The sequence below is a fragment of the Bacteroides sp. D22 genome (assembly GCF_000163675.1).
Lineage (GTDB): Bacteria > Bacteroidota > Bacteroidia > Bacteroidales > Bacteroidaceae > Bacteroides > Bacteroides xylanisolvens.
In genome coordinates this window covers 1-51,795 of the sequence record NZ_GG774800.1, presented here as the reverse complement: position 1 = coordinate 51,795, position 51,795 = coordinate 1, and the positions used below count along the sequence as shown (strand labels likewise).

The 51,795-nt window shown below is 39.1% G+C and carries 54 protein-coding genes, 1 tRNA gene and 2 pseudogenes; 11 read left to right on the top strand and 46 right to left on the bottom strand.

What is annotated here, in order from left to right; all coding sequences use genetic code 11:
• Positions 1 to 431: 431 nt before the first annotated feature.
• Complete coding sequence (locus HMPREF0106_RS18000) at positions 432 to 1,640, top strand: ROK family transcriptional regulator (RefSeq protein ID WP_009039358.1); 1,209 nt, start codon at positions 432 to 434, stop codon at positions 1,638 to 1,640.
• Positions 1,641 to 1,861: 221 nt separating this feature from the next.
• Here HMPREF0106_RS18000 and HMPREF0106_RS18005 read toward each other — a convergent pair.
• A tRNA-Thr gene (locus HMPREF0106_RS18005) sits at positions 1,862 to 1,934 on the bottom strand.
• Positions 1,935 to 2,042: 108 nt separating this feature from the next.
• Positions 2,043 to 4,085 carry a DUF3352 domain-containing protein gene (locus HMPREF0106_RS18010; RefSeq protein WP_009039357.1) on the bottom strand — a complete coding sequence of 681 codons (2,043 nt, stop codon included), beginning with the start codon at positions 4,083 to 4,085 and terminating at the stop codon, positions 2,043 to 2,045.
• 104 nt (positions 4,086 to 4,189) lie between these two features.
• On the opposite strand from HMPREF0106_RS18010, the gene HMPREF0106_RS18015 reads away from it, so the two are divergent.
• The 7 genes from HMPREF0106_RS18015 to xpt all read left to right on the top strand — a co-directional run bounded on the left by HMPREF0106_RS18015 (position 4,190) and on the right by xpt (position 11,418).
• Positions 4,190 to 4,771, top strand: coding sequence for an epoxyqueuosine reductase QueH (locus tag HMPREF0106_RS18015; RefSeq protein WP_009039356.1), 582 nt, complete (start codon positions 4,190 to 4,192; stop codon positions 4,769 to 4,771).
• A 27-nt stretch (positions 4,772 to 4,798) separates the two neighbouring features.
• Positions 4,799 to 5,677 (top strand): DNA/RNA non-specific endonuclease, encoded by an 879-nt coding sequence (locus HMPREF0106_RS18020; RefSeq protein ID WP_009039355.1) that lies wholly within the window; start codon positions 4,799 to 4,801, stop codon positions 5,675 to 5,677.
• A 457-nt stretch (positions 5,678 to 6,134) separates the two neighbouring features.
• Positions 6,135 to 7,172, top strand: a complete 1,038-nt coding sequence (gene mltG / locus HMPREF0106_RS18025) for an endolytic transglycosylase MltG (protein ID WP_009039354.1) — start codon at positions 6,135 to 6,137, stop codon at positions 7,170 to 7,172.
• Positions 7,173 to 7,255: 83 nt separating this feature from the next.
• On the top strand, positions 7,256 to 8,848 hold the full coding sequence (locus tag HMPREF0106_RS18030) for a thiamine pyrophosphate-dependent enzyme (RefSeq protein WP_009039353.1): 1,593 nt from the start codon (positions 7,256 to 7,258) through the stop codon (positions 8,846 to 8,848).
• Between the two features lie 3 nt (positions 8,849 to 8,851).
• On the top strand, positions 8,852 to 9,436 hold the full coding sequence (locus HMPREF0106_RS18035; RefSeq protein WP_004311458.1) for an indolepyruvate oxidoreductase subunit beta: 585 nt from the start codon (positions 8,852 to 8,854) through the stop codon (positions 9,434 to 9,436).
• Positions 9,437 to 9,447: 11 nt separating this feature from the next.
• Positions 9,448 to 10,755 carry a phenylacetate--CoA ligase gene (locus HMPREF0106_RS18040; RefSeq protein ID WP_008774846.1) on the top strand — a complete coding sequence of 436 codons (1,308 nt, stop codon included), beginning with the start codon at positions 9,448 to 9,450 and terminating at the stop codon, positions 10,753 to 10,755.
• Positions 10,756 to 10,845: 90 nt separating this feature from the next.
• Entirely contained in the window at positions 10,846 to 11,418 is a 573-nt protein-coding gene (gene xpt / locus HMPREF0106_RS18045) for a xanthine phosphoribosyltransferase (RefSeq protein WP_004311456.1), read from the top strand.
• 17 nt (positions 11,419 to 11,435) lie between these two features.
• Here the strand turns inward: xpt and HMPREF0106_RS18050 are convergent, their stop codons facing one another.
• From HMPREF0106_RS18050 to HMPREF0106_RS18135, 18 genes are all read right to left on the bottom strand, one after another.
• Positions 11,436 to 12,197 (bottom strand): EFR1 family ferrodoxin, encoded by a 762-nt coding sequence (locus tag HMPREF0106_RS18050; RefSeq protein WP_009039352.1) that lies wholly within the window; start codon positions 12,195 to 12,197, stop codon positions 11,436 to 11,438.
• Positions 12,198 to 12,555: 358 nt separating this feature from the next.
• A complete protein-coding gene (rplT, locus tag HMPREF0106_RS18055) occupies positions 12,556 to 12,906 on the bottom strand; it encodes a 50S ribosomal protein L20 (protein ID WP_004297540.1) in 351 nt (116 codons plus the stop codon).
• Positions 12,907 to 13,004: 98 nt separating this feature from the next.
• Positions 13,005 to 13,202, bottom strand: coding sequence for a 50S ribosomal protein L35 (gene rpmI / locus HMPREF0106_RS18060; RefSeq protein WP_004326827.1), 198 nt, complete (start codon positions 13,200 to 13,202; stop codon positions 13,005 to 13,007).
• Positions 13,203 to 13,270: 68 nt separating this feature from the next.
• Positions 13,271 to 13,882, bottom strand: coding sequence for a translation initiation factor IF-3 (gene infC, locus HMPREF0106_RS18065; protein WP_008021991.1), 612 nt, complete (start codon positions 13,880 to 13,882; stop codon positions 13,271 to 13,273).
• 72 nt (positions 13,883 to 13,954) lie between these two features.
• Positions 13,955 to 15,895 carry a threonine--tRNA ligase gene (gene thrS, locus HMPREF0106_RS18070; protein ID WP_004311453.1) on the bottom strand — a complete coding sequence of 647 codons (1,941 nt, stop codon included), beginning with the start codon at positions 15,893 to 15,895 and terminating at the stop codon, positions 13,955 to 13,957.
• Between the two features lie 82 nt (positions 15,896 to 15,977).
• Positions 15,978 to 18,008, bottom strand: a complete 2,031-nt coding sequence (locus tag HMPREF0106_RS18075) for a tetratricopeptide repeat protein (RefSeq protein WP_009039351.1) — start codon at positions 18,006 to 18,008, stop codon at positions 15,978 to 15,980.
• 76 nt (positions 18,009 to 18,084) lie between these two features.
• Positions 18,085 to 18,639, bottom strand: coding sequence for a peptide deformylase (gene def / locus HMPREF0106_RS18080; protein ID WP_004313245.1), 555 nt, complete (start codon positions 18,637 to 18,639; stop codon positions 18,085 to 18,087).
• A gap of 43 nt (positions 18,640 to 18,682) precedes the next feature.
• Positions 18,683 to 19,099, bottom strand: a complete 417-nt coding sequence (ruvX, locus tag HMPREF0106_RS18085; protein ID WP_008021987.1) for a Holliday junction resolvase RuvX — start codon at positions 19,097 to 19,099, stop codon at positions 18,683 to 18,685.
• 74 nt (positions 19,100 to 19,173) lie between these two features.
• Positions 19,174 to 20,313 carry an OmpA family protein gene (locus HMPREF0106_RS18090; protein ID WP_004313243.1) on the bottom strand — a complete coding sequence of 380 codons (1,140 nt, stop codon included), beginning with the start codon at positions 20,311 to 20,313 and terminating at the stop codon, positions 19,174 to 19,176.
• A gap of 317 nt (positions 20,314 to 20,630) precedes the next feature.
• Entirely contained in the window at positions 20,631 to 21,599 is a 969-nt protein-coding gene (locus tag HMPREF0106_RS18095; RefSeq protein WP_004313242.1) for a PCMD domain-containing protein, read from the bottom strand.
• A 25-nt stretch (positions 21,600 to 21,624) separates the two neighbouring features.
• Complete coding sequence (locus tag HMPREF0106_RS18100) at positions 21,625 to 22,731, bottom strand: sulfotransferase family protein (protein ID WP_004313241.1); 1,107 nt, start codon at positions 22,729 to 22,731, stop codon at positions 21,625 to 21,627.
• A gap of 83 nt (positions 22,732 to 22,814) precedes the next feature.
• Positions 22,815 to 24,275, bottom strand: coding sequence for a sulfate adenylyltransferase subunit CysN (gene cysN / locus HMPREF0106_RS18105; RefSeq protein WP_004313240.1), 1,461 nt, complete (start codon positions 24,273 to 24,275; stop codon positions 22,815 to 22,817).
• Between the two features lie 12 nt (positions 24,276 to 24,287).
• A complete protein-coding gene (gene cysD, locus HMPREF0106_RS18110; protein WP_004313239.1) occupies positions 24,288 to 25,196 on the bottom strand; it encodes a sulfate adenylyltransferase subunit CysD in 909 nt (302 codons plus the stop codon).
• A gap of 7 nt (positions 25,197 to 25,203) precedes the next feature.
• Positions 25,204 to 25,812 carry an adenylyl-sulfate kinase gene (gene cysC / locus HMPREF0106_RS18115; protein WP_004297522.1) on the bottom strand — a complete coding sequence of 203 codons (609 nt, stop codon included), beginning with the start codon at positions 25,810 to 25,812 and terminating at the stop codon, positions 25,204 to 25,206.
• A gap of 12 nt (positions 25,813 to 25,824) precedes the next feature.
• Positions 25,825 to 27,378 (bottom strand): SLC13 family permease, encoded by a 1,554-nt coding sequence (locus HMPREF0106_RS18120; RefSeq protein WP_009039350.1) that lies wholly within the window; start codon positions 27,376 to 27,378, stop codon positions 25,825 to 25,827.
• An 11-nt stretch (positions 27,379 to 27,389) separates the two neighbouring features.
• Entirely contained in the window at positions 27,390 to 28,214 is an 825-nt protein-coding gene (gene cysQ / locus HMPREF0106_RS18125) for a 3'(2'),5'-bisphosphate nucleotidase CysQ (RefSeq protein WP_008644080.1), read from the bottom strand.
• Between the two features lie 251 nt (positions 28,215 to 28,465).
• Complete coding sequence (locus HMPREF0106_RS18130; protein WP_004311445.1) at positions 28,466 to 28,960, bottom strand: SPOR domain-containing protein; 495 nt, start codon at positions 28,958 to 28,960, stop codon at positions 28,466 to 28,468.
• Between the two features lie 115 nt (positions 28,961 to 29,075).
• Positions 29,076 to 29,846, bottom strand: coding sequence for an SDR family oxidoreductase (locus HMPREF0106_RS18135; protein ID WP_009039349.1), 771 nt, complete (start codon positions 29,844 to 29,846; stop codon positions 29,076 to 29,078).
• A 200-nt stretch (positions 29,847 to 30,046) separates the two neighbouring features.
• On the opposite strand from HMPREF0106_RS18135, the gene HMPREF0106_RS18140 reads away from it, so the two are divergent.
• Genes HMPREF0106_RS18140 through HMPREF0106_RS18150 form a run of 3 tightly spaced genes read left to right on the top strand, consistent with a single transcriptional unit; the run spans position 30,047 to position 30,912 of the window.
• Positions 30,047 to 30,256 (top strand): YtxH domain-containing protein, encoded by a 210-nt coding sequence (locus HMPREF0106_RS18140; protein WP_004297513.1) that lies wholly within the window; start codon positions 30,047 to 30,049, stop codon positions 30,254 to 30,256.
• A 32-nt stretch (positions 30,257 to 30,288) separates the two neighbouring features.
• Positions 30,289 to 30,651, top strand: a complete 363-nt coding sequence (locus HMPREF0106_RS18145) for a phage holin family protein (protein WP_004297511.1) — start codon at positions 30,289 to 30,291, stop codon at positions 30,649 to 30,651.
• Between the two features lie 3 nt (positions 30,652 to 30,654).
• Positions 30,655 to 30,912 carry a hypothetical protein gene (locus tag HMPREF0106_RS18150; protein ID WP_009039348.1) on the top strand — a complete coding sequence of 86 codons (258 nt, stop codon included), beginning with the start codon at positions 30,655 to 30,657 and terminating at the stop codon, positions 30,910 to 30,912.
• A 7-nt stretch (positions 30,913 to 30,919) separates the two neighbouring features.
• Here HMPREF0106_RS18150 and HMPREF0106_RS18155 read toward each other — a convergent pair whose 3' ends face one another.
• From HMPREF0106_RS18155 to HMPREF0106_RS18260, 26 genes and pseudogenes are all read right to left on the bottom strand, one after another.
• A complete protein-coding gene (locus tag HMPREF0106_RS18155; RefSeq protein ID WP_009039347.1) occupies positions 30,920 to 31,312 on the bottom strand; it encodes a DUF86 domain-containing protein in 393 nt (130 codons plus the stop codon).
• A complete protein-coding gene (locus HMPREF0106_RS18160; RefSeq protein WP_009039346.1) occupies positions 31,305 to 31,598 on the bottom strand; it encodes a nucleotidyltransferase family protein in 294 nt (97 codons plus the stop codon). Before HMPREF0106_RS18160 ends, HMPREF0106_RS18155 begins: the two co-directional genes overlap by 8 nt.
• Positions 31,599 to 31,924: 326 nt before the next feature.
• Positions 31,925 to 32,497: a dTDP-4-dehydrorhamnose 3,5-epimerase gene (rfbC, locus tag HMPREF0106_RS18165; protein WP_009039345.1), complete on the bottom strand. Its 573-nt coding sequence runs from the start codon at positions 32,495 to 32,497 to the stop codon at positions 31,925 to 31,927.
• 8 nt (positions 32,498 to 32,505) lie between these two features.
• Positions 32,506 to 33,162, bottom strand: a pseudogene (locus HMPREF0106_RS18170) (dTDP-glucose 4,6-dehydratase); the annotation flags it as partial.
• A gap of 419 nt (positions 33,163 to 33,581) precedes the next feature.
• Complete coding sequence (gene tnpB, locus HMPREF0106_RS18175) at positions 33,582 to 33,923, bottom strand: IS66 family insertion sequence element accessory protein TnpB (RefSeq protein ID WP_009039343.1); 342 nt, start codon at positions 33,921 to 33,923, stop codon at positions 33,582 to 33,584.
• Positions 33,917 to 34,312, bottom strand: a pseudogene (locus HMPREF0106_RS27735) (hypothetical protein). The gene tnpB and the pseudogene HMPREF0106_RS27735 overlap by 7 nt, the downstream one beginning before the upstream one ends.
• 221 nt (positions 34,313 to 34,533) lie before the next feature.
• Positions 34,534 to 34,680, bottom strand: a complete 147-nt coding sequence (locus HMPREF0106_RS27375; protein WP_198138548.1) for a hypothetical protein — start codon at positions 34,678 to 34,680, stop codon at positions 34,534 to 34,536.
• A gap of 162 nt (positions 34,681 to 34,842) precedes the next feature.
• Positions 34,843 to 35,259 carry a glycosyltransferase gene (locus tag HMPREF0106_RS18185; RefSeq protein ID WP_232286761.1) on the bottom strand — a complete coding sequence of 139 codons (417 nt, stop codon included), beginning with the start codon at positions 35,257 to 35,259 and terminating at the stop codon, positions 34,843 to 34,845.
• A gap of 116 nt (positions 35,260 to 35,375) precedes the next feature.
• Complete coding sequence (gene pssD / locus HMPREF0106_RS18190; protein ID WP_009039341.1) at positions 35,376 to 35,843, bottom strand: PssD/Cps14F family polysaccharide biosynthesis glycosyltransferase; 468 nt, start codon at positions 35,841 to 35,843, stop codon at positions 35,376 to 35,378.
• Positions 35,844 to 35,868: 25 nt separating this feature from the next.
• The gene (gene glf / locus HMPREF0106_RS18195) at positions 35,869 to 36,996 is read right to left on the bottom strand and encodes a UDP-galactopyranose mutase (protein WP_009039340.1); all 1,128 of its coding nucleotides are present in this window, start codon (positions 36,994 to 36,996) and stop codon (positions 35,869 to 35,871) included.
• A 3-nt stretch (positions 36,997 to 36,999) separates the two neighbouring features.
• Positions 37,000 to 37,788, bottom strand: a complete 789-nt coding sequence (locus HMPREF0106_RS18200) for a hypothetical protein (protein ID WP_009039339.1) — start codon at positions 37,786 to 37,788, stop codon at positions 37,000 to 37,002.
• The gene (locus HMPREF0106_RS18205; protein WP_032851122.1) at positions 37,785 to 38,690 is read right to left on the bottom strand and encodes a glycosyltransferase family 2 protein; all 906 of its coding nucleotides are present in this window, start codon (positions 38,688 to 38,690) and stop codon (positions 37,785 to 37,787) included. Before HMPREF0106_RS18205 ends, HMPREF0106_RS18200 begins: the two co-directional genes overlap by 4 nt.
• 2 nt (positions 38,691 to 38,692) lie before the next feature.
• Complete coding sequence (locus tag HMPREF0106_RS18210) at positions 38,693 to 39,544, bottom strand: glycosyltransferase family 2 protein (RefSeq protein WP_009039337.1); 852 nt, start codon at positions 39,542 to 39,544, stop codon at positions 38,693 to 38,695.
• Positions 39,545 to 39,561: 17 nt separating this feature from the next.
• Positions 39,562 to 39,735 carry a DapH/DapD/GlmU-related protein gene (locus tag HMPREF0106_RS25740; RefSeq protein ID WP_009039336.1) on the bottom strand — a complete coding sequence of 58 codons (174 nt, stop codon included), beginning with the start codon at positions 39,733 to 39,735 and terminating at the stop codon, positions 39,562 to 39,564.
• A gap of 561 nt (positions 39,736 to 40,296) precedes the next feature.
• Positions 40,297 to 40,467 (bottom strand): hypothetical protein, encoded by a 171-nt coding sequence (locus tag HMPREF0106_RS26980; protein WP_009039334.1) that lies wholly within the window; start codon positions 40,465 to 40,467, stop codon positions 40,297 to 40,299.
• Positions 40,468 to 40,472: 5 nt separating this feature from the next.
• On the bottom strand, positions 40,473 to 40,994 hold the full coding sequence (locus HMPREF0106_RS18220) for a hypothetical protein (RefSeq protein ID WP_009039333.1): 522 nt from the start codon (positions 40,992 to 40,994) through the stop codon (positions 40,473 to 40,475).
• 703 nt (positions 40,995 to 41,697) lie between these two features.
• A complete protein-coding gene (locus HMPREF0106_RS18230; RefSeq protein ID WP_032851120.1) occupies positions 41,698 to 42,714 on the bottom strand; it encodes a glycosyltransferase in 1,017 nt (338 codons plus the stop codon).
• A gap of 107 nt (positions 42,715 to 42,821) precedes the next feature.
• A complete protein-coding gene (locus tag HMPREF0106_RS18235) occupies positions 42,822 to 43,796 on the bottom strand; it encodes an acyltransferase family protein (protein ID WP_009039329.1) in 975 nt (324 codons plus the stop codon).
• Between the two features lie 6 nt (positions 43,797 to 43,802).
• A complete protein-coding gene (locus tag HMPREF0106_RS18240) occupies positions 43,803 to 45,047 on the bottom strand; it encodes a hypothetical protein (RefSeq protein WP_009039328.1) in 1,245 nt (414 codons plus the stop codon).
• A 7-nt stretch (positions 45,048 to 45,054) separates the two neighbouring features.
• Complete coding sequence (locus tag HMPREF0106_RS0124430; RefSeq protein WP_009039327.1) at positions 45,055 to 45,729, bottom strand: acyltransferase; 675 nt, start codon at positions 45,727 to 45,729, stop codon at positions 45,055 to 45,057.
• 12 nt (positions 45,730 to 45,741) lie between these two features.
• Positions 45,742 to 46,719 carry a hypothetical protein gene (locus HMPREF0106_RS18245; protein ID WP_009039326.1) on the bottom strand — a complete coding sequence of 326 codons (978 nt, stop codon included), beginning with the start codon at positions 46,717 to 46,719 and terminating at the stop codon, positions 45,742 to 45,744.
• Position 46,720: 1 nt separating this feature from the next.
• A complete protein-coding gene (locus HMPREF0106_RS18250; protein WP_009039325.1) occupies positions 46,721 to 47,641 on the bottom strand; it encodes a glycosyltransferase in 921 nt (306 codons plus the stop codon).
• Positions 47,638 to 48,636, bottom strand: coding sequence for a glycosyltransferase family 2 protein (locus HMPREF0106_RS25390; protein ID WP_009039324.1), 999 nt, complete (start codon positions 48,634 to 48,636; stop codon positions 47,638 to 47,640). Before HMPREF0106_RS25390 ends, HMPREF0106_RS18250 begins: the two co-directional genes overlap by 4 nt.
• Positions 48,633 to 49,598 carry a glycosyltransferase family 2 protein gene (locus HMPREF0106_RS25385; protein ID WP_009039323.1) on the bottom strand — a complete coding sequence of 322 codons (966 nt, stop codon included), beginning with the start codon at positions 49,596 to 49,598 and terminating at the stop codon, positions 48,633 to 48,635. Before HMPREF0106_RS25385 ends, HMPREF0106_RS25390 begins: the two co-directional genes overlap by 4 nt.
• Positions 49,599 to 49,616: 18 nt before the next feature.
• Positions 49,617 to 50,555, bottom strand: coding sequence for a glycosyltransferase family 8 protein (locus tag HMPREF0106_RS18255; protein WP_009039322.1), 939 nt, complete (start codon positions 50,553 to 50,555; stop codon positions 49,617 to 49,619).
• 4 nt (positions 50,556 to 50,559) lie between these two features.
• Positions 50,560 to 51,591 (bottom strand): acyltransferase family protein, encoded by a 1,032-nt coding sequence (locus HMPREF0106_RS18260; RefSeq protein WP_009039321.1) that lies wholly within the window; start codon positions 51,589 to 51,591, stop codon positions 50,560 to 50,562.
• Positions 51,592 to 51,795 lie beyond the last annotated feature (204 nt).

The following is a 51,795-nucleotide window of genomic DNA, read 5'->3' as shown; positions in this document are numbered from 1 at the left end:
TCAGTGAAGATCGGTGTAGCGTTATTACTGAACCTCTGACAGTAGAACTTCAGTGAAGACTGATAAACATCGCAGATATACATATATATTTTTATAAGTTTTAGCTCTTTCTCCTTGGGAATCATAATTAGAATAATGAGTGGTTTTATTCTTCTAACATACTGATTTTCAAGGAGATTAAGAAATAAATAAATGAGATAATTAATTGAATAATAACAATTTAACTAACTGAATCAGCTAGTGATTTCAACTACTGATTCGCATTATTAATAAAATTATTAAATATATAGATTCTTGATTTATATATTATTCATTTTAATACAATATTCAGAAAGAGGGATAAATAAAGCATCTACTAAATTCAAATCAAACAAATCTCCATTAATAAATAAATTTATTATCTTTGCCTCAAACAATAAAGAAGGACTAAGATGAAACAACATTTACTGAAAGAAATAGAAGCAGGAACCAAGAACGCTCTTCTCAAAAAGAAGATTATTACACATTATATATATAATGGTAGTTCTACTATTACAGATTTAGCAAAAGAACTGGATCTCAGTGTCCCGACTGTCACAAAATTCATTAGTGAAATGTGCGAAGAAGGATATATAAACGATTATGGCAAATTGGAGACGAGCGGAGGACGCTACCCCAGCTTATATGGACTAAATCCCGAATCCGGTTATTTTATAGGAGTAGATATTAAAAAGTTTGCCATTAATATAGGACTGATTAATTTCAAAGGCGATATGGTAGAATTAAAAATGAATATCCCTTTTAAATCAGAAAACACTTCACAAGCACTGGAAGAGTTATGCAAACTTATTCTGCAATTTATAAAGAAAGCAGATATAGATAATGATAAAATATTAAATATCAATATAAATGTGTCCGGCAGAGTCAACCCAGAATCTGGATATAGCTTCAGCCAATTTAATTTTGAAGAGAGACCCTTGGCGGAAGTATTAACTGAAAAAATCGGATTCCGGGTAACAATAGACAACGATACACGCGCTATGACTTACGGGGAATATATGAAAGGATGCGTAAAAGGGGAAAAAGACATTATTTTTGTAAACGTCAGTTGGGGATTAGGCATAGGTATTATCATTGATGGGAAAATATATACCGGAAAGTCCGGTTTTTCCGGAGAATTCGGGCATACAAATGTATTTGACAATGAAATCATCTGCCACTGTGGTAAAAAAGGATGCTTGGAAACGGAAGCATCAGGTTCAGCTCTTCATCGAATATTAATAGAACGCATCCAGAAAGGAGAAAGTTCTGTCCTATCCAACCGGATTTTAGCCAAAGAAAATCCTCTTACTTTGGATGAAATTATAGCTACCGTAAACAAGGAAGACCCACTCTGCATTGAAATTGTAGAAGAGATCGGACAAAAACTGGGAAAACAAATTGCAGGGCTAATTAATATATTCAATCCTGAACTGGTAATCATAGGCGGAACCCTATCTTTGACTGACGACTATATCACCCAGCCGATAAAAACAGCAGTACGCAAGTACTCGCTAAATCTAGTCAATAAAGATTCAGCCATTGCGACATCCAAGCTGAAAGACAAAGCCGGTATCATTGGCGCTTGTATGCTGGCACGCAGCCGGATGTTTGAAAGTTGAATTTATCTTCTGCGCTGAGAGAAAAAGTTATCTATAAAACGAACAATATAGACCACGACAACTCCTGCGACGACTAAAACAATAATGCGACTCAACATAAATTTCGTTTTTTATATTTCACATAAATTCCATGTAAAAAAGATACCACACTCATACGAAAGAGATTCTATAGAAAAACAAAACGCTGATTATTAGTCAAATAATCAGCGTTCTAATTTGAGAGCCGCTAGCCAGACTTGAACTGGCGACCTACGCGTTACGAATGCGTTGCTCTACCAACTGAGCTATAGCGGCGTTTGTCTCTCGTTTACGGCGTGCAAAATTACAGCTTTATTTGAGAAAACAAAAAGAATCCGATTATTTTTTGAGCTTATTTTTTAAATCAACTTTTGTTGACGTAATCTAAAACTTTTCTTTGCGCTCAAATTTCCCGTCCTCGGTATAATATTTCCATGTACCTTTCGGTTTATTATTTACATACTTTCCACGAAGTTTCAAGGTACCATCTTCATAATATTCACGGTAACGGCCGTGACGTTTCCCTTCTTTTACTTCCGCTTCACTCTTCAATGCGCCTTCCGGATAGAACTCCCGCAACACATTCCCTTCAAACTTTTCGACATAGAAACGTTTCAGTTCGCTCATCTGCTCTTTCTCGGTTTCAGCATCTTCGTTCATTTCCTTATCATCTTCATCAGTAGCAATAGCAACGGCAACCTCTTCCGGTTGATATGGGCTATAATCCATCACATACTGCAAAGAAGCCGAGTGATCCTCTCCTATAATCTGCATAGTCCAGTAAGGGAATGAATACAAAACGTCTTTGTTTGATTGTATTTCATTCCATGTGGCAGGATTCATCATCGGTTTCAACTGGGAATAAAACTTGCGCACATCTGTATATAAGAAAATAGTAGAACTTGATTTTAAATATGACAGTGCATTTTCAAAACCCGGATTATTTTTCAATAAATTCTTCTGCTCGTAATCTTCTACAAAAGAAAGTAAAGAAGCAGCTTTATTACTAAAAACTACATAATCGTCAACATAAGTATAGTATGGCTTCTCAAATTTATCAAATAGCTTCCCAAAAAACAAGCGGAAAAAGCCTTTCATCTCGATATAATTAATCTCGAAATCCTTATAATTAGCAGTCTTAATCTTAACCGGAGTACGTCGCTTAATCTTCTTTTCAATGAATTCCATGTTCTTACGGGCATCTTTAATACTTTTAGCCCTGATAGCCAGAATCAGTTCGGGATCATGCCCTAACAAACCTGGTTCGGATTGCGTAATAGCAAACTCTCCTGACATCCAACTCAAGAAGTTTTCTTCCAAAGATATACCGAATAACCCTTCTATCTTTTTCCGGGAACTTTGATAAGAATCATACAACTGTTTATTGTGAACCGACAGTGCATTCTCCAATTCCTTTACAAAAGTTACCGGACTATTGAAACCTATATTCGTATAAAGAGCTGTCCGCCCGGACAGAATCTCATGCGCTTTCATTTTATGTTTTCCCGAATTCAACAAAGCAGTGACATAAGGATCGGCAGAATCTTTTCTCAACGTATACCCTTTCACTTCCATCCGCTCCTTATCCGTATTTAGGTAAAGTCCGGCAAAATTCATAGAATTGCTAAACAGATCAATGTATTCGTTTCTTGCCCCCAGATAAATAGACATGAATTGAGGTACGCGCGCATAATTAATAAAGACTCTGACAAGCCCCTTACCGGAAACCAACTTCTCCGTTTCAATAAAAGACTGGTCAAGTCCGATTTTGGGTTTATTACGCGAATCAATAGCCGATTCGACAAGCCCGGACGTATAAGATCCTACCAAATGATTATCCACAAAAGCAATATAGAAAATATCCCTTGTTTCGGGATCACGCATTTCAAGGATATTAATGCCGTTATGCATCCGGTTGGTGACAGTAAAGCCACTCATGACCAATACGGTTTCCACCTGGTCTTTCAATAAATCCATTTTCGATGTTTTCTGCATATCCAGAATCAGCAGAAAATCCCACTTTGTGGCACGGGTCTTGTGAAGCGAAATAAGCATATCCCGTTCACCAACAAGCGACAACAACACTTTATTGCTTTTGACTACCGAATCGAGCTTCTCTACACTCTCCGTTACTTCCTCGAAAGATTTCGCTTTCTTCAGACATTGCCATGTTTCACTTCCACTAAACTTTTCCCAATCTTCAATCGGAGCCGATGATTGAATGATAAACGCAGCATCTTCGGGAACCAGATAGATTTGCTGAATATTACGATCAGGCGAAACAAATAAATAAACTACGGAATATACAACATATACCGCCAAAGCTAATGCAGCCACAACTAAAGTTCTCTTTACAATTTTCGAGGTACTTTTTTTCTTCTCCGGGCCTGCATATTGCTCTTCTTGCCCGCAATTTAATTCATTCATTATTGTTCTGTTATAAACTTGAGTGGACAAAGATACTAAAAAAACTATTCTGAATAAAACATAAACCATTGACTCGTATCGTAAATATGTACTAACTTTACAGCATGAAAAAGAAATTCCAACTCGAAGTTCCGGGAGGAGCCGATAAAGTCTTGCTTCATACTTGTTGTGCTCCTTGTTCATCAGCCATTATTGAATGTATGATGCAACATCATATCACCCCCGTTATTTATTATTGCAATCCTAATATTTATCCGCAGGAAGAGTATATTATAAGAAAAGAAGAATGTACGCGCTATGCCCAATCATTGGGATTGGAGATCATAGATGCTGATTACGATCATGAAAACTGGCGATGTCACATAATAGGAATGGAGCAGGAACCTGAAAGAGGAGGACGTTGCCTGCGTTGTTTTAAACTGCGTTTATTGGAGACAGCCCGTTACGCACACGAACATGGTTTCTCTGTAATTACCACGACACTTGCCTCCAGCCGTTGGAAAAGTCTGGAGCAGATCAATGAAGCCGGACAATATGCTACCGCCTTTTACCCGGATGTCACATACTGGGAACAGAATTGGCGGAAAGGGGGACTTAGCGAACGACGTATTGCCATCATTAAAGAATATAACTTTTACAACCAACAATATTGCGGTTGCGAATTCAGCATGAGAAAAGAAGAATAAAACAAACCTGTCATCACCAGCCAATCAATGAATCGAAATAAAAAAGGTAAAAACAGAAAACTATTCAAAAAGAAATCACACTCTAATAATAGATTAGGATGTATCATCGCCATTATTGTGCTCATTCCTATTCTTTTTGGTGTTTATTTGTATTGCCAGCAGATTAATATCCAGAAAAATAACGAACTGCAAACTGATACTTCCTTTCAGATTCCACCCGGCAAAGATCTGGAGACACCTATATCACTAGTTCCCCGGCAAGAACAAATCATCCGGCATAGCGGATATACGGTATCATACAACAAAGATTTAAAAATCCCCAACTGGGTTTCTTACGAATTAACCAGGGAAGAAACCAAAGGAAAAGAAAAAAGAGGTAATCGTTTTATTGCCGATCCATTAGTGACAGGGCCGACTGCAACGAATACCGACTATACCCGTTCAGGATATGACAAAGGTCATATGGCTCCCGCAGCAGATATGAAATGGAGTCCTGAAGCCATGAAAGAATCATTTTATTTCAGCAATATGTGTCCGCAACATCCACAACTAAACAGAAGAGGATGGAAAAATCTGGAAGAAAAGATCCGGAATTGGGCCATAGCAGACAGCGCCATCATTATTATATGTGGCCCTATTATTGAAAAACATCCCAAAACAATCGGAAAGAATAAAGTCGTAGTACCTCAAAAGTTTTTTAAAGTAGTCCTTTCTCCTTTTGTCAAGCCGATGCGAGCTATCGGTTTCTTATTCAATAATGAGCAGGCAGTAGAACCTCTATCATCCTATGCGGTAACAATAGATAGCATCGAGAACCTGACTAACATGGATTTCTTCGCACCTCTGCCCGATGAGATAGAAAACAAAATAGAAGCAGACATTAATTACTCTCTGTGGCCTAATTAAGTAGCAAAACTCGTTTCTCTGAAATGAATTCATTTCCTTGTGCCAATGGCATTCTAGTTACAAACAGACTCTCACTTCAATAAAAGGGAGTTGTTGTATTACTCTCAAGGTTTCCCATTGTAACGTCAAGAGATTGTCTTATTCCCACATATTGTGGGAAAGTATTCTCTTATTTTATGAGAAAACATTCCCATATATTGCGGGAAAATAGTCCCACAATATATGGGAATAATGGAACTACTCTGGAAACAAAAAGATAATCACAATGAAAACAAAGAGACACAATAAGCAGCTGAATAAATCAAGCAAGGCAGACGTAACGTGAAAGAATGAATTCACAATCGCACCGAAAGAAATATACTTTTGATGTAGTCGCCTTATGATTCATCCTAAAAAGAGAACACTCCTATCCAAATTCTTTTTATCTTTGACGAACTTTTTAAATACACCTCAAAAGATGAAGAAAAAAAAGAGAAATATTCTACTATCAATTCTAATCGGAGCATTCCTCCTTTGTGCAGTTGCCGGAGGCACCTTTTATTATTATCTGTTTGCCCCCCAATTTCACCCATCTAAAACCGTATATATTTATGTAGACCGGGATGATACTGCCGATTCTATCTACCATAAAATAAAAGAATTCGGGCATGTCAATAAGTTCACCGGATTCCAGTGGATGGCAAAATACAAGGATTTCAATCAGAATATCCACACCGGTCGTTATGCCATTCGCCCCAATGACAACGTCTATCATGTATATAGCCGTTTTTCCAGAGGTTATCAGGAACCTATGAACCTTACTATCGGAAGCGTCCGGACATTAGACCGATTGGCGCGAAGCATCGGCAAGCAGCTCATGATAGACTCTGCCGAAATCGCAAGCCAACTGTTCGACTCTACTTTCCTAGCTCAAATGGGATATACCAGTATAACACTCCCCAGCCTTTTCATACCGGAAACCTATCAGGTATATTGGGATATGAGCGTAGACGAATTCTTTAAACGAATAAAGGACGAACACAAACGCTTCTGGAATAAAGATCGCCTGTCACAAGCTACCGCCATCGGCATGACACCGGAAGAAGTCAGCACACTTGCTTCCATCGTTGAAGAAGAGACCAACAACAACGAAGAAAAGCCAATGGTAGCCGGATTGTATATCAACCGGTTACATCAAGATATGCCCTTACAAGCAGATCCCACCATCAAATTTGCCCTGCAGGATTTTGGCCTGCGCCGAATTACCAACGAGCATTTAAAAGTCAATTCTCCCTACAATACCTATATAAATACCGGATTACCTCCAGGACCCATCCGTATCCCCTCTAAAAAGGGAATAGACAGCGTGTTGAACTATACCAAACATAACTATATCTACATGTGCGCCAAAGAAGATTTTTCCGGTACTCACAACTTTGCCTCCAATTACGCCGACCACATGGCAAATGCAAGAAAATACTGGAAAGCCCTGAATGAAAGAAAGATTTTCAAGTAAATTTGTGATAAAACGAACGGAAAAGCCTATCTTTGCCCGATAGATTAACAAACTGTGATCAACACTAAATAAAAGAAATAGATATGAGCAAGCAACTCTTACTTGGCGATGAAGCCATTGCACAAGCTGCACTGGATGCCGGACTTTCGGGTGTTTATGCCTATCCGGGTACTCCTTCAACTGAAATTACGGAATATATTCAAATGGCCCCTATAACGACCGAACAGAATATACACAACCGTTGGTGTGCCAATGAAAAAACAGCGATGGAAGCTGCGTTGGGTATGTCTTTCGTAGGTAAACGGGCATTAGTTTGTATGAAGCACGTAGGTATGAATGTAGCTGCCGACTGTTTCGTCAACTCTGCCATCACAGGCGTGAAAGGCGGATTGATTGTGATAGCCGCAGACGACCCCAGTATGCACTCCTCGCAGAACGAACAGGACAGCCGTTTCTACGGAGACTTCTCACTGATACCGATGTACGAACCAAGCAATCAGCAGGAAGCGTATGATATGGTATACAGTGGTTTCGAATTCTCTGAAAAAGTAGGCGAACCGATCCTGATGCGTATGGTAACCCGCCTGGCACACTCCCGTTCAGGAGTAGAACGTAAAGAGCAAAAGCCGCAGAACAGCATCTCTTTCAGCGAAGATCCGCGTCAGTTCATCTTGTTGCCGGGAAATGCCCGCAAACGCTACAAAGTATTGCTTGCCCGCCAAGACGAATTTATCAAAGCTTCAGAAGAATCGCCCTATAATAAATATACAGACGGTCCTAACAAAAAGCTGGGAATCGTAGCTTGTGGTATCGGTTACAATTATCTGATGGAAAACTATCCGGAAGGTTGCGAATATCCGGTACTCAAGATCGGCCAATATCCATTGCCTAAAAAACAATTGCATCAATTGATCGAGTCTTGTGACGAAATCCTAGTTCTGGAAGACGGACAACCCTGTGTAGAAAAACAATTGAAAGGTTATCTGGGTATCGGCGTTAAAGTAAAAGGACGCCTCGACGGTACTCTGTCACAGGACGGAGAGTTAAATCCGGACTCTGTAGCCCGTGCCGTAGGTAAAGAGAATAAATCGGAATTCGGTATTCCTTCTGTTGTAGAAATGCGCCCGCCTGCACTTTGCGAAGGCTGCGGACACCGCGATATGTATATCACGCTGACCGAAGTTCTGAAAGAAGAATATCCATCTCATAAAGTATTCAGCGATATCGGCTGTTATACATTAGGTGCAAATGCTCCTTTCAATGCAATTAATTCATGCGTGGATATGGGTGCTTCCATTACGATGGCAAAAGGTGCCGCTGACGGAGGTCTTTTCCCGGCTGTAGCTGTCATCGGCGACTCAACGTTCACCCATTCCGGAATGACCGGACTGTTAGATTGCGTGAACGAGAACGCCAGTGTAACCATCGTCATCTCCGACAATGAAACCACCGCCATGACAGGTGGACAGGATTCTGCCGGAACCGGACGCATCGAAGCGATCTGTGCAGGTATCGGAGTAGATCCGGCCCATATCCGTGTAGTTACTCCATTGAAGAAGAACTATGAGGAAATGAAGCAAATCATTCGCGAAGAAATCGAATATCGTGGTGTATCTGTCATTATCCCACGCAGAGAGTGTATCCAGACATTAGCACGCAAAAAAAGAAGTAAGTAAGCCATGAAAAAAGACATTATATTATCAGGAGTCGGCGGACAGGGAATTCTGTCCATTGCCACAGTAATCGGCAAAGCTGCCTTGAAAGAAGGATTATACATGAAACAAGCGGAAGTACACGGAATGAGCCAACGCGGAGGAGATGTCCAATCCAATCTCCGCATCAGCGACCAGCCGATTGCTTCAGACCTGATCCCATCAGGCAAATGTGATCTCATCATCTCATTGGAACCGATGGAAGGATTGCGTTACCTCCCCTACCTTAGCCCTACCGGCTGGTTGGTGACTAACGAAACTCCGTTTGTCAACATCCCCAATTATCCGGAAACAGACAAAGTGATGGCAGAAATCAACAAACTGCCTCATAAGATAGTATTGAACGTAGACAAAGTGGCAAAAGAAGTAGGCTCCGCCCGCGTTGCCAACATTGTCTTACTGGGAGCAACAATCCCATTCCTGGGCATTGATTACGAAAAAGTGCAAGACAGCATCCGCGAAATCTTCCTGCGTAAGGGAGAAGCAATTGTAGAAATGAATCTTAAAGCATTGGCAGCCGGCAAAGAAATTGCGGAAAAGCTGATGCAATAAAAGGCATTACCATGAGTACACAATACTGGGAAGAAGAATTAGAAACCATGAGCCGGGAGAAGTTGCAGGAATTGCAGCTTCAACGGCTTAAAAAAACAATTAATATAGCTGCGAACGCTCCATATTACAAAGAAGTTTTCAGCAAACATGGCATCACAGCAGATAGCATACAGTCATTGGATGATATCCGCAAAGTACCTTTTACTACCAAATCTGACATGCGCGCCCACTACCCGTTCGGACTGGTGGCAGGTGATATGAGCAATGATGGTGTACGTATTCACTCTTCCAGTGGTACCACCGGAAACCCGACTGTTATCGTTCACTCACAGCACGACCTCGATTCCTGGGCCAACCTGGTAGCCCGCTGTCTGTATGCAGTAGGAATACGCAAGACTGACGTTTTCCAAAACAGCTCCGGATATGGTATGTTTACAGGAGGTTTGGGCTTCCAATACGGTGCAGAACGCTTGGGCTGCCTGACAGTCCCTGCCGCTGCAGGAAACAGTAAACGACAGATTAAATTCATCAACGACTTTAAGACTACCGCTTTACATGCTATCCCCAGCTATGCCATCCGCCTTGCAGAAGTCTTCCAGGAAGAAGGACTCGATCCCAAAGGAACCACACTGAAAACCCTGGTTATCGGCGCCGAACCCCATACCGACGAACAACGCCGGAAAATAGAAAAAATGCTGGGTGTAAAAGCCTACAACAGCTTCGGCATGACAGAAATGAACGGTCCCGGTGTTGCCTTCGAATGTAAGGAACAGAATGGAATGCACTTCTGGGAAGACTGTTATCTGGTAGAAATTATCGATCCGGAAACAGGCGAACCTGTTCCGGAAGGAGAAATCGGAGAATTAGTACTTACGACTCTTGATCGTGAAATGATGCCGTTAATCCGCTATCGTACCCGCGATTTAACCCGTATTCTTCCCGGAAAATGCCCATGCGGCCGTACCCATATCCGTATCGACCGTATCAAAGGCCGCAGCGACGATATGTTCATTATCAAGGGAGTAAACATCTTCCCGATGCAGGTAGAAAAGATTCTCGTACAATTCCCCGAATTAGGCAGCAACTACCTGATTACGCTGGAAACTGTCAACAACCAAGACGAGATGATCGTCGAAGTAGAATTAAGCGACCTTTCTACCGACAATTATATTGAACTGGAGAAGATCCGCAAGGATATTACCCGCCAATTGAAGGATGAAATATTGGTGACTCCTAAAGTTAAACTGGTAAAGAAAGGCTCTCTCCCGCAAAGCGAAGGAAAAGCCGTCCGGGTGAAAGACTTAAGAGACAACAAGTAACGATTCAAATATCCATGTGCTAATATACCAACCGCCGTTTTCACCATGCGGAATGGAATATTAGCACATTATTAATTAATATCATACAGCATGCAATTACTTAAAAAAAGAATTCTGCAAGACGGAAAATGCTACGAAGGAGGTATCCTGAAAGTAGACGGTTTTATTAATCATCAAATGGACCCTGTCCTGATGAAATCAATCGGAGTCGAGTTTGTCCGTCGTTTTGCAGCCACAAACGTAAATAAGATTATGACAATCGAAGCCAGCGGCATCGCCCCGGCTATCATGACAGGCTACCTGATGGATTTACCAGTTGTATTTGCAAAGAAGAAGTCTCCTAAAACCATTCAGAATGCGCTAAGCACCACTGTGCACTCATTCACTAAAGATCGTGATTATGAAGTCGTTATCAGTGCCGATTTCCTCACTCCAAATGACAATGTTCTTTTCGTGGATGACTTCCTCGCGTATGGCAATGCCGCATTAGGCATTATCGACCTCATCAAGCAATCCGGAGCAAACTTGGTAGGAATGGGATTCATTATTGAAAAAGCCTTCCAAAATGGGCGTAAAAAACTTGAGGAGCAAGGCGTCAGAGTAGAAAGCCTAGCTATCATTGAAGATTTATCCAATTGCTGCATTAAAATCAAAGACGAGTAGATTGATTGGCAAGTAGATTAATTAGGATTGAAATACTGCCCTTTATCTTTCGTTCTTTTCCCATATTGCACCGCATGCTGCGGACAAACATGATAACATGCCAGGCATGAGGTGCAATCCATCCCCCAAACAGGCTTTCTGCCCATCATCATAATATTCCCTACCGGACAACTCTTCTCACAACGCTTACATCCAATACAAGCATCCGTAGTATAAAAATTCCCGGGAGACATCTGAAAGCGATTAAATAAAGGATTGATAATCCTCGTCTTAATAAAAGGAATACTCCCTTCATGACAAAGAAACAACTCCTCTCTCCTACTTATCGAAGCATTTATTTGATTGACAGCCGGAATAGCATCTGCCAGTTTTTTCTCCTCCAGCCCTTTCTTATCTACGTCAAAACCGGGAAGCAATACATAATTATTGGGCATAGTCACAGAAAAGCCTGCATGACACTTCCAGCCTTTATGATTCAAAGCCTTCTCCAGCACCTGCTGCGTAAGCCCGGTATCATCCCCACAGGAACAAACAAAAAACAAATATTGTCTTTTATACCCCTTTAAAGAGAGTTGCCGAATAAAATTAAGTACGATTGCAGGAGGTGCCCACGAATAGATAGGAAATACAAAACCGATCTTTTCATCTTTCCGCAAACAAAACTCAAACGTTCTGTTCTTTAACGCATCGGGAATAAAAACCAATTCTTCTTTTTGCTCTTTGGAAAGCTGATTTGCAATCCATTTAGAATTGCCTGTACCGGAGAAATAGAATATCATAGAAAAGTATATAAAAAAGCCGCATCGACGATGTGATGAAACTCTGATAGAACAAGATTTGAGCGCTCGCCCTCTTTGTAATCCACCGGCTTAAAGCTGTCCCGAAGGATGTGGCCCGCCATTGAAGAACGAAGCTTTCTCGGTGCATCAGATTAATTTGAAGAGTTTCCCGATCCAGTCGATACGGCTAATATTTTTGTATCACAAATGTAATAAGAATACATGAAACTAACAAGAAAAAAAAGGATTTTGTTTGCCAACTAACATTTTTTTTATTCCCTTTCATCTGCCTAACAAAAGAAAAGTGCCAGTTACTAGCTTAGTAACTGACACTTTGTAACTCGTAAACTATTGATGCTTAAGCAGCTTTTGCTTTTGCAACTACAGCTTTGAAAGCTTCCGGGTGATTCATAGCTAAATCAGCCAAAACCTTACGGTTTATTTCAATACCGGCTTTGTGCAGACCGCCCATCAATTTAGAATAAGACATTCCTTCAAGACGTGCAGCAGCGTTGATACGTTGTATCCAAAGAGCGCGGAAGTTTCTTTTCTTATTTCTACGGTCACGGAACGCGTAAGTCAAACCCTTTTCCCAAGTGTTTTTAGCTACGGTCCATACATTCTTTCTTGCACCAAAGTAACCTCTGGTTAATTTCAAAATTTTCTTTCTTCTTGCTTTTGAAGCAACATGATTTACTGATCTTGGCATAGTTTTACTTTTTTTGAATGTTAGCGCCGCTACTTCACGCAGCGAACTTCAGGCTAATGCATTCGGTTAATACTTTAATAATACTTTTACGCTTTTGATTACTTCATTGCTAAGAGTTCCTTAACCTGGCTTACATTTGTTGTATCAACAGTTGTAGAGTAGCACAGATTTCTTTTTCTCTTCTTAGTTTTCTTAGTCAAAATGTGACTGTGAAAAGCGTGCTTTCTTTTGATTTTACCTGTTCCGGTAAGGGTAAACCTTTTTTTAGAACCGGAGTTAGTCTTCATCTTTGGCATCTTACTTGTTTTTAAATTATTAAATATATAATGGCAACGCACTATACCTGCGCGTTACGCATCCTTTCTTATTCTTCGCCCGTTTCCGGCTTCTCTGCTTTTTGTGCAGGAGCAGCAGGTTTCGGTGTTCCAGCTGTTGCCGGCTTTTTAGAAGCTTCTTTCTTTTTCGGAGAAAGCTGAATAGTCATGCGCTTACCTTCCAGTATCGGCATTTGATCTACTTTAGCGTAGTCTTCCAAGTCATTTGCAAAACGAAGCAAAAGCACTTCACCTTGCTCCTTGAAAAGGATGGAGCGACCTTTAAAGAATACATAAGCCTTCACCTTATCGCCATCTTCCAAAAATCCTTTAGCATGCTTCAACTTAAAGTTGTAATCATGGTCGTCTGTCTGGGGTCCGAAACGGATTTCCTTCACATTAACCTTAACCTGCTTCGCTTTCTGTTCCTTCTGGCGTTTCTTTAATTGATAAAGAAATTTAGAATAATCAATAATACGACAAACAGGGGGTTGAGCATTAGGAGAAATTTCCACTAAATCCAATTCTCTCTCTTCAGCCATTTTCAGAGCCTGAAAGATTGGATATACTTTCGGTTCAATATCATCGCTTACTATGCGAACTTCCTTGGCACGAATCTGTTCATTGATTCTGTATTGCCCTTTTAGAGTGTCATTCTTCATTAAAAACGTATACTTCCTAGTTTGATCTTTTTATTGTTATACTAAATATTTTATTCTGAAACGGCTGCAAAGTTACCATTTATTTATCATATTCTGAACTTCTTCGTTCAAAATTTTAGCAAATTCTTCAAATTTCATGGTTCCTTTGTCACCTTCGCCTTGTCTACGAACAGAAACTTCTCCATTTTCTGCTTCTTTTTCGCCGACAATCAGCATATAAGGAATACGTTTCATCTCATTATCACGAATCTTACGGCCGATCTTCTCGTTACGATCATCTACAATCGCACGGATTTCGTGTATCTTCAGATACATCTTCACCTGCTCTGCATATTCATTGAACTTCTCACTGATTGGCAGAATAACGACCTGTTCCGGTGTCAGCCACAATGGGAATTTACCCGCAGTATGTTCAATCAGTACGGCAACAAAACGTTCCATTGATCCGAACGGAGCACGGTGAATCATTACCGGGCGATGCTTCTGATTGTCAGAACCCATATATTCAAGTTCAAAACGTTCCGGCAAGTTGTAGTCAACCTGAATCGTACCCAGCTGCCAACGACGACCGATAGCGTCTTTCACCATAAAGTCAAGTTTAGGACCATAGAAAGCTGCTTCTCCATACTCAATCTTAGCAGGCAATCCTTTTTCCGCACAAGCCTCGATAATAGCCTGTTCAGCCTTTTCCCAGTTATCATCGCTACCGATGTACTTTTCACGGTTCACTTTATCACGCAAGGATATCTGTGCTTCAAAATTCTGGAAATCCATAGAACGGAACACGATAGATATGATATCCATCACACGAAGGAATTCATCTTTCACTTGTTCCGGACGGCAGAAGATATGCGCATCATCCTGTGTAAAGCTACGTACACGAGTTAAACCGTGTAACTCACCACTTTGTTCATAACGACAAACCGTACCAAATTCTGCAATACGCAATGGAAGGTCCTTATATGAACGTGGGAAGTTCTTGTAAATTTCACAGTGGTGAGGGCAGTTCATTGGTTTCAAGAAATACTCTTCACCCTCTTCCGGAGTATGAATAGGCTGGAATGCATCCTTACCATATTTTGCATAGTGACCTGAAGTCACATACAGCAATTTATTACCAATTGGCGGAGTGATTACTTCCTGATAATCGTAACGTGTCTGAATACGACGCAAGAACTCTTGCAGACGCAGACGCAATGCAGTACCTTTCGGCAACCACATAGGAAGTCCCTTACCTACAGTTTCGGAGAACATAAACAACTGCATCTCCTTACCGATCTTACGGTGGTCACGCTTCTTCGCTTCTTCCAGCAATACCAAATATTCATCCAGCATTTTCTTCTTCGGGAACGTGATACCATAAATACGAGTCAGCATCTTACGATCTTCATGACCACGCCAGTAAGCACCAGCCACTGAAGTCAACTTGATAGCCTTGATCGGAGCAGTCGTCATCAAGTGAGGACCACGACAAAGGTCAGTAAATGCACCCTGGGTATAAGTTGTAATGTGTCCGTCTTCCAGTTCAGAGATCAATTCACATTTGTATGTTTCGCCACGATCGCCAAACATTTTCAGAGCATCTGTCTTTGCGATGCTTTTTCTGACTACCTCTTCTTTCTTTGCAGCCAGTTCCAACATTTTAGCTTCAATGGCTGGAAGGTCGCTTTCTTTAATCACAGCTTCACCCGGATCCACATCATAGTAGAATCCGTTCTCGATAGCCGGTCCGATACCAAACTGGATACCCGGATAAAGTTCCTGCAAAGCTTCCGCCAGCAAGTGTGCACTTGTATGCCAAAACGCATGTTTACCTTCTTCATCATCCCATTTATAAAGAACAAAATTAGCATCTTCATTAATAGGACGTCCTAAATCATAAGTCTCGCCGTTCACTCCACATGCCAGCACTTCCTGTGCCAGACGCGAACTGATACTTTCAGCAATCTGTAAACCGTTCACTCCTTCGTTATACTCACGAACGGAGCCATCGGGAAATGTTATCTTTATCATAATATGATGATGTTATATTTTCATAATTTGAACGCAAAAGTAACTAAATCTTTTGAGTTTTCTATTTTTTATCAAAAAAATGTTATTCCGATTGATCCGTAAAACGTTTGATAACATTATAAGCAGAAACAATCCCCAACTCACCGGCTTTACTCAAATCTGAAATACCTAGTTTATTATTTCCTAAGAAAATATGAGTCAGTCCACGGTTAAAATAAGCGTCCGCAAAATCAGGATTCAGCTCGATCGCCTTATCATAGTCGATAATTGCAGCCCGGTAATCTTTCAACATGGCAGAAACATTGGCACGATTATAATATGCATATACAAAGTCCGGAGCCAGATTTATCACCTTATCCAAATCTTTTCTCACCACCTCATAATCTACCGCGGTAATCTCTTTACGCTTATTATCGCCAGGAACAACATCTGTTTCGACAGCTTGTTCAGCCTTCTGATATTCCAACTGTTTACAACGAATCAATGCACGCATAAAATATGCCGGGAAGAAATCACCATCCAGCAAGATGGTCTGAGTCAAATCAGAAACCGCACTCGAGAAGTCCTGCACCAAATAAAAATCAATTGCACGGGCAAAACGTTTTGAGGCATTCTTTTCATCTTCCACAATAGCCGATGTATGTGTATCGATCAAGGCAAAATGCACTTTCACCTGTTCTTCCGTCAACGGAGCTTCCATATTCGTGATGCGAAGACGTTTCGGAAGTATACCTGTACGGTTTAAATCCTCAATATATTTGTGAAAGTTCACCGAACGCTTCACGTCACTCATCTTCTCATAATAAGTCAAAGCGAACATCGGTTCCAGTTTTATATTTACGTTCTTATCCTGCACACGTCCACGATAATCACTTGTATAGCGTTGTTCAGCTTCGGAATCATCGGCAATCACTATCTTACGATAGTTATTCATATTCTTATCTGATTTCTTACGGGTCTTCTCTCCGCCTTCCTCTTCGTTTTCCTTATCCTTATTCTGTGCTACATCTTTATTCGTCACACCGTTCTGCTTATCTATTTGAGCTTTCATGACTTTAAACTCGTCCTGCTCCGCTCCTTTCTTGTCGCCAATCTTTCTGCGAGCTTCCGAACGCTGGTAATATCCGGCAAGGAAGTTCGGATACTGGTTGATAACAGTTGTGTAATCTTGTATTGCCCCGCGATAATCACCCGTTTGGGCACGTAGCAATCCACGGTTAAAGACAGCCATCATATTATCCGGCTCCATCTTGATGACAAAGTCAAAATCTTCAATAGCCCGGTTGTCATCTCCTACCCGAGCACGCAACAAACCACGGTTATAATGACCGATAAAGTTATTCGGATCAATATCCAACGCCAGATCATAATCGCTCATAGCGCCTCTCAAATTATTCTGATGAAAGCGTGCCAATGCACGGTTTATATAATTTCCCGCATTCTTAGCGCTCAAAGGAATAGCACGGTTGAAATCCGCTTCAGCTTCCGCATACTTAGCCTGCTGTAATTTAACGATCGCTCTTGCAGACCATGCGTCCGGATCATATTTATCCAGTTCAAGAGCCTTATTGAAGTCGTTCAAGGCAGCAATCGTATCTTTCTGTTGCAAGGACACTTCCCCCCTCATCAAATAAGCGCGGGTATAACGCGGAGACACTTTCAGCAAACTTTCCAAATCCTCTTTCGCAGCATCATAATCTTTCTTCTGGATATGAGATAATGTCAGGTTATGCCATAAGGTAATATTCTCCGGATCATAATGCAATGCTTTCTTGTAATCTTCAATCGCTCCATCAAATTTACTCTGACGAATCCTTGCCAAACCACGAATCTGATAAGCACCCACCACAAACGGATTGCGTTGGATAGCTGCATCACAGTCTGTTTCAGCACCCTGGAAATCCTCCAGGTTTAGTTTTGCCAATGCCCTGAAGAAATAGGGCTCATACAGATAAGGTTTAGCGTTAATAACCTGGTTAAAGTACTGAATAGAAAGTACATAGTCCTCAAAATAAAGAGCGTTTCGGGCAATAGTCATCACCCGATCCGTATTTATCTGAGCACACACCAGCGTTGGGAACAGTAATAAAACTGTTAAGATTCTTTTTACCATTGATATTTTATGCTTGTAAACGAAGCAAAAATAATGCTTTTCGCTTACTTAACAGGGATATAAACGTTTTTTATCTTTATTTCACCTGTTTCATCTTATAAGAACTGCGTGCTTTTCCCTTCAACATCGTATTCAGCTTTCCTTTAATCATCTGCTTACGAAGCGGTGAGATATGGTCGATAAACATCTTACCATCCAAATGATCGAATTCATGCTGCATCACCCGAGCCAGATAACCCTCCACCTCTTCTTCATGCTCCACAAAATTCTCGTCCATATATTTCACGCGAATTTTATCACCTCTTTTCACTGTTTCATGAATACCGGGAAGACTGAGACAACCCTCTTCCATGTTCACTTCTTCGCCCCCGACTTCCAGAATGTGGGGATTGATATAAGCCTTATTGAAGTCTTTAAATTCAGGATACTCCTCCGAAAGCGGATCCAACGTAATAGTAACCACGCGAATAGGCAAACCAATCTGCGGAGCAGCCAGTCCTACGCCATCGGCGTGCACCATTGTTTCAAACATGTTTTCAATCAACTCTTTCAGGTTCGGATAATCCGGTGTTATGTCCTCTGCAACCTTTCTCAATACAGGCTGACCATATACATAAATAGGTAAAATCATATTTTTATACTCTACTAAAAATTAAGTTATTCAATATCTTCTATTAAAAACGTTTACTCTCCAAATATGTTTGCAAAATAATAGTAGCACTTATCTCATCCACCAATGCTTTATTTTGGCGGTCCTTTTTCTTCAGACCGGCCTCCAACATGGTACGATGCGCAAGAACAGAAGTGAACCGTTCGTCCACATACTCGACCGGAAGGTCCGGATAGCGCTTCTTCAGCGAACGAACAAAAGGTTCTATATTCTTCATATTCTCCGAAACCTCATTATTCATTTGCTTTGGCAATCCAATAATAATCCGCTCCACCGGTTCTTTAGCCATATATTCACCGATAAAGTTTAGAAGTTCATGCGTAGGCACTGTTGTCAATCCGTTCGCGATCAACTGCATAGTATCGCTCACAGCTATCCCAGTACGCTTTCTTCCATAATCTATTGCTACTATTCTGCTCATGGGGTACAAAAATACAAAAAAGACGCTTCCTGTGAAAGGAAACGTCTCTTTTATTCTATTATTTAAAATGTATATTATTCTTCAACAATAGCTACACGGCTTAACTTAGCATCATCATAGAACATGTTGCCTACGCCACCCTTGTAATCAACTTTCAACTGAGAAGCAGGAACACCGAATTCATTAACCATCAAGTCACGAACTGCTTCAGCTCTCTTCTTACTCAATTTCATGTTATATTCAGCAGAACCAGTACCTTTATCAGCATAACCTGTTACAGTAAATACTTTATCAGTTGCTTTGATACCTTTAGCCATAGCTTCGATATTCATATACTCTCTCTTGCTGATGTTGCTCTTTCCGATATTAAATACAACAACGTAACGTGGAATGAAACCAGCTTCTTTCTTAACGATCACTTCCGGTTTTTTGTTACGTGCTTCAACCAAGTCACGTTTCAAAGATTCGTTTTCACCCTTCAGAGCGTTTACTCTGTCTCTCATGTCGTTCAACTGACTTTCCGGAACCATCGGTACAGTAGGAACAGCATCCCAACCACGTTTCTTGAACTTGTAAGTAACACCTACAGTCAGACCAGCCAATCCTTCAGGACCTGAGTTACCAAATGCGCCTTTCATCAAAAGTCCGCGCAATTCAACGTTAAGATCCAAAGCTGAAGACAGACGGAAGCGGTTGATCAAACCGGCATTGATACCCAGTTCATCATAACCAGGACCTTTACCTGTGTGTACGAATCCAGCACCTACATAAGGAATGAATGAGTACAGACGATCTTCTTTATAACCACAGAACATATTGGTAAGGTTCAACAATACGTCTCCGTGAAGGTTAACAACATTCCATTTTTCTTTGTAGTAACCATTAGAGTACTGTCCTCCGTCTACAAGCGGACCGTTAGCATAAGGAGTAGCACCTTTAGCCTGAAGACCGTTGTAAGCCACGCGTAATCCGATACCTGGAGTAAACCACTTACCTACAGCAATGTCAAGTGCCGGAGCAAGACGTTTTCCGAAATCGGCTTTACCATCATTGTCGCCAAAATACATTTGTGCGCCAACGCCACCACTAATAAACCAGTTAGCACCAAAGCGGTTAGTTTCCACTCTATAACTCTTTGCTGCATTTTCTTTTTCTTGTGCAGGCAAACATACAGATGCTGCTGCCAATAAAATAAACAATAAACCCTTTTTCATCTCAATTTATTTTAGTAAATAATATATTTCAATTGTCTTACAGGATAGATACACAACCCAAATGTTCTACACCTGACTAAGAGACAATAAACGTCATTCTTCTTTCTAAATTTGGTGCAAATATAGATATTTAATATAACACAAACAAAAAAACACGTAAATTTTCATTCATTCATAGATTTTTATAGAGCGATAAAAGTCTTAGATAACTCCAGAAGGCATCTGAAAGGGTTTGTGACAAAAGAATTAAAACAAAAAAATAGTCAATGAAAAATGATATCACTGACTATTTCTCTTCTCTTTGTCTATATACTTTGTTAATATACCAGTTTTACATTGTCAACCCATAATGTATTTCCCGGAGAACCGATATAAGCTCCTCCATGACTGGATGTAAATTGAATATACATATGAGTCGGAACATCATTTTCATCTCCCCAGGCCACTTCGTGGATAGGCACGCTTTCACCCTTGCTGTTCACCGTATAACTTTCGGTTGCTTGCAGACGCATCATGTGCGCCTTGTATTCCGGACGATTCGTTATATCACCATACATAATCTCATAAGTTACATTATTTTTCCAGTCCGTAGAGTGATAATAATAAGTCACCATTGTCCCTATCCGTTTCGCATACACATTTCCATTGGCATCTTCCCAACGTTTTTGCAGTAACAGGATAGCTGCCGGATAATCTTTTCCGGGCACATCCGTAATCTTACTGAAACCGGTAGCACGAATACGATTCTCCCGGTCAGACATCTTCACCTTGTAATCAAACTGAAGAGCAACCGGTTTTTTTGTAAACGGAATACCCGTCTGCAGCATTTTCTGCGGATTTTTAGTGCCCTTAATCGGCTCATGCACCGAACCGGTAAAGATAGAACCTGCCGCCAACACTGTAATATTAACCAATCCCAGCACTTTCACACTTTCCATGCGTGTATCCAAACGGGCACAGTATCCATCTCCCCGCTTCTCCGGAAAGACCGAAGTATTAGTTTTCGTAATACCAGCCACTTTCGCCATCACATTCGAAGTAGCCCAAGGCGAACCACCCATATTCTTATAAACCTGATCCCCCTTGATCACCGACGTCGGCCCTATCGCATATACATTCTTAGTATTCCCGCCAATAATGCTCGACTCCTTTATCTGACGGTCCACCCATTGATTCATGTCCCCGAAAGGAACTACCTCAACTTTATGTTGCGCCATCAAAGACAAGGAAGAAATAAATGCAACGAAACCTGTCATCAACAGGCGATGAATGCTTTTCTGAATCATCAATACTTTTCCTTTCTTTTTCTTCTTATAATTTATAATCCCATTGTTTCAAAGCAAAATCCCAGTTCTTTTCTACCAATTGAATCGTACGGTCATCATATTTATATTTATTCTTCTTATATCCCTTCTTTCCGCCCACGTATTTTTCTATATCGCTACGTGCTTCAGCAAATCCGGGGATAGAAAGAGACTTATAAATAGTTTCCGTCATACCCATCGCATCCGCTTCGAAATCTTCAAATTTCACTTCCATCAGGTTACCTTCCGGAATAAACTTCTTATCCGATTCATACTTATGATAAAGCTTTGCATAGATAGAAAGGATATTTTCCTCCAATTGTTCATTGCTGACATCCTGCAACTTCAACGGCTGAATCGTATTTGTAAAGAAACTGCGTGTAGATTCGAATACAGTATACGGGTTACGCACCAGGTAGATAAACTTAGCATTCGGGAACATTTTCACCAATTCCTTCACCCTTCCGGTATGCGGAGGGTTCTTACTAAGAAATTGAGTACCGTGAGTATTCCACAAAGAAATCTTAATCAATTTAGTGAACACCTCTTCAAACACCTTCAATTCGGCATCCGTTATGTCATCAAACAAAAGATATTTATCAGCGTACTCCTGCTGATACTTCGGCAGAAACCAGAAATTATAATAGGTATAAGGCATCATGTTCGACAAAGCAAACTCCTCTTCCTGGGGAAGATCCACTGCCAGTTCCATATTATCCGTCGGACGCTTATCCGGCATCAGCCAACTCATATTCTTTTTGAAGAAAGGTTGTCCCCACATCATCAGATGAGGGAATACAGTCTGATAAGTAGTATTATACCCAAAATGCTTATCACAAGAGAATACATTATGTACAAACGTAGTTCCGCTTCGCCAGTGTCCCAGAATGAATACCGGGTCATGCTCCAACGGCTGATTAGCGAGCAGTTTCTCGTAACGCTTGTCCTGCAATGACGCCAATGGAGAAAGCAAGCGACACACAGCCTTGGTCAATCGATATTTCCCCTTGTAGGCTGCATCAATTTCACGACCGGCAGTAATAGCCTTGAATGTCTTCCAGTCGGCACCTACCAATGTATTAATCGGAAGTTTATTAAATTCGAGTAATCCCACTTTATGAATTAAAAATTAAAAATCGAAAATTAGAAATGACAGTAAAGCCATCATTTCCAACTTCCAAATTATTGTTTAACAATCTATTTTATTAGTCGTACGGCCAAGCCCTGGCGTTCCAACTCCTTCACTGCTTTTTCTACCGCTTCATAATGCTCCGGAGCAATTCCCAGCTTCGTCATATCCAATACCGGCACATCTTCCGTGTCGCTCATATCTTTCATTTCCACCCGGTCAATAATCATACCTACCGCAGAAGTATTATTGGTGATCGGATCAATCAAGATAAAGGAACCGCACGATTTATTTTTCTTATAAGGATCAAAGAACAGCTCTTTAGCCGTAGTCAATACCACGCGGGCAATCTGATTCAATTGCAAAGGCAAAGTTTCTTTGGTCAACTGGCCATTCTCCAGAGACAGATGTTCCATTGTATTCACATCCACCTTATACTTTATTGTATCGATGCGCGTACGGCTCAAATTGGTAGTCTGTTTAATAAAGAACGATTTATTAATATCCATCGGTTCTTCATCCATCCAAACCATCATCGCTTCAAAGTTACGATCCACAGTCGGCAGATTGTCAGGATGCACCAACATTTCACCACGTGACACGTCGATTTCATCTTCCAGCGTCAATGTCACAGACTGCGGTGGGAAGGCATAATCCAACTCTCCGTCATAAGTCACGATACTCTTCACCTTAGAAGTTTTTCCGGAAGGAAGTGCCATCACTGTATCGCCTTTGCGAACAATACCCGACGCCACTTTACCACAGAATCCTCTGAAGTCCAAATTCGGACGAAGCACATACTGAACCGGGAAACGGAAATCCGTAAAGTTGTGGTCATTGTCGATATGAACCGTTTCAAGGAAATCAAGTAAAGAAATCCCCTTATACCACGGAGTACGTTCAGACTTATCCACCACATTATCTCCATCCAATGCAGAAAGAGGAATGCAGTTTACGTCCGGAATACCCAGCGGAGTAACAAACGTCTTATAGTCAGCCACAATCTCATTAAAACGCTCTTCCGAGAAGTCCACCAAGTCCATCTTGTTGACAGCCAATACCACATGCTTGATCCCCAGCAAAGACACCAGAAAAGTGTGACGACGAGTCTGGGTAATCACTCCCGTGCGGGCATCCACCAAGATGATAGCCAGGTTTGCCGTAGATCCGCCGGTAATCATGTTACGGGTGTACTGTTCGTGTCCCGGAGTATCCGCAATGATAAACTTACGACCATTAGTAGAAAAATAGCGATAAGCCACATCAATTGTAATTCCCTGTTCACGTTCAGCCTTCAAACCATCCAGCAATAACGCATAGTCGATATGCTCACCTGCATTTCCTACACGCTTACTATCACGTTCCAGTGCATCCAGTTGATCTTCATACAATTTCTTACTGTCAAACAACAAGCGTCCGATCAATGTTGATTTTCCGTCATCCACCGAACCCGCCGTCAACAGTCTCAATAAGTCTTTCTGTTCATCCTTGTCCAGAAAAGCTTTTATATCTAATTTATTATCTGCCATTACTAGTTACAATTAAAAGTATCCTTCACGTTTCTTTTGTTCCATACTACCCTCCTGGTCAAAGTCAATCACACGGGTAGTACGTTCACTCTTGGTGGTAGTCATCATTTCCTCCACAATTTCTTCGATTGTAGCAGCTCCACTTTCCACCGCCCCAGTCAGAGGCCAGCAGCCCAACGTACGGAAACGCACCATCTTCATTTCAATCTGATCCCGGTACTTTTCAGGCAAACGCTCATCATCTGCCATAATAATATTACCATCCAAATTAATCACCGGACGTTCCTTAGCATAATAAAGCGGAACAATCGGAATATTCTCCAGACGAATATACTGCCAGATATCCAACTCTGTCCAGTTACTAATCGGGAATACACGGATACTCTCCCCCTTGTGCACACGGGCATTATAAATATCCCACAATTCAGGACGCTGATTTTTCGGGTCCCATTGATGAAATTTATCCCGGAAAGAGAAAATACGTTCCTTCGCACGTGACTTCTCCTCGTCACGACGGGCACCACCAAATGCAGCATCAAACTTATACTTATCCAACGCATGAAGCAAAGCCTGCGTCTTCATCAAGTCCGTATGCACCTTGCTTCCATGCGTAAAAGGTCCTACCCCTGCATGAAAAGCCTCCATATTACTTTCAACAATCAGATTCCATCCGTACTTCTTCGCATATTCATCACGAAACTGAATCATCTCCTTGAACTTCCATTTCGAATCGATATGCATCAACGGGAATGGCACTTTACCCGGATAAAACGCTTTTTCAGCCAAGCGTACCATCACCGAGGAATCCTTTCCGATACTGTAAAGCATCACCGGATTCTCAAATTCCGCCGCCACCTCGCGGATGATATGAATAGACTCGGCTTCGAGCTCCTTCAAGTGGCTTAATTTATATTCTTCCATATTTATTTCATTTTATACACTTCACTTTTGGCAAAACAAGCTCCAACAAACGGTTCACCGACTCCTCCAAAGTCAATTTGGAAGTATCCAGTGACAAAGCCGGATGTTCGGGAACCTCGAAAGGTGCGGAAATTCCTGTAAAATTCTGAATTTCCCCTTTCCGTGCCTTCGCATACAATCCTTTCACATCACGTTTCTCACATTCCTCCAGCGGAGTACTAACGAAAACCTCCAGAAAATCATCCTTACCAATAATGTTTGCAGCCATTTCGCGAATATCATTATTAGGGCTGATAAATGCAGCAATCGTAATGATACCACTATCCAGAAACAACTTCGACACTTCCGCTATGCGACGGATATTTTCCACCCGGTCCGTTTCGGAGAATCCCAGGTTATTATTAATTCCACTACGGATATTATCCCCATCCAGGATACGGCAAAGCAATCCACGCTTATGAAGTTCACGTTCCAATGCGATGGCAATCGTGCTCTTTCCGGAACCACTCAATCCGGTAAACCAGATCATCACACTGTGTTGCCCCAAAAGCTCTTCTTTGTCCTGCCGCGTCATCATGCGGTCAAATATCGGATATATATGGTTCTTTTCTTCCATTTACAATTTTATTTAAAAGTTCCAGATCAACGGGATCAGAATAACAGAGATTAAGAAAGTGATAATATTAAGCGGCAACCCGATACGTACAAAATCCGTAAACTTATAGTTACCGATACCTTGCACAATCAAATTTGTCTGATAACCAATCGGTGTCGAGAAGCTGGCAGATGCAGCCATACAGATTACCACAAAGAAAGGCGTAGGGCTCACTCCTAATTGGGCAGAGATTGACAGTGCCAAAGGAAACGCCAAAGCCGCTGCCGCATTATTAGTAATCAATTCCGTAAACAAGTTCGTGATAATAAATACCATTGCAAGCAACACATGCGGGCCGTAATCATCACTCAATCCGATAATAAACTTCGCAACGCTATCCGCCACGCCGGAGTTCACCATCGCCTTACTGATAGCAAAGGCACAGGCAATCGTAATCAGAATATCCCACGAAATATATTTAGTATATTTACGGGCAGGGAACAGATTCGTCCATGCCATAATAATAGTAGTAATAGACACAAAGAAAAACATATCCAACTTGATATCCGGAAACATCTCCTTCGTTACCGGAAGCTCCCCTACCGTTGCACCCACAATCATCAGCACCAGCAACAACAAAGCAAACCAACGCTTCTTCTTCCCGGTAGTATCCGGCTCATTCCCATTCGTCAACAAGACAAACACAGAAGATTCCCCCCATGTCGGAATAAACGTATCATCCGCCATCACCACCAATGTATCCCCTTCGTGAAGTACCACTTCCTCCAGATTCGACACAAAACGTTGTCCGTTGCGTGTTTTAATCTCTTTTACCTCCGCACCGTAATGACGCTGGAAATTAAAATCCTTCAGTTTTTTATTGATACCGGGAAAACGGGCACCCAAAACAGCCTCTACCCGATGCAACTTCTCCCCTTCTTCTACTTCTTCATCCGGCACAGCCGTATCCGGACGTGCATCCGGCAAAAGACGTTTGGAGAAAAGAAATATATAAATGATTCCGGCAATAGCTATAAAAATACCCACCTTTCCGAGCTCGAACATAGAAAAGCCTTCAAATCCGGCCTCCAATATCATACCGTGCACCACCAGATTGGTAGAAGTACCGATCAAGGTACAGATACCTCCTAAAATAGTCACATAAGAAAGAGGAATCAGAAACTTCGTAGCCGGAAGATTCACCGACTTAGCCCAATGCTTGATAATCGGGGCAAAAATAACCACAACAGGCGTATTATTCAGAAAGGCAGAAATAAATGCCACCGAAGGTAATATACGCAACTGTGCCTTAAATACTGTCGTCTTTCCTTGCGGAAGCAACTTCTTAATCACTTGTCCCAATGTGCCCGACTGACGAATACCCTCACTCACCAGAAACAGCAGAGCAACGGTAATCATCCCTTTATTACTAAACCCTTCCAACATCTCCTTAGGAGTCAGAATGCCGGCACACAGAAACAAAACCACTACCGAAAAAAGTATCATGCCCGGACGCATCTTATCTGCTATCAAAGCCGCTACCATTCCTAATAGGGATAATAGTACAAATACAATTTCAAATGTCATATAAACATTATTTAGTGTTCTCTTTTTGGCTCAACGATAAACCACGGATTCAATAAATCCTCCTTATTATATCGTAGAGGTTCTTCCTTTCCAGCCTGATATACTTCCATCCCTGCAGCACGGGCTATCGCATGCCCGGCAGCCGTATCCCACTCCATCGTCGGAGCGAAACGCGGATATACATCAGCCTTACCTTCAGCAACCAGACAGATTTTAATTGAACTTCCGCTCGAAATCAACTCCACACTGCCGTGTTTCTTCTTCAAATCTGCAATATATGATTCCGTTTCAGGCGACAGGTGCGAACGGGAAGCAACCACGATCAGATGATCGTGCACCTCTTTCAAAGGTATCTGTTCCGACTTCCCAATCAGTTGTTCCAATGCCACGCCGTCATCTTCCAAACTGACAATACCGGAACATTTATAAGCCCCTACACCTTCGATCCCGAAATAAAGTTCTTTTTTAACAGGCACATAAATAACACCGAATACAGGTACAGAGTTCTGCACCAAAGCGATATTTACCGTAAATTCTCCATTGCGCTTAATAAACTCCTTCGTTCCATCCAGCGGATCTACAATCCATAAAGTATCCCATCCTCGACGGATCTCATACCCTAAATGCTTCCCTTCTTCACTAAGAACAGGAAAAGGAGTATCGTTCAGAATAGCCACAATCGCTTCATGCGCTTTTCTGTCTGCTATAGTTAGCGGAGAGTTGTCAGCTTTCCTCTCTATTTCAAAGTCCGATGCCGGATCATTATAAATAGAAAGAATCTTTCCACCTGCTTTTAGAGCCGCGTCGATAGCAGCCATTACATATTTTTGTTCCATTCAATCTCTAAATTAATGCCCTATTCACATTCAGGCAAAACATCCTCCAAATTAAGAGTTGACAAAAGTAAAAACTTTCTTTGCTATAAAAGTTTCCCCACTATGATTTATAACTTCTTTTAGTAGAAAGATAAAAATATCTAAACGAAAAAGCCACTCATTTTCAATAAAAAAGCAGTAACTTCCCAGTTACCGCCTTCTTATTCGGAAAAAAACGTTCGTTCTTTCCAATATATATTACCAAAAAGAAATCAATATACACGATACAGCAACCAAGCACCCTGGAAATCCGAACGGTTCGGGTATTTAGCCTTGAATGCATCGCGAGCTTCAGCAGCAGCAGTCTTGTCAGCAAAAGAGTTCACAATCACACGATACATTGCCTTATCAGCATTAAATGCAATCGTAGAGTGATATCCCTGTCCGTCCAACCAATCTTTCAGGCCTTCAGCATTCGCTTTCACACCAAAGCTACCTGCTACAACGCTATAATCTTTCAATCCTTCGTTACCGGAAACCACTGTAACCTTTTCCTGACGAACGCCGGATGTATCTGCCACTTTAGTAGTTGTCACAGGAGCTGCAACCACCGGAGTAACCTCTACCGGAGCTTCCACCTGCGGTTCTGCCAATTCTTGCTGTTTTGCTTTTTCGTAAGCTTTCTTATAGGCACTTTCGCTGGATTTACAAGATGCAAATGCTAGCACCAAGCATACTCCCATTCCTAATACGACTAATTTTTTCATAATCCTATACTCTGTTTTAATTAATAATTCAATATTCTCGTCTATTATATTTAGTTTCGGGCAACAAAATAATAGAAATTTTATCATCCGGCAAAGAAATCCGTCAAAAAAACGTCTATTCCGGCTTCTTCTTATACGAAATAGTGCCTGTTGCCTGATAAGTAGGCATCAAAAGTACCTCCGCAATCTGAATATGTGCAGGAGCCGACGCGGCAAAATAAACCGTTTCTGCAATGTCATCTCCCGTCAACGGACGAATCCCTTTATAAAAATTATCGGCAGCTTCCTTATCTCCCCGATAACGCACCACTGTAAAGTTTGTCTCCACCATTCCCGGTTTGACATTCGTCACTCTCAATGGAGTATCCACCAGATCAATCCGGAGTCCGTCCGAAAGAGCCTTCACGGCAGCTTTCGTTGCGCAATACACACTTCCGCCCGGATAAGCGGCATCCCCCGCAATAGATCCTATATTAATAATATGTCCGCGTCCGCGTTCCACCATACCGGGCACCACCAAACGCGTCATAGCCAACAGTCCCCTTATATTCGTATCGATCATGATATCCCATTCATCCAGGCTACCCTCGAATTCCTTATCCACACCGATCACCAGTCCGGCGTTGTTCACCAACACATCAATCGCCTTCCATTCTTCGGGTAATGATTCCAAAGAGGCGGCAGCCAATTTCCGGTCGCGCACATCAAAAGGCAATATATAAACCTGGACACCATACGCCCCTTCCAGTTCAGCTTTCAGTTCTTCCAGTTTCGATACGGTACGGGCATTCAGAATCAGATTCCATCCCTCCCTCGCAAATTTACGGGCACAACCCTCACCAATTCCGCTACTGGCGCCGGTTATAAAAACAATCTTAGCTTCCATTATGTTTTGATTTACAATATTCGAAAACAAAAGTACGCCTTAACCTTCAAAGGTTAGCTACGAAAGTCAGTTAAATAAGATTAAACCATAAAAGAAAAAAAGAATTATAAAACGTAGCAAAAAAAATCAGTTTTCACGAACAACCTTTTCATAAAAATGTTATATTTGTTGTATCATAATCATTTTAAACATTATACATTATGAAAGGATTGAATGTTTTAGCAGCTTTTCTGGGTGGTGCAGCCGTAGGTGCAGCCCTTGGTATTTTATTTGCTCCTGAAAAGGGGGAAGATACCCGTCATAAAATCGCAGAGATTCTTCGTAAAAAAGGAATCAAGCTTAATCGCAGTGAAATGGAAACTCTCGTTGACGAGATCGCTGCCGAGATGAAGGGAGAAATAGCAGAATAAGTGAGTAACCAAAGACTAAAAACAGAGCGACCATGTTTGCAGACGATAAAAGTATTGAGAATTTTCAGCAGTTGTTTTTCGAGTTCAAGAAATATCTGGAGCTTCAAAAAGAATATACCAAATTAGAATTGACGGAGAAGTTAACCATACTTTTTTCCACGTTAATTATGATATTAGTACTTATTATCCTTGGCATGGTTGCCCTGTTTTATCTGCTTTTTGCTCTTGCTTATATATTGGAGCCTTTAGTGGGCGGTCTGATGTCGAGTTTCGCCATCATAGCAGGCATCAATGTTGTTCTCATCGCCCTGGTTATTATTTTTCGCAAGCAGCTCATCATTTCTCCGATGGTGAACTTCCTCGCTAATTTATTTTTAACTGATTCAAATAAATAAATTATGAATGCGCAGACCCCGCAGAAATTTACATTAGAAGAGATTGCCGAACGTAAAAAGAAGCTTTTAAATGAGATCCATGCTCAAAAAAAAGCCATGACAGCTACTACACGCGAAATATTTGCCCCACTTGCTCCGGCAACCAACAAGGCGGATGCACTCATGCGTTCGTTCAATACCGGTATGGCTGTATTTGATGGCGTAGTGATGGGAATCAAGATTATGCGGAAGGTACGGGCGTATTTTAGAAATTTGAGATAAAAACCATTTAGTCAATCGCTTGATTGGATATTTTCAAATCGTCTATGATTTGTTGTAACACATCTTTTAACTTCGGCAAATCATGTTTTATCACGTCATAAACAATTTCAGCATCTAAATCAAAATAATGATGTGCGATTATATCCCTCATTCCCATTACACCTTTCCAATCCATCTCTGGATAGAAAGATAATAACTTTTTATCTGTTAATTTATCAACACCTTTCACTCCTTCACCGATGGCTATTAATAACATACAAGTACTCTCTAGTCTTTCCATTCCGGATGGAGTCAATAAATAAAAAGAAGGGGAAGTAATAGTTTCCGAGTTCGCTAATATCCTTTCCACCGTTTGGGAAATTTTCTTTAGCAATGATTCTATTATCTGACTTTTACACATAAATTCCATCTTTATCGATACACCCTCTCAATAATTCATCCATATTATTTCGCAACCGAACCAGATCAACAGGGCATTTCAATAGTTTTTCCAATTCTTCTTTAATATGAACTAAAGTAAAGATAGAAGGTCTATCAATTTCAACACAAATATCGACATCACTACCCTCATGTTGTTCACCACGAGCAACGGAGCCAAATATCCCCATGCGAGAAATACCATATTTAGCAGCATTCTTGCGCATATACTCACGAAGCAAAGATAAACATTCTACAGTAGTCAACATAATAAATTGCTTTTATCTATATTACAAAGAAATGCATTTTCTTTCAAAAACACAATAGATAATCAATAAAAAATATTCTAATTCTTTCTATTATACAAAACTAGAAATCTGAATATTATCTTTAATCAATAAGCATGCTATTAAAAAAACAATATATCAACGATCTTCACAGACAGTTGATATATTTAGAATACATATCAGCATTTTGCTAATATGAGGGGACAGATCAGGAACATACCGCTGTATTTTTCCCAACCTGCAGAATGTAGGGGATTCATGTGTGTAGCATGAAGTTAGGGACCTACATATTTCGTTATTATTATATGCTATTTATATAAATCCTCTCCATACAGAAATGGAGATTCAAAATCTTTCAATAGTGGATGCTTAGTGTCCTTCTCACTTAAGATAGCCTTACCTGTAGGCATTCTCCAACAAATGCCAAGTGATTCATCTAATATACTGATACCTCCATCATGTTGTGGAGCATAAAAGTTATCACATTTATATTGAAAGACTGCCGTTTCACTCAATACAGCAAAACCATGAGCAAAACCACGAGGAATAAAGAACTGACGATGATTCTCCTCTGTCAATTCTACCGCTACATGCTGACCATAGGTAGGCGAACCTTTGCGGATATCAACAGCCACATCCAGCACTGCCCCCTCTACGCAACGTACTAACTTACTTTGGCAGTAAGGCATAGTTTGAAAATGCAGTCCCCTCATCACTCCATACGAGGACATACTTTCATTATCTTGTACAAACTTAACGGGATGTACCTTTTCGTCAAACTCCCTTTGTGAGAACGATTCGAAAAAATACCCCCTATCATCCATAAAAAGACGCGGTTCAATGATCACCACCCCTTCAATATTTGTCTTAATAACCTCCATACAGATACTTATCTATTCTTATACATATCCTCGTAGTAGCTCTCATAGACACCACTGGTGATATTATCCATCCACTCTTGATTATCCAGATACCACTGCACCGTTTTCTCAATACCCTCTTCAAACTGCAGACTAGGCTCCCAACCCAATTCATTCTTCAGTTTCGTAGAGTCAATGGCATAACGTAAGTCGTGTCCCATGCGGTCCATTACATAAGTAATCAGTTCCTCGCTATGTCCTTCAGGATTACCCAGTAATCGGTCCACAGTCTTAATAATCACATGGATAATGTCTATGTTCTTCCACTCATTAAAGCCACCGATGTTATATGTATCCGCCACCTTACCATTATGAAAAATCACGTCTATAGCCCTTGCATGATCTACCACGTAGAGCCAGTCGCGCACATTCTCTCCCTTGCCATATACTGGTAGCGGTTTGCGGTGGCGAATATTGTTAATAAACAGCGGAATCAGCTTTTCGGGAAACTGATAAGATCCATAGTTATTCGAACAGTTTGTCACAATAGTCGGCATAGCGTAAGTATCATGAAAAGCACGTACAAAGTGATCACTACCCGCTTTCGAAGCCGAGTAGGGTGAGTGTGGATTATACTTTGTTGTCTCTTTGAAGAACTCATCGCCATATACTTCGTGTACAGATATATCCAAAGACTTGCTCCTTCCTTGGGGAAATACCCCCAACCCGGCTTGCGACCCTTCTCAACGCACTGCACCATCTCGAACTATTCCTCCACAAGACAGCTATCCAGACGGAAAGTCTTTACCATCTTGCGATCAAAGATACGACCGGGAACCTTGGAGAGATCAGACAAGTGCCTGACAGGGGACCGTTCACGCCCATGATACGATAGGTTTCAGGACGGTTGGAGAGATCCCTCGAATTCGGAGAGGAGGGACGGGATTCCTCAAGAGTCGACTCTGATACGAAACGGGTATCCAATGATTCCTCTGTGCCATCAAAACCATCCTTCTCCTTTTCACGGTCAACCGGATCATCATCCGGACCGGAATCATCCTTTTTTATGGACTGTCTCTTCGAACCGAAACAATACAGAACATAATTATCTTATTTTTAACGATTTAATTACAAGACTCTCCAACAGGAGGATAACGTCCTTCCAAGCTATCCGGTAGGCGACCTCCCTACCTTCGTCATCTTTAATTATTCGCATAAACTGATAACCAGCAACAAACTTTTTCTCGAAAAGACTATAGGAACGGTTATCATAAGCGAACAGGCGAACGATACGACGGTCTTTCGACATGACGAGATAAATGTCACCGACGGAAGGTTCACGGTGCAACTGTTCACGAATGACGGACAGCACATGGGAATGCTTACAACGCATGTCAGTAAAGCCCCGTAGGTAATAGAAGCGGTTTATGCCGGTCACACTCAACATATACCCTCCAATTTTGGGATTAGACGGTAGAGACCAAGATAATCCAGATCTTTTTGGAGAATATGCAAGCCATTGTTCAAGGTTAGTTCCACAGATATACGCACAGGAAGCACACGCGGTGCTTTACCCGGATTCCCGAGGTCGGAAGGACTGTACCTTACCGGGGGCTCCACTGCAGGAAAAGAAGGCACGAATTCCGGTGGGGAACACGAAGGAACACCATCCACCTGAACTTCCACTATTTTTCTGCGGGTATCCTTGTACCATTTATGAAAAATGTTGTAAGGAACGTTATTCTTTGAACAGAATAACTAAAGAGAAATACCATGAGGGACCGCCTCTGTTTGATACTGAAAATAAGATCTTTCAAGATCTTCACTACTATACATAATTGTTGGATGTTGATCTCCAGCAAAGATATAAATACCATTTTTGAGCCCTAATTTGAGGGCTTACCTAAATCTTCACTGCTATACATGTTTTTTTATTGGGGTCGCAGCGAAGATAGAACTTTTATTCTATAGCCTTTTTTTGAGTGCTTACAGAATATCTATGTCCGGGAATAGGGTCGATAACAATTTCTTCTGTTCTTCGGTCACGGTCACTGTCGCTACGTTTTTTTAAGTTCCTTCTTCGCCTCTTTGAGTTTTGCCTTACTGGCCTCTTTTTGAGATTTAAGTTTGGCATTCTCTTTACGAAGACGTTTAACCTCCTCTTCTAAGCTCTCTTTATTGGGTTTTGAATCTAACTTTTTCATTGTTTTTAGTTATTTAATCTCCTGGCTAAGTTACTAAAAAATCAACAAGATATGTAAAGTTCCAAAGGACCGCTTCTCCCAATAAAGCATTAAATATCAAAGCTTTATATCAACAAAAACGTTTAATACTACGTTTTTAGGAACGTAGAACTGGACACCCTATTAAACAATCATCTCCTTTACAGCCTCAATCAATGCGGTTCTATGGCTCAACCATGGTTTGTACTTATGTGTTTTTGCCAGTTCAATACTTGCCTCTAAAGCATTCATATCCTCTAGCATAATCACATCGTATTTCTCCTTCATCAAGTTAGCAATCTCCATCTGGTGGTCGTCCACATGCTCGCCATACTTACAACGTCTTGGTACCACCACCAAAGGCTTTTTCAGTTGCATGCAGGTGATGATGCTGTTCACTCCAGAATGAGTAATCACTACCTCAGCCTCCTTCAATAGGCAATTGAACTCATCGGCTGGAATCATCTCCATATGCAGAAACTTTGGCTTCATGGGATACACAGTTGATTGCATCACAATCTCGTCCTTCGAATACTTACCTTCGTCCACAAGTTGATTCAAGGCCTTAATAAGTCGACCAAACGGAAACTTTTGCGTGCCCAAAGGCACGAACAATTTTACTTTCATATTCAATCATTAATTTCAATGAGTCAAAGGACTACAGCGGACTCTGCTCTTTAATATACTGTTCCTGCATATTTTGCATTAGGGTATACCTTCTGCATCTCAGGCCACTGCACGAAAAACACGTCTGCAAACGGATACACCATCTTGCCTGTCACAGACTGGCTAGTCAACTTGGCAAATGACTCCACATAAATAACTTTCCGTGCGAACATCTTCGCTATTTTGCATGTAGGGTATGAAGCGCCTGCCCCCGTTGTAATCACGGTAGTAGGACGTTCCCACAGGAAGTAAAGTGTAGATAATAGGATATTCCACGCAAAAATAAAGATAAATGCTTCGCCCCTACGTTGCTGTTGCTTTAGGTAGTAGTGCTTATGCTTAGCCATCAATCCCTTCGAAGCAACATTCTTTTCCGTCACAAAATAATAGTCCTTACCCTCTACAACTGGAAGCAGTTGCATCAGTTCCATGATATGACCGCCACATGAGGCCACCATGCACACTTTTGTTTTTTTCATCGGAATGTTATTATTTATATAAAGTCTAACGAATATCTAACTTCAGCACCTGTTCAATCACAGGCGCCATATCAAAATACTTATACTGCCCGAGACGACCACCGAAGATTACGTTCACTTCTTTTTCAGCCATTTTGCGATATAGTTCTGCAAGGATATTGTTACGGTCATCGTTCACAGGGTAGTATGGTTCCATTCCATCCTTATACTCCGTAGAATACTCTTCACTAACAACAGTCTTTGAGCAATCATACACCTCCTGACCAAACATCTCGAAGTGCTTGTGTTCAATCACGCGAGTATAAGGTTCATTATGACTGGTATAGTTCATCACAGCATTACCTTGGTAGTTGGCACAATTTTCAACGCGTGTTTTGAAATAAACAGTACGCCAATCTAGTTTACCCAACTTATAACCAAAATATTCGTCCACAGCACCCGTATAAACTAGTTTTTCGGCATACTTTTCCCAATCCTTATACTTTGAATTGAAAAAATCTACTCCAGTCTTGCATTCAACACCTTCGAGCAAACCTTCAATCAACTTATTATAACCGCCCACAGGAATACCCTGAAATTTATCGTTAAAATAATTATTATCGAAGATCATGCGAACCGGTAGTCGTTTGATAATAAACGCTGGCAGTTCCTTGCAATCTCGCCCCCACTGCTTTTCTGTATACTCCTTGATAAGCTTGTAGAAGATGTCTTTACCTACGAGGCAAAGAGCCTGCTCCTCCAAGTTCTGAGGTATGCGCCCACCCAAAGCAACCAAAGCCTCTGCTCTCTGCTCATCAATTTTAGCCTGAGCCTCGGCTGGTGTAAGCACTTCTGGCCACATGCGATTAAAAGTATTCATATTGAACGGCAGATTGTATAGTTCACCCTTGTAATTTGCCACAGGGCAGTTTGTGTAGCGGTTGAACTCCACTATAGAGTTCACGAAATCCCATACTTTCTTGTTTGAGGTATGAAAGATGTGCGCACCATATTTGTGCACATTGATGCCTTCTGTTTGTTCGCAGTAAATGTTACCACCTAACTGTGGTCTCTTGTCAATAACTAGGCATTTTTTGCCTATCCGTTTTGCTCGATAGGCAAATGTGGCTCCGTAAAGGCCGGAACCTACTATTAGATAATCGTATTTTATCATCGGTTAAGAGTTTACAATATGTGAAACAACAGATTTTAGATATGAAGGGAAATAATAAACTAAGTCCATGTGATTAGTATATACACCTACATCCTCATGCACATTCACACCAGCATTTTTCAAATCAGCAAGCATATCCTCAATATGTTCTTTATAGGTGTGCTCATTCTTTGAATAGTGGATATAGAGATTTTTAGGAATTAAAGAAGACCCAGCAATTTTACGGCGTAATCTGTTATTTAGTTTTTCCTTAGCTTCATCAGATTCATCACCTTCAAGAATTGCACACAGGTTATCAAACTTCTTTTCACAAGTTAAATAATCAGCCAAGAAATATTGGGGAGCAGCAATACACACCTCCACATTCTCAAAATCAAGCGCAAAGTTTATGGATGCATAGCCTCCCTTACTTGAACCAAAAAAAATAAGTTTCTCTGGATGATACTCATTTATACCTTGTTGAATTAGCGCCCTTACATTTTCTTCTACCCCCTCTTTAATTAGATAGTTACCTAGATCTTTTTTGCCACCTATATCATCAAGAAGATATAATTTGTGAATATTAACGTCTGACAATGTTCTCACATAATTATACTTGGCTCCCACACCAGCAAATGCAGGGAAGCAAACAGCCAACACGTTCGCTCCATTACTATTTTTTTTGCGTGGAAATAACATATACTTAACTCTGTTTTCGCCTTGTCCAAAGGATTTTTCTTTAAGTTTTGTATATATGATTGTGTAGAGTCTATTTGTGGCTCTACTCCAAATTTTTTTTGTTGAAAAATTCATTGATTATCCTTTCTTGTAAATATTGGATTTTGTCGATCTTGAAGGACCTTTTTATATTGTAATATCTTTTTCGCACCTATTAAAAAGTTACTTTTATTTCTAACACATTCCATAAGTACATGTCCAAGATATCCCCATCCGAACTGCTTTGCTTTTGCAACGAAATATAATACTGATACTTGATACTTCCCTAATCCATGTTTTCGTAAATAATTATTCGTTTTTAGCGTAGCTTGAAATTTAGCCTCATGTCGATCTATGCTCAATGTTGTGGTAATAGTTCCTGATGATACCGTACACACATAAAGTTCTCTCGAATCTATTTCAACTGAAGAAGCTTCTACACCAGATCTCAATGCAAACCACATATCATTACCAGCAGTACGTTCTTCAAAACGAATATTATTCTCTTCAATAAATTTTCTTCTGTACATCTTCCCCCAAGGTACCAAATAAGAGCATCTCACAAAGTTATCATCCCCTGAATACTTATACTTAGCAATCAAATTTTTAATATGAGAATCTCTATGCGCCCTATCTCCTGTCTCACTAACTACGCTTCTAACATTAAAAAAAATAACATCTGCTTTGCTCAATACATGCGTTTCAACTAAATTTGCCATCTCAGAAGTAAAATAGTCATCAGAATCAGCAAAAATCAGCCATTCCCCTATAGCATATTTCAGTCCTGTATTTCGTGCACCACCAGCTGTACAACCTTCGTTCTTATAAAAATCAAAGGAAACAACGGATTTAAGTCTCTCTACATGACTATACTCTTCTTCTCGACTATTGTCATCCACCACTATTATTTGTGCTTTAAGACTCTCTGGTATTGTAAGAAGTACTCTTTTGAGAAGTTTTGAGGAGTTATGGTGTGGAATTATTATAGTATATTTCATCTTTATATCCAATTAGCTCTGTTCATTTTTACCCAGAGTGAAGGGAAAAAGCATCTGGTATAAGTAGTAATAACATGGAAAACAGCTTTACAAATGCCGTAATGCCTCTGATAAAAGTGAAAAACCTCCTTTGGTGGATAACCAGTAGCTTTATGCAATGCTCTCCATCGAACAGGTAAGCTTACCTCTGAATCACACCATTTCATAATCCTTTCATGTCTATCGCATTCACCTACAGCAGATCCTAACTGATAAATTTTGAGACCTTCTTTTCTTGACCTCATTCCATAGTCTAAATCTCCCATACTATGATGAAAATAAGGATCATTAGTTCCTAAAATTTTATAGACAGACGAAGGGATGAGAGCAATATTACCATTAAATGTATCGCACTCTTGTACACCTTCATTGAGTGGAACCAAAACCATCCCTTTTCTTCCTCCGTAAGTATGAACGCCTTTACCGTGTGTATCAATTGTTGGACCAACAATTATTGCTTTGTCATCTTTATCTTTGGACACGTTTAATAGCTCTTTTATCATGGTAGGATAAGTAAACGTATCATCATTAAGCCAAAGGTAATATTCGAATTCTCTAGCTTTAGATGCAGCATTCCATGCCGTCCACATACCTCGATTCCAAAATAAAGTACCATTTCCTTGGATAATATGAACATTAGGGAACTCCTTATGAATAGCTTCTGCAGTGCCATCCGTACATCCATCATCTGTAAGAAATACCTCAAAATTTGTATTATCTGGTAAAGTTTGCTTGTATAAATCTGACAAGCATCTCAATGTTTGCTTTTTTCTATTATAAACTGTTAATAGAACTGCAACATGTATTGAACTCATATAATAAAGATAAGTTGTTAATGGTAAGAAATTTTCTCTTTTATGATTTTAGCAGGAACTCCACCAACTAGAGTATGAGGAGGTACGTTCTTAGTTACTACGGCTCCTGCAGCAACAATTGCACCCTCACCAATAGTTACACCTTTAAGAATTGTTGCTCTTGTTCCTATCCAAACGTTATCGTGAATCACAATAGGGGCTGTTTTTTTTATAACCAGTTCTTATAATTTCATGGTTATCTGAATCGCGTATAATAACTTCCTGTGCTATCTTGATCGCCTTCCTATAGTTATGGATTGAAAACACTCTATTGTACAATTGTAATGCATATAGGCTTCTTCAACTTTCAGAGTAGCCCCTTTTCCGACATATACTCGTCCGCCACTATATACATAAACTCGCCAATCACAGTAGCAGCTATCAGCCACAACCCACTTGATATTTTCAATCTGGAAGTATTTTATATACAATGCATGTTCAACTTACGTAACGACCCAACTATAAAAAGCCAAGCTATGTAATATTGCAGAATAGTACTTATAAACCAGAATGGATAATTTAAGGCTAATATCTAGTTCCTTGTCGAACATCTTATAGAGGAAAACATATGCAGACAACTCCTTCCATGGCATAATACCGTTTGTAACAGATTCCCACAATGCATAAATATTATGGTTCACATAAGGCATATAAACCTTACAGAATCTCTTCCTTAGGAAATCCCTATAGCTCAATGCATTCTTCTGATATGATTAATACAAACCAAATCCACTTACCAATAGAAACACATGTACTCCTGCGCCACCAAAAGATGCTGCCGCATCTATAATTTTAGGCAAACCATTTCCAATAATTAAATGAGCCATAACAATAGTGAAAATTAAAAAACCTCTTAAAAATTCAATTCTGTATAGTCTTTTCATATTTACTAAAGTTCAAACACCACCCCCATTGAACATAATACTCTAACTCTTTTAGCAACTAGATCAGAAATTCCTGGAACGCTTATCTCTGGTTTTACCCATAGGTTTCCGCACAAAAACCTAATACCCACACGCATATTCTTAACATTATCGCGATACTCTGGAATGTTGCCAAAAGATGCGCACAGCTCCAACCGCTGTTTCATCAAACTTTCACGTTTTTCACCTTTACGTATGGATAAAAAGGTACCACCACACATCCAGATAGCAATAGAAGCACCTATATTATAATTAATTTGAAAGTCAAGCGCAGAATCGTAATTAGGATTTAATGAAACATCCCAACCTAAGCGATTCCATGTGTGTTCCTTTCGCAAGAATACCATACATATGCCAATTCCTAGCATATTCTGTACCGACGTACTAATTATAGCCCATTCTCTTTTTTGGAAGATAAATCCGCCAAATAGACGTCCAGATTGCTCCTGCATTTTTACGTTTAATATACTTTGTTCATATCCAACCAAAATGCTACGCTAGTCCTTCGAACCAAGTGAATGCATATAATTGGCGTGAATATATTAATTGCCACGAACCCCGACCTCTATAGATTGAGCTAGTGCCGTCAATCCTAGTACACCACAAACGATTAGGCTTATTATCCGTTTCATAGTTGATCCTTCAGTCTATTTGTTAGCACTACATATCCATAATCATTCAAATGCAAACCACCGCGAGTATAATCTGACCTTATCAACCCATCCTCTCCCGTAAGATCTTCATTGCATTTTATAACCTTTACATTAGGGTGCTTTTCCATTTTAACTGCTATATTACTATTGAAGATCTGATAATCTCATTTGTGTTCACATCACTCGTTGGCATCACTTCTAATAGCAATGTCCTCCAACCACCAAGGCAAGTTACAATTGACTCGTAATTTTCGAGATAATCATTGTCTATAGGAATTGTATTGATATCATTTATACCAATCTCTATCACAACTATCCCATTCTCGTCTTCAATACTCATGAAACTGAGTTCCTTTAATCTCATTATGTCCTAAATTTCGTGTTATTCTGTTTGGAAATGATGCTTCTAGATCCCAATTAGCAATCTCAGAGTCTCCAACGAAATAAATGGTGCTATCAGCTTCATCGTAATTTTGACATGAAGATAAAAGTTGAATACACGCAAACAATTTTAATACTTTTATGAATATATTCGATATCACTTTACTAGGTTTTCATATTGTTGAACATAAATCTTGGCAATTTCTGCCCATGTATGCACCTTAAAAGGTGTATGGTCCATCTTACAACTGATGGAATAGAAATTCTTTAATTGTAGTACGGCCTTTTGTTCATCTTGTTGGTCGCAAAAATGAATATCAACTGGTTCTTCATAGCCCCATGCCCATGGAAGATTACTAAGTAATAATGGCATTCTATAGGCTGCAGCTTCATACACTGCTATGCAACCGCTTTCTCCCAATGATAACAATACATAACCAGCAGCATTTGCCTCTATACAATCACGCCATTCCTTGCTAACATACCCAGGATAGAACACATATTTGTTGTCGACTTCTTTCTCGAAAGCCTTAAAGTATGGATCATTAATGTCACGGCTGCCCATGAACACTACTGGAACTTGCGCCTTTTTGGCATATTGAGCCAGTTTGACTGTCTGTTTGCGAGTTGAGATATTAGCTACAGAAATCAAATATTTCTCTGGAAAGTTCATATCATTTATGTCAAGATTGCCAGAGATATCCATTTCTGCAGGATCATATGCATGGGGGATGAGCACTACCTTCGCAGGGTCTATATGCTTAGGAAAATAACGCATTGCATTGTCTCTATCGTATTGGTGCATGAACTGGATCTTATCCATTAACGGTAATTGATGCCAATAGGTTCCAGACTTTGATAAACTTGGTAAGATTTCGAACAAACGATTCTTAAACATCTGTTTACGTTTCTCCAACTCTGACTTGTTGCTCTCATAGTCAAATATCATGCTGTAAAATGTCTTCATGCCTTTCCTCTTCACTTGTCGTACTATTTCTGGGTTGTATCCCAAAAAATGCATTATGTCTGCATCCTCCTGACTTTTATCCCACCAACGTGCAAATTGTATATCAACACCGAGTTTCGCTATTTCCTGCTGCAATTTAAGTGCATGTATAGTCTTCCCCCCTGGGGTTAGATAAGCATTTGTCTGATCATACAATAAAACTTTCATTGAATTTTTAATATTAATGTTGCGAATAAAAAATCTGTCTATAGTAACCTTATAAAGCAATCATTTCTTTATTACTGTTCATGTATGAGATGTGTATTTTAATTACATCATTTGTATTTTAATATTTTTAGGTCTTCAATTCTATTTGGGAAAAGAAGCCTCCTTACAACATCATACTTATGAATTAATTTAGCCAAAAAGTAAGACACCACAACTGTTAATGCATATACAACTAATTGACAATACCAATTATGTGGCATTATAATATCCAGAATACAATAAACATAAATATGAATTAGATAAATTTCAAGTGATAATCTCCCTATGGCTTGAAACCACTTAAATCTTTTAAACAACTTAGAACTTTGCCAAACGAAGAAAAATCCTGTTAATGTAACAAAAACATCTGTGTAATGCACGCCTCCGATGAAAAACAAATATGACGAAATACCAAATATAACAAGACAAATACAACTACAATATTTAATGTGCTTATTTAGCCAAAAAGCGAAACATCCGAGAGTGTAAAAATATAATGCTTGTGAAAGATACAGAGGGAAATTAAGATTTAGTATGGCACGATTATCAGCTCCTATTAGTGATATTATGCTGCCAACTAAGAGAAATACTATATTAACATACTTATTTTCACTACCGATATATCGTATTATTGAAAATACATAAAAGGCCATTAAAAACCATACAAACTGAAATCCGACAGCATTATCTGCAGTCACACCGCCAATATGAAAATATCCTTTCATCAACTCTATAAAACCTGAATAATGAATTTTGTGCGTAATTAAAGAAACAAGCAAACAAGTTACATAAAAAAAGGTATAGGGGACAAGACACCTAGCTGATAAATCTTTAAGGTATGTTTTAAATTGTTTTTTTTGAGAATCATAAAAAATGGGAAGAATAAAGAAAACAACAACATGGAATTGATATAACCACCAAAGAAACGGTGTATTAAGGGGTGTCAAATAATGGTTGTGCCCCCAAATTACTAATAAAAGAGCTGTTGCCTTAATGGCAACAGAGTCTTCTCTTGAAATATATGGTGAAGTATTATTAGACATATTTAATTATTTAAACGTTGAATAAATCCAGATTTTCATCTCATTATTATTCATTTTTAAAAACTTCGGGCTAATACACATTGCTACCATAAGCCATAATGTGATAGTATTCCATCCGAATGTCTGCATTTCTTCGATAAATGAAAACATAAATCGAAATGCTAAAATAATACCAATGCATTGAACATATTTATTACGACCTCTGAACACACCATACCAAGATGGCGCTAATATCATCAAAGAGTACAATAATAAACCTATTAAACCCATCCATGTGAAGGGATTTAATATTCCCACTTCGCATGAAGTTCTCTCCATTCTTCCTGTTCTCTCAAATATTATTTGATAAGCTTCAACTCCAAACAATTGATCAACCTCATAGCCTCGTACGAAAGTACGGCCGATTAGCCATGAATCGTTTTTTAGGGATGTTGCTAACACACCTTCGTATATAAAGGTTCTTGTGTCTTCGTTTGCTTTTTGAATAACAGTTCCTGTTTTATCTTGAGCCTCTGCAAAATTTATATTTAAATTTGCATTATTAGACAATGCTTTAAATGGATTATAAATACCTAAAGTTCCTAATAGCAACAAAACAATTGGCAATATCGCAAAAAAAGACCAAGAAAATCTTTTCAAGTTCCTAAAAATCTGCTTGACAATAAATAGATAAGATAATAATACTACTATAGCGAATCGCAAAACATTGCTTCTTGCGGATAATCCACCATATATAACCATTGCTAGTATAATCCAAACATACCGTCTGTATTTCTTTGGCAACTCTTTATAGAATAATATAAGGAAGTATGCAGGAGCGAGTAAATGAGCATAACCTTCTTTAACAAAGAATAACAACAGAATAATAATAGACGGAACTATCCATTTTTTCGACCAGAATGATAATAATTGTGAGAACTTGTCTGGATTGGAGAAATACCAAATAATAATAGGCATTAGCATCAATAATGTGCCATTCACCAGTGATCGTGTATCATCTGTCCAAAATTCAATAACCCAAAAGCCTCTTATAAATGTAAATATTACGTATAGTAAATATAAGTTCATTATCTTTTTGTAGTCTGGAATTATATTAGCTTCCTTTCTATTTTTATATATAAGATAATAAAAATAAAGAGTGATAGCTAATGATGCTGTTAGACTAATATACTGTATCGTACAAGTCTGACGCTCACCAATAAAAGCTACAATCGGCAACAAGAATGGTATACTCTTTAGGTATTTATTCATATACGACCTATTTATCTATAAAACCTCTTTTCCAAAGGATATTTTCTTTAACAGTTCTCATTGGGGTTCCTACGACCAAAGTATTAGCTATTATATCTTTATTTACTATCGTATCCATGCCTACTATTGCACCATCTCCAATAGTAGCCCCTTTTAGTACGGAACTGCCTTTACCAAGCCATACATGTGATCCGATTTTTACTGGTTTTGAAGGGTTAAGCAAATTATCCTTCATGTCATAAATGCCATGAGAATCTGTTGACCAAATATTTACATTCTCTGACAACATACAATCATCGCCAATAGTAATATAATTACCTTGCCCCATACATGCCATATATAGACTTCCCGATGTTACATCTTTGCCAATAGCAATAGAGCAATTGTTTCCACGAATGGTTATTCTTGTGTTAGTTAGATAACATCCTTCTTCTATTGTCAGATTATTATTATTACCTATGATTACAAGTTCTCCTCTTCGCCAAAGGCCACTGATAGAAGCCTTGTTGTCATGTCCCTCGATATGAATATTCAAGCGTGACACGTAAGCTTTTATAAGTTTTAAAGTATTTGTAGTTGCAATTCTACTTTTACATAACAGAAAAATAGATTTTTCTGTTTTTATGTTTCCTACAAATAGTAGAATGATGGATGTGAGTAATTTCTTAATTATATTCTTCATTACAAAAGCTTTTTACCAATAACAAGCACCTTCAACCTTATCTGCATTTTTAGACTTAAACAGATCGCCAGGACGCACCCATGAATCATTCATAAGATTTGAATAACTGCCATAGGGTATACCCCATTCCTTTACGCCATAGTTTGGATCTTCCCAACGAGCACCCCTTATGCCAAATAGCAGCTGTAAAGCTCCACCTATATGAAAAGCCTTTTTGCCTTGACGTTTGACATGGGCTGCAAGTGGAAAACCATATGCGCCACAGCCAATGATACATATGTCATAATCGTGCTCATCAATCTGACCTTCCATCCATTTAAGCGCTTCAAACCAATCTTTATAAGAGTCATCTCCACCTAAGGACTGAACAGCTTTTACGGTTTCGAGATGAAACTCTGGAAGCATACCATTAGGGAAAATATCATTTCGATGTTTATATTGCTCTTCGATTAATTCTGCAAAAGGATGAACAACAAGAACTTTCTTCCCCGCAAGGGAGAGAGTCCACGGATGATCAGACCAAAATGGCTCAAGGAGACGAAGGTGTACACGATCAACACCTTGCAAAATATCTTCGAATAAAGATTCATGTTGATCCCAACAGCCAAGAACATCCAACTGTTTGGTGTCTTCAAGCATCATTTCGCTGAAACGTGTAAGATTTTCTGGCGTGGCAGGGAAAAAACCACTCCATTGACACATGTTTTTTATAACAATGTCAGTCCACCACCATTCAGGCAACTTACCTGTTATAAATTTTAAGAAGTTACTTTTGTTTTTAATACCCAAATAGTTAGTAACACATAGAAGCTCAGTCGCTCCATATCTTGCTATCATACATGGATTGTCTGATTCCAATGCCTTTTTAATTATTAGATTGGCCTCATCTGCATTCTCTATGCTAGCAAGTTCATGGCTAAATTGTTTTCCTTGAACTGCCAATATAGCCTTACGCAAACCACGAATAAGTTTATATATAGTACAATTCATTTTATCTCATGTATTTTTTGTGTCCTCCAAATCTACTCCTCATACCATTAAAAAATGCTTTATTATAGAGAACTACCCAATCAAGGCGAAAGTTTGTAAAAAGGAACAACCAATTATATAAACAAAACTCTTTGATAATTTGTATGTAATTACCTGCAAGTTTATAATTATGAATGGCATTACAACAGCGGCAATACATTTTCCATTTGTTATCTACAAATATCACTTTTTTCATTCCAAAGAAAAAGGGCTTACTATGTGAAGCTCTATTTTTTGGGTGAAAATGCATAGCTTTGCAAATAACTGTAGGAGCAAATCCTTTTTGGCGCGCACGAAGATCGTAATTTACTTCATCTCCCCAAATAAACATGTCTCTTTCAGGATATCCGACTTCTTCAAGAAATCTTTTACTATACAAGATACCATTAAATGGATTTGCTATACCAACAATAACCTCTCCATCAACACTCCTTTTAGAAACGAAAGTTTCTATTGGCTCTCCATCACCAAATGCCATTGATGTCTTATTTTCAATATCGACAACCAATGGTGAAAGATATTCACCCATTGTGAGATGATCCAATAGCTCTTTTAAACAATTTGGATGTGGTTCCCCATCATCATCCATCACCCAATAGTAATCATAAACGCCCTCATTATGTACACGTTTCAATCCTTCATGAAATCCCATGGAACCACCACCGTTTATTGGTAGCTGTACATATATCAATGATATGCCATTATATTCATTGTTGCCATTGACTATCCCTTTTTCGTGTAAAAGAACATATGTTCCATCAGTTGAATTGTTATCAATGATGTATATAGCATCAGGTTTTTTACACTGTGCATATATAGCATCAATACAATGAAGAAGTAAATTTTTCCTGTTATAAGTGACTATTATTGCTACCACTTTCATACTATATAAAATCTATTGAACAGTTTACTAATTATATAAATCCAAGTTCCAGAAGCAAACCGATAGCGAATTTTGTCCTTGAAATGAACACGATTAAAGGAGTCGAAATCAAGTTTCATCTCCTTCATCCGTTTAGCACATTTTTCAGAAAGTCGCTTTGCTTCAACACAGATTCCTTGACGGAAAGCAGCTGTTATACCTTTACCAAGATTGTAGATATACTCTTGACGTTGATAGTCCTGGATTCTTGAATCTATCAATGTAGAATTGGTTTCCAATAATTTGTCTGCCATATATTCATATTCACTGGGTTTTCGCTTAATGAAGGAAACACTATTACCAAACGACATACGATAATTGTAGAAAGAATAAGGTATTATCTTTACTTCTCGTACAAAACTACAAAATTGGTTGGTAAAAACTTCGTCTTCTTTTACGTGAAGTCTAGTATCAAAACGCAGATGATGCTGCTCAATAATTTCTCTACTGAACAATTTATTACATGTGAATCCATAGATGAAATCATCCATGCGGTTATCCATAGTATGATAGAGTATATCATAATATTCCTTTATATTCGTACTATGACGATATCCGTGGATGCATGTTTTGAAGTCACCTTCACCAAATTGTTGCCTGAATCCATAGTATATCAGAGGACAATTATCAGAACTCTGCTCATAAAGTTTTTCTAAGGTGTTCGGCTCAATCCAATCGTCGCTATCGATAAACATTACATACTTACCTGATGCATGGTCTAAAGCATTATTACGAGCACTGCTTGGACCTCCATTATCTTGGTCAATAACCATGATGTTGGAAAACTTAGCAGCATAGTCCTGACAGATTGCAAGTGAGTCGTCTGGCGACCCATCATTAACAAGAATCAGCTCGAAATCATTAAATCCTTGACTAACTATGCTATTTAGACATTTGGGGAGGTAGTCCTCCACCTTATAAACAGGAATGATTATGCTGAAATATGGAATTTTCATGCTATTATTCTGTAAATTTGATAAGCAATATTCACTGAAAAGATTCTTGATAGAATAGCTGCAGCATATCTTATTCTACCGACTTTAGTTCTGCAGATAAATATGAATGGTAGCTGCCGAAGATATTGATGGATGTGAGAGATGATGTCTTTTTTTTCAGGCATTGGCCTATCTGATTGTACTATCTCGTTTAGCAAAATAATAGCTAGGAATAAGATAAGTTCATTCATCATTGAGGATGCATGTGGGGAGCGATTGGCGACGTCTTTCACTGTATCAGAATAAATATCCAAAAATTGAACCATGTTATTATGACGTTTGAGTGAATTTGTTAATCCTACGCCAGTGTAACGATAGTCATAGAGCACACTCGATACAAAATTAATATCCTTGGCCTTGACTGTAGCACAGAGTAGATACATGGTATCTTCACCCCATGAAAGATTTTCAAAAAAATGAAGATTATTAGTTGCAAGAAACGATTTCTTAAAAACAATAGCCCATGGTGTCCTGAAGTAGGAGTTTCTGACAGTATATGTATCTAGGGGATTTTCACTATATAAAGTATTAGGCATCCATTCACATTTTACCTTACCATCAGGATATACTTCACGGTAACCGCAAATGTTAATATCAGCCATCTTTGATTTCATAAAAGCCTCAATAAAGTCTGGCTCTAACCAGTCATCAGCATCTAAAAAAGTTAAATAATCACCCTTCGATAATGCAATTCCTATATTTCTAGCTACACTAACGCCTTTATTATCTTGCTTAAAACATAATACGCGTTTATCTATTTTAGAATAGGAAGAGCATATATCATATGTATTATCATTGCTACCATCGTCTATAATTATTAATTCCCAATCATTGGAGTCCTGTCCTAACACAGATTCTATGCATTGAGCAATAGTAGATGATGCATTATATGCTGGAACAATAATAGAAAATAATTTGTTCATTCTATATCTGAGATTAAATTACATATCTCTATAAAGAGTATATTTTTCAATAGGTTTAGATAATCCTACTTTAGTTAGTAGTTCTTGAATCCAATGAGCGGTTTCTATGATTCTATTTCCTCTAGTACGTTTCAATGGAATATTCTTCCAAGGTGTCAGAGCTTTATATTTAAGGAATTCTGCAACCATAGGATGATCACATTTAGTATTCCAAGGTTTACATGCATTTGTATAATGAATTATTATAGGAAATTTAGAAGCAGCAACCATATCTTTAACATAACTTTCTCTTGCTAATATTTCACACTCTCTATAAAACATAAAGGCTTGTACATTAAAACATAATGGCAATATTTTATGAGAATTAGAAGTTATTACATTCAATGCGTCTTGATCTGGATACAGACATGATTCTGGATTTTCAGATATATATTTAATACATCGTTTTCCGATATTAAAAGCACGCCACTTATTAATATTAATAAGTAATACTCCAGAATTGAAGTAATCACTTAAATAAGGCAACTTTGTCCTATTAAAATTACGGATATCATCACATGATTGATCCAATACTGCACCTAATACATATTCATCAATATTCTCATTCCACAGAGCTTCAATAGAATCTCTAACTATTATATCTGAATCGAGATATAAAATTCGTTCAATAGATTTATCCAAAATATTGTCTAATAAAAGCCTATAATATATAGATTTACGAAACCTAGTTGAAATGGGTAAGTTATTTAAAATGTTAGAATCAACTTCATAGAATTGAATCGAGTGCAATTCACTTTGCAAACTATCCAATAGTTTTTTTCTATCAATTTCATCAACATTTTCTATAAATATATGGAAACAGATATCTTTAGAAATATTATTTAAGGATATGGATAACATCGTTACACCACAAGGCATAGTGTAATTATTATCTGTACATAGTAGTATGTGAATCATGATGTTATAAAGTTGTTTTGGATTTTGAACCAAATAAAATATTAGGTATTATAGGTATTTGAAGACATGCTTTAAATATTAAATACGAAACAAATCCTTGAACCAAACTGATAATTATTGCTAATATAGTTACCAAGCTATAAGGTAGATTAGAAGGAAAAACATAACCGCTAGGCAATAAATAGATAGGAAGCAAATATAGAGCCATAGTCGATTTCCCTAATTCTATCAAAACAGAGCTTACAAAAGATGGCATAGTAACTGTTTTAAAAAAACAAAGGAATAGAATTATTGATAGCAGGCTTGTAACCAAAAAGGATCCTAAATTTAATAGGGAATAAGTTGGACTAGGGTTTATTGAAGTATCTAAAGGAAAAATCTTCCATAAAAGTATAAGAAAAAATATAGAAAAAATAGCTACCCTTCTTTGACAACAGAACTTTTCAATAATAGTGTATTTCGAAATGAAATAACCAAAGAAAAAAGATAAGCCATAAATAGCATATACACAAGTGTAATATGACTTAAAGAGCAACCCAGTTAAGACAATTGTACTAAAAAGGACTAATAAGCCTTCCAATTCCTTTTTTGCCCCCCCAAAAAAAGAATATTTGTGCCAGAATAAGTAAATTACATGAAATGTAAACATTAATGGTAAAAACCAATAATTTAAATTTGGAACAAAATTGATTTTTTGGATAATAGCTGATAAATTAGAAGGATATTCATTATTTAACATTAAAGGCATGACAAATAGCCATGTAATATATGGAATTAATAATGATTTTACTTTTCCTTTCAGAAAAGAGTATACACCCTTTTGAGTAGACTGGGACTTGTATCCGACATATCCACTAACAAAAAAGAATAATGGCATATGAAAGGAATAGATTATTTCGACAAGCGGATATCTTGTCTTCTCCTGTGTATATATAATAAGTATATGGCCTACTAATACACATAATATAGCAAATCCTGTTAGCGTCCAATTTTGACGTGTACCCCAAGGAAAGCCGCCACAAGGCGGTTCCCTCATAAATAACGTCAAAAAAGATACTGATTTTTAATATTTGTTATTACTCCAGTCCGATTGTCAAGGGTAACAAATGTTCATAATCCCTACGTCCTTTAACAATTTCGCTGAAAAATCTCTTGAAATAATCAAGCACAGACACACCCTGCATCTTACAGGTTGAGATGATGGTATGATATACCGCTGAAACGTGTGCCATCCTGTCAC

Excerpts from the sequence above, each read along its gene's own strand:
- HMPREF0106_RS18255 (WP_009039322.1), bottom strand. The coding sequence starts at position 50,555 with ATGATTCACATACTACTATGTACAGATAATAATTACACTATGCCTTGT.
- HMPREF0106_RS25390 (WP_009039324.1), bottom strand. The coding sequence starts at position 48,636 with ATGAAAATTCCATATTTCAGCATAATCATTCCTGTTTATAAGGTGGAG.
- HMPREF0106_RS26980 (WP_009039334.1), bottom strand. The coding sequence starts at position 40,467 with ATGAAAAGACTATACAGAATTGAATTTTTAAGAGGTTTTTTAATTTTC.
- HMPREF0106_RS18150 (WP_009039348.1), top strand. The coding sequence starts at position 30,655 with ATGAATGCGCAGACCCCGCAGAAATTTACATTAGAAGAGATTGCCGAA.
- tnpB (WP_009039343.1), bottom strand. The coding sequence starts at position 33,923 with ATGTTGAGTGTGACCGGCATAAACCGCTTCTATTACCTACGGGGCTTT.
- HMPREF0106_RS18235 (WP_009039329.1), bottom strand. The coding sequence starts at position 43,796 with ATGTCTAATAATACTTCACCATATATTTCAAGAGAAGACTCTGTTGCC.
- HMPREF0106_RS18160 (WP_009039346.1), bottom strand. The coding sequence starts at position 31,598 with ATGTTGACTACTGTAGAATGTTTATCTTTGCTTCGTGAGTATATGCGC.
- HMPREF0106_RS27375 (WP_198138548.1), bottom strand. The coding sequence starts at position 34,680 with ATGAAAAAGTTAGATTCAAAACCCAATAAAGAGAGCTTAGAAGAGGAG.
- HMPREF0106_RS18000 (WP_009039358.1), top strand. The coding sequence starts at position 432 with ATGAAACAACATTTACTGAAAGAAATAGAAGCAGGAACCAAGAACGCT.
- HMPREF0106_RS18145 (WP_004297511.1), top strand. The coding sequence starts at position 30,289 with ATGTTTGCAGACGATAAAAGTATTGAGAATTTTCAGCAGTTGTTTTTC.
- rfbC (WP_009039345.1), bottom strand. The coding sequence starts at position 32,497 with ATGGAGGTTATTAAGACAAATATTGAAGGGGTGGTGATCATTGAACCG.
- HMPREF0106_RS18130 (WP_004311445.1), bottom strand. The coding sequence starts at position 28,960 with ATGAAAAAATTAGTCGTATTAGGAATGGGAGTATGCTTGGTGCTAGCA.
- HMPREF0106_RS18030 (WP_009039353.1), top strand. The coding sequence starts at position 7,256 with ATGAGCAAGCAACTCTTACTTGGCGATGAAGCCATTGCACAAGCTGCA.
- mltG (WP_009039354.1), top strand. The coding sequence starts at position 6,135 with ATGAAGAAAAAAAAGAGAAATATTCTACTATCAATTCTAATCGGAGCA.
- glf (WP_009039340.1), bottom strand. The coding sequence starts at position 36,996 with ATGATAAAATACGATTATCTAATAGTAGGTTCCGGCCTTTACGGAGCC.
- HMPREF0106_RS18015 (WP_009039356.1), top strand. The coding sequence starts at position 4,190 with ATGAAAAAGAAATTCCAACTCGAAGTTCCGGGAGGAGCCGATAAAGTC.
- HMPREF0106_RS18250 (WP_009039325.1), bottom strand. The coding sequence starts at position 47,641 with ATGAAAGTGGTAGCAATAATAGTCACTTATAACAGGAAAAATTTACTT.
- cysQ (WP_008644080.1), bottom strand. The coding sequence starts at position 28,214 with ATGGAACAAAAATATGTAATGGCTGCTATCGACGCGGCTCTAAAAGCA.
- HMPREF0106_RS18245 (WP_009039326.1), bottom strand. The coding sequence starts at position 46,719 with ATGAATTGTACTATATATAAACTTATTCGTGGTTTGCGTAAGGCTATA.
- HMPREF0106_RS18230 (WP_032851120.1), bottom strand. The coding sequence starts at position 42,714 with ATGAAAGTTTTATTGTATGATCAGACAAATGCTTATCTAACCCCAGGG.
- HMPREF0106_RS18210 (WP_009039337.1), bottom strand. The coding sequence starts at position 39,544 with ATGAGTTCAATACATGTTGCAGTTCTATTAACAGTTTATAATAGAAAA.
- HMPREF0106_RS0124430 (WP_009039327.1), bottom strand. The coding sequence starts at position 45,729 with ATGAAGAATATAATTAAGAAATTACTCACATCCATCATTCTACTATTT.
- HMPREF0106_RS18155 (WP_009039347.1), bottom strand. The coding sequence starts at position 31,312 with ATGTGTAAAAGTCAGATAATAGAATCATTGCTAAAGAAAATTTCCCAA.
- HMPREF0106_RS18010 (WP_009039357.1), bottom strand. The coding sequence starts at position 4,085 with ATGAATGAATTAAATTGCGGGCAAGAAGAGCAATATGCAGGCCCGGAG.
- HMPREF0106_RS18140 (WP_004297513.1), top strand. The coding sequence starts at position 30,047 with ATGAAAGGATTGAATGTTTTAGCAGCTTTTCTGGGTGGTGCAGCCGTA.
- infC (WP_008021991.1), bottom strand. The coding sequence starts at position 13,882 with ATGAAGAATGACACTCTAAAAGGGCAATACAGAATCAATGAACAGATT.
- HMPREF0106_RS18200 (WP_009039339.1), bottom strand. The coding sequence starts at position 37,788 with ATGAATTTTTCAACAAAAAAAATTTGGAGTAGAGCCACAAATAGACTC.
- HMPREF0106_RS18240 (WP_009039328.1), bottom strand. The coding sequence starts at position 45,047 with ATGAATAAATACCTAAAGAGTATACCATTCTTGTTGCCGATTGTAGCT.
- pssD (WP_009039341.1), bottom strand. The coding sequence starts at position 35,843 with ATGAAAAAAACAAAAGTGTGCATGGTGGCCTCATGTGGCGGTCATATC.
- HMPREF0106_RS18120 (WP_009039350.1), bottom strand. The coding sequence starts at position 27,378 with ATGACATTTGAAATTGTATTTGTACTATTATCCCTATTAGGAATGGTA.
- cysN (WP_004313240.1), bottom strand. The coding sequence starts at position 24,275 with ATGGCAGATAATAAATTAGATATAAAAGCTTTTCTGGACAAGGATGAA.
- HMPREF0106_RS18075 (WP_009039351.1), bottom strand. The coding sequence starts at position 18,008 with ATGGTAAAAAGAATCTTAACAGTTTTATTACTGTTCCCAACGCTGGTG.
- HMPREF0106_RS18040 (WP_008774846.1), top strand. The coding sequence starts at position 9,448 with ATGAGTACACAATACTGGGAAGAAGAATTAGAAACCATGAGCCGGGAG.
- HMPREF0106_RS18050 (WP_009039352.1), bottom strand. The coding sequence starts at position 12,197 with ATGATATTCTATTTCTCCGGTACAGGCAATTCTAAATGGATTGCAAAT.
- HMPREF0106_RS18205 (WP_032851122.1), bottom strand. The coding sequence starts at position 38,690 with ATGAAATATACTATAATAATTCCACACCATAACTCCTCAAAACTTCTC.
- rpmI (WP_004326827.1), bottom strand. The coding sequence starts at position 13,202 with ATGCCAAAGATGAAGACTAACTCCGGTTCTAAAAAAAGGTTTACCCTT.
- HMPREF0106_RS18090 (WP_004313243.1), bottom strand. The coding sequence starts at position 20,313 with ATGAAAAAGGGTTTATTGTTTATTTTATTGGCAGCAGCATCTGTATGT.
- xpt (WP_004311456.1), top strand. The coding sequence starts at position 10,846 with ATGCAATTACTTAAAAAAAGAATTCTGCAAGACGGAAAATGCTACGAA.
- HMPREF0106_RS18260 (WP_009039321.1), bottom strand. The coding sequence starts at position 51,591 with ATGAGGGAACCGCCTTGTGGCGGCTTTCCTTGGGGTACACGTCAAAAT.
- def (WP_004313245.1), bottom strand. The coding sequence starts at position 18,639 with ATGATTTTACCTATTTATGTATATGGTCAGCCTGTATTGAGAAAGGTT.
- HMPREF0106_RS18035 (WP_004311458.1), top strand. The coding sequence starts at position 8,852 with ATGAAAAAAGACATTATATTATCAGGAGTCGGCGGACAGGGAATTCTG.
- HMPREF0106_RS25385 (WP_009039323.1), bottom strand. The coding sequence starts at position 49,598 with ATGAACAAATTATTTTCTATTATTGTTCCAGCATATAATGCATCATCT.
- HMPREF0106_RS18095 (WP_004313242.1), bottom strand. The coding sequence starts at position 21,599 with ATGATTCAGAAAAGCATTCATCGCCTGTTGATGACAGGTTTCGTTGCA.
- rplT (WP_004297540.1), bottom strand. The coding sequence starts at position 12,906 with ATGCCAAGATCAGTAAATCATGTTGCTTCAAAAGCAAGAAGAAAGAAA.
- HMPREF0106_RS18135 (WP_009039349.1), bottom strand. The coding sequence starts at position 29,846 with ATGGAAGCTAAGATTGTTTTTATAACCGGCGCCAGTAGCGGAATTGGT.
- cysD (WP_004313239.1), bottom strand. The coding sequence starts at position 25,196 with ATGGAAGAATATAAATTAAGCCACTTGAAGGAGCTCGAAGCCGAGTCT.
- ruvX (WP_008021987.1), bottom strand. The coding sequence starts at position 19,099 with ATGAGCAGAATAGTAGCAATAGATTATGGAAGAAAGCGTACTGGGATA.
- HMPREF0106_RS18020 (WP_009039355.1), top strand. The coding sequence starts at position 4,799 with ATGAATCGAAATAAAAAAGGTAAAAACAGAAAACTATTCAAAAAGAAA.
- cysC (WP_004297522.1), bottom strand. The coding sequence starts at position 25,812 with ATGGAAGAAAAGAACCATATATATCCGATATTTGACCGCATGATGACG.
- thrS (WP_004311453.1), bottom strand. The coding sequence starts at position 15,895 with ATGATAAAGATAACATTTCCCGATGGCTCCGTTCGTGAGTATAACGAA.